The sequence below is a fragment of the Streptomyces sp. NPDC018610 genome (assembly GCF_044391765.1).
GTDB lineage: Bacteria > Actinomycetota > Actinomycetes > Streptomycetales > Streptomycetaceae > Streptomyces.
The window spans coordinates 733312-790982 of sequence record NZ_JBISAL010000002.1 but is presented as its reverse complement, the minus strand read 5'-3'; the positions used below and the strand labels follow the sequence as shown (position 1 = coordinate 790982).

Sequence of the window (57671 nt, the reverse complement as noted above, 5' to 3'; positions counted from 1 at the left end):
ACCACAGTCGACCCACCCGCGGGATCCGGGGCGGCGGCCGGCGGGCGCGGCCGCGTGTCCCGCAGCGCCTCCCGCCGCCGGGCCCGCCGCCGTCGCCGGATCCGCGTGCTGTGCGCGCTGGCGGGAGCGGCGGGAGCACTGGGCGCCGCGGCACTGCTCGCGGGGGCCGGGGGAGAGCCGGGCGGGGCCGGCGCGCAGGCGTCCGCGACGGACGGGAAGGGGCACACCGAAGCCGCGGACCGGCGCACGGACGGCCGCTCCGCACCGGCACGGGAGCAGACCCCGAAGACCGGGCGGACCGGGAAGGGCTCGCGGAGCGGACCGCCGAAGGGCGCGGGAGGCTCGGCGAAGGATTCCGGGAAGGAACCGGGGGATCCGGCGGGCACGGGGACGACCACCCCGAAGGCCGGCAACGGGATCTTCCACACCGCGCAGGCGTCCGGGAAGGCGGCCGGCACCGGAACGCTCCGGCGCTACGAGGTCCAGGTCGAGGAGGGAACGGGCGTCGCGCCCGACGAGGCGGCCCGGGAGATCGAGGCGATCCTCGCCGACCGGCGGAGCTGGACCGCCGACGGGCACGACGCGTTCCAGCTGGTCTCGCAGGGGACCGTCGACTTCGTGGTGAAGATCGCCACGCCCGCGACCGTGGACCGGATCTGCGGGGCCGCCGGGCTGCACACCCACGGCGAGGTCAACTGCGACGTCGGCGCCCAGGTGCTCGTCAACCTCAAGCGCTGGAACGAGGGTTCACCGCAGTTCCCGGGAACCGTCCACGAGTACCGCGCGCTGATCGTCAACCACGAGGTCGGACACCGCATCGGGCACGGCCACGAGGCCTGCCCCGGGCCGGGCCGCCCCGCCCCGGCGATGATGCAGCAGATAGACGGGCTGCACGGCTGCGTCGCCAACGCCTGGCCCTACGACGCCGAGGGCGACTACCTCGGCGGACCGGCCGTGCCCTGAGCCGCCGTGCCGGGAGCGCGCCCTCACACCCGTGGCGTACCGGGCCCTTCGCCGGCCACGGTCACACGGACGTGACCGTCCCGGCCGGATCGGCGGGCCCGGCCGGGCCCCGGCCGGACTCGTCGGCGCACGCGGCGCTCGGGTCGGGGCCGAAGGTGCGCGTGGTGTCCCGGCCGGGGCCGGTGTCCGTGCCGTTCGCGGCGGGCTCCGCCGGCTCCGGCCGGCGGGTGAGGCGCCGTACGTCCGGCACGCACAGCACGGCCAGCGTCAGCAGCAGCACCAGCGCCGAGCAGCCCCACAGCGCGGCCGGCCGGCCCACCGCGTCCTGCACCGGCCCGGCCGCCGCCGTCGCGAGCGGCACCATGGCCAGCGAACCCAGCCAGTCGTACGAGGAGACCCGGGAGAACTTCTCCTCCGGTATCTCCTGGTGCAGTGCCGACATCCAGGCCACCGCGAACACCTCGACGCTCACCCCGGTCACGAACATCACCGCCACCAGCGCGGGCGTCGGCACCGGTACGGCCAGGGCCGCGGACGGCAACGCCAGCGGCAGCACCGCGGCGACCCCGACCAGCAGCAGCCGCCGGGGCGCCCAGCGGGTCATGAGCAGCCCGCCCAGCACCGTGCCCACGCCGAAGGCCGACAGCGCGAGCCCCCAGGGCTGCGGTCCGCCCAGCCGCTCCCGCGCGACCAGCGGCCCGTACACGGTCTCGGCAGCCGCGACCACCGCGTTCACCACGGCGAACTGCAGCACGATCGACCACAGCCAGGGCCGGCCGGCCACCTCCCGCCAGCCCTCCCGCAGATCCTCCAGGAGGCTCGCACCGCCCGACCGCTCGGGGATCCCGCGCACGTCGAGGAAGGCGCGCAGCGCGCCGGCGACGGCGAAGGCCGCCGCGTCGACCGCCAGCACCCATCCCGGTCCGGCCAGCGCCACCAGCGCGCCGCCGGCGCCGGTGCCGAGGATGCCCGCGCCGTTGACACCCATCCGGAAGACGGCGAAGGCACGCCCCGACCTGCTCCCCGAGACCGTGGCCAGCACCATCCCCTCGGCGGCCGGGGAGAAGAACGCCTGCCCGGTTCCGCCCAGCGCGGCCAGCAGTGCCATCTGCCACACCCGGGCGGAGCCGGTCAGCACCAGCACCGCGAACAGGGCCTGCGAGAGGCAGTTCAGCGCGTTGGCCGCCACCATCACCCGGTGCCGGGGCAGCCGGTCCGCCAGCGCCCCGCCGATCAGCAGGAAGACGATCAGCGGCACCGTGCGCGCCGCGGCCACCAGGCCCACGTCGGTGGCCGAACCCCCGACGGCGAGCACGGCGAAGGCTCCCGCCACCAGCGCACCGGAGCTCCCGAGCCCGGAGACGACGGCGGCGCCGGTCAGCAGCAGATAGTTGCGTCCGGCCCAGGAGGGGCGCACAGGAAATCGAACGGGAGTCACCCGCGGATTATCCCTGTGCCCGGCCCGCCGCCGACGCGCCCTGGCCGGGGAAGGGGGCGGCCGGGGAAAGGACCGGTCCGGCCGGATCCGGGGGGCGAGCCGGGGTACCCGGTCTTCGCGGGCGTGACGTTCGCCTCCTGTCCGTCGCCGAACGTGTCGTTGTTGGGCCGAACAGGTGACATGGCGTAAGAATTGGCTGGTGCAGGCGATGAGTGCGAGTCAGGTCGGGGGGAGCCGGTGAACAGCCACGACGTCACCGATGAACAGTGGGAGGGGCTCGCCCAGGTCGTTCCGTTGCGGGGCCGCGACTCGTGGCCGTCCGCGGTCGACCACCGTGCCCTCCCGGACGCGGACACGGAGATGCGCCGCCGTTTCGTCGTCCTCAGGGTCAACGTGTTCGCGGACGCGCGCGACGTCGCCGAGACGCTGATGGCGGGTGTGCCGGTGCTCCTGGACCTCACCGGCGCCGAGGGCGAGGTCGCCAAGCGGATCCTCGACTTCAGCACCGGTGTGGTGTTCGGCCTGGCGAGCGGGATGCACCGGGTCGACCGCAACGTGTTCCTGCTGACGCCGCCCGGCACCGAGGTGAGCGGGCTGATGGAGAGCGCCGCGGTCCCCGGGATGTGAGCCGGACCCGGCGGGGCGGGCCCCGGTCCGTCAAGGCGGGCTGTCGCGGCGGGTACGGGGGCCGTTCCCCGATCGTGGGAAGGCGGTGCGGGCGGAACGGTTCGCCCTGCTGACGGGGACTTACGGTCCCGGGCATGACCGCGTTCCCGGCGCCCGTCACGCCCGTGACCCCGCCCCTGTCGTCCCCGCTTCCGTCGTCCCCGCCCTCCTCGCCGTCGTCTCCGTCCGCGTCGGTACCGTCCGCGTCGGAACCGCCCGTTCAGGGCCGGCCGGAGCGGCCGTGCGTGAGCGAGCTGCGGCTGTCCGCCTACGCCGGGCACCGCCGGGCCCGCTTCCCGCTCGGCCCGCTCACCGTCCTGGCCGGGCCCAGCGGCTCCGGCAAGACCGGTGCGCTCGGCGCGTACGAGGCACTGGCCCGGCTCGCCGGCGGCGCACCGCTCGACGAGGTCTTCCCCGATCCCACCGCCCGCGTGCCCGAACGCGCCAGGCCCGACGCCCAGGGCCGGCGCGGCTTCCGCATCGGCTGCACGGCGGACGGCCCCCGGGGCCCGGTACGGCTGGACGTCGCCGTACAGGCGGAGCCCCGGCTGCGTGTCGTGGGGGAGCGGCTGAGCGCGGGCGGACTGGTCCTGCTGGAGACCGCGCTGCGCGATCCGGGGCGGCCGACGGTCGAGGCCTCCTGGTACACGGGTGGTCCGGCGGCCGTGACCCGCGCGTCGCTGCCCGACGACCGTCTCGGGACCCCGCTGCTGCCGCTGCGGGTGGCCGGGCGGACCGAGGGACAGCGGCAGGTCCTCGCCGCCGCCGAGCAGATGGTGGTCGCCCTGCGGTCGGTGTTCGTCTGCGACCCGCGCCCCGGACGGATGCGCGCGCCCGTTCCCGTCGGCGCCGGGCGGCTCACGCGCGGGTGCGAGAACCTGGCCGCCGTCCTGTGGCGCACCCGGGCCGAGTGCGGCCGGCGCCACGCGCTGCTCGTGGAGGCGGTGCGCGCCGGATGCGCCGGGCCGGTGACCGACGTGCTCGCCGAACCGGTGGGCGACGGGCGGGTGCGGGCGGTGCTGGACCGCGGGGACGGCACGCGCACCGGTTTCGAGCGGCTGGGCGACGGCGAACTGCGGTACGCGGCGATGGCGTTGGTGCTGCTGACCGGGCCCGGGGTACTGGAGGTCGACCCGGTGGGCGAGGTGCCCGAGGCGCTGCAGACGCTGACGGTGCTCGCCGACGGCCTCGACCTCGGTCTGGATCCCCGTCAGCGCGGTGAACTGCTGGAACTGGCCGCGCGGATGTGCGAACGCGGGCACATCCGGTTCACCGGGGCGGTGAGCGACGGGTCCTGGGCGCGGGAGGTGCCGGCGGCGCGGGTGGTAGACCTGGTGCCGTGACCGAACACCACGAAGACCCCGCGCGCCCCGAGAGCGACGACCACGCGAGCCCGGAGAGCCCCGACCGGTCGGACCTGGCAGCGCTGCGGCGCAGGCTGGCCGAGTTCGCCGCGGCACGTGACTGGCAGCCGTACCACACCCCGAAGAACCTGGTGGCCGCGCTCAGCGTCGAGGCGTCCGAGCTGGTCGAGATCTTCCAGTGGCTGACCCCCGAGGAGTCCGCACGTGTGATGGCGGACCCGGGGACGGCGCACCGCGTGCGGGACGAGGTGGCGGACGTCCTCGCCTACCTGCTCCAGCTGTGCGAGGTGCTCGACGTCGATCCGCTGGCGGCCCTGGCGGCGAAGATCGACCGGAACGAACGGAGGTTCCCCCTGCCCGGCAGCGGCGGCGAGCCCGGTGGCCCCGGTGGGTCCGGTACGCGGCCGGGGCCGGGCGAGGACGGCGGCCATGGAGGGCGGGGGCCGCGGCGGGAGCCCGCCTAGCCGGGCCCGGCGCCGTGGGCGGGGCCCGCCGGCCCCCGCCGGAACCCCGACGAGACGGAAGCTACCCCTCCTCTATCACTCTCCGTAGTCATTCACTGAGTCGAAACCGATTTGTTGTCCAGAGATTTCCGTCTTGCTCTGGCTTTTGGACTCAGTCGCCCTCACTCTGGGTAGTGAACAAGGGAGTTCGGGCTGACGTGCGAGGAGCATGTCCGGGAGAGACGGGGGCAGCGCATGGACGCGGTGCGGCTCATCCTGGCGAGCAGGCGTGCCCTGGCGGGGAGCGGGGACGCCGCCGCCATCATGACGGAGGTGTGGCAGGCGCAGGCCCTGGCGCAGGCGATCGGCAGTCGGCTGGCGGTCTCCGGGCCGCCCGAACTGCGCGGCGAGGCACTGGGGTTGACCGAGCTGGCGGGCCGGGGCTGCGGAGTCCTGGACGCCCCGGACCTCGACCCGGGCGACCTGCTGGCCGCCCAGCTCACGGAACTCACCGACGCCCGGCGGACGTTGCTCTGCCTGGGCGGTCTGCTGGGCGAGGTCGGCATAGCCCTGGTCGGCGTCGCCGGCTCGGCCGTGGACGAGCGCACGTACTGGCAGTGCGTCGAGGCCATCGACGCGGCCGACGAGTCCCGCGACCGGGTCCGGGAGATGCTGCGGAAGCTGGCGGCCCGGGACCAGTCGGCGTTGCCGGAGCGGGAGCCGGGCTGACGCGCGGGGATCCATGGGCCGCCTCAGCCGTCCCGGCGACGCGGAGCCGGGGGCCGCCAGTCGCGGTGGCTGGGCAGTCGCCATCCCCAGGACAGCGCGGCCAGCCGCAGCAGGGTCCCGGACACGATCCCGGCCAGGATGCCGACGACGGGCGCGCCCAGCCGGCTGCACACCACCATCACCGCGCTGACCAGCGCGGCGACCGTCGCGTACAGGGTCCTGCCGCCCAGGACGCGGGGCGTGTGGCCCAGCAGCAGGTCCCGTACCGCCCCGCCCCCGACCGCCGTGATCGTGCCGAGCAGCACGGCGGGCAGCCAGCCCAGGCCGACGGAGAGGGTCTTCTGCGCTCCGGCGACGCCCCAGACGCTGAGCGCCGTAGCGTCGAGCAGGTTGAAGGCGGGGCCGGAGGTGTGACGGCTCACGTCGAAGAGGAACGACAGCAGGGTCCCGGCGACGGCGACGGTGATGTACGTGTAGTCGGTCAGGGCGATCGGCGTGCCGTGCTGCAGCAGGGTGTCGCGGATGATCCCGCCGCCCAGGCCGGAGATGACGCCGATCACCAGGAAACCGAAGAGGTCCAGGTCGCGGTCCCGGGCCAGGACCCCGCCGAGCATGCCGTTGGCGAACACCCCGGTCAGGTCCAGCGCACGGGTGGCCTCCGACACCCTCTCCGGCGTCAGCAGACCGGCCACGGGACCCGCACCTCCCTCACCCGCCCAGCGAACCATCCGCGGCGGCCGCCCGCTCGCCGGACGAGGTGCCGCGGGAGCGGCCGCCCCCTCACGACGGACGCACCACACACCCGGCCACACACCCGGCCACACACCCCGCCCCGCCACACACCCGGCCACGCCCCCCGCCCGCGCCCCGCCACACACCCGGCCACGCCCCTGCCCAGCCCCGCCGCTCACCCGGCCACGCCTCCCGCTCCGCCCCGCCGCTCACCCGGTCGCGCGGGCGGCGGCGGTGCGGCCGGTGCGGGTCACGGGATCGGCGGGTGCAGGATGGAGGCATGGATCTTCGCATCTTCACCGAGCCCCAGCAGGGGGCCACGTACGACACTCTGCTCACCGTGGCCAAGGCCACCGAGGACCTCGGGTTCGACGCCTTCTTCCGCTCGGACCACTACCTCCGCATGGGCGACGTGGACGGTCTCCCCGGCCCCACCGACGCCTGGATCACCCTCGCCGGGCTCGCCCGTGAGACCCGGCGCATCCGCCTCGGCACGCTGATGACGGCCGGCACCTTCCGGCTGCCCGGCGTGCTCGCCATCCAGGTCGCCCAGGTCGACCAGATGTCCGGCGGCCGGGTCGAGCTGGGTCTGGGCGCGGGCTGGTTCGAGGAGGAGCACAAGGCGTACGGCATCCCCTTCCCGAAGGAGAAGTTCGCCCGTCTGGAGGAGCAGCTGGCGATCGTCACCGGCCTGTGGGCGACGGAGGCCGGCAAGACCTTCGACTTCCGCGGCACCTACTACGAGCTGACCGACTCGCCCGCGCTGCCCAAGCCCGCCCAGGCGAGGATCCCGGTGCTCATCGGCGGGCACGGCGCCACCCGCACGCCCCGGCTCGCCGCCCAGTACGCCGACGAGTTCAACATCCCGTTCGCGTCCATCGAGGACAGCGAGCGGCAGTTCGGCCGGGTGCGGGCCGCCGCCGAGCAGGCCGGCCGCGACGCCGGCGACCTCGTCTACTCCAACGCCCTCGTCGCCTGCGTCGGCCGGGACGAACAGGAGATCGCCCGCCGGGCCGCCGCCATCGGCCGTGAGGTCGACGAGCTGCGGGCCAACGGCCTGGCGGGCTCCCCGGCCGAGGTCGTCGACAAGATCGGCCGCTACGCCGAGATCGGCTCCGGGCGGATGTACCTCCAGATCCTCGACCTCGACGACCTGGACCACCTGGAACTGATCTCCGCGCAGGTGCAGTCGCAGCTGTCCTGAGCACCCGGCGCGCACCGGTCCCGGCGGCGTCCTCGAGGCGTCCTGAAAACCGAGCGCGCCGGTCAGCCGCCCTGTGCCAAGGTGGAGGCGTCGTGCTGCCGAGCCCCCGGGACCACTCCTCTCGGGGGCTCCCGCGCGCACGGCACCGTATTCGACGTCCACCGGCCGGAGAGGCCCTCCGCATGTTCCTGACCATCAGCACCACCGGCACCCCCGAACGCCCGGCCACCGACCTGGGGCACCTGCTGCACAAGCATCCCGGCAAGGCACAGGCGTTCCCCACCTCCTACGGCACCGCGCACGTCCTCTACCCCGAGGCGGACGAACAGCGCTGCACGGCGGCGCTGCTGCTGGAGGTCGACGCGGTGGCGCTGGTGCGGCGGGGCAAGGGCAGGGGCCGGGGCGGCGCACCCGACGCGGCGCTCGCGCAGTACGTCAACGACCGCCCCTACGCGGCCTCCTCGCTGCTCGCCGTGGCGCTCAGCGGCGTCTTCTCCAGCGCGATGCGCGGAGTGTGCCGCGCCAGGCCCGAACTGCCGGACCGACCGCGCCCGTTGCGTATCGAGATACCCGCGCTGCCCGCCCGCGGCGGCCCCGCCCTCGTCCAGCGGCTGTTCGAGCCGCTCGGCTGGACGGTCACCGCCGAGGCCGTGCCGCTGGACACCGAGTTCCCGCAGTGGGGCGACTCCCGCTACGTACGGCTGGCCCTGGAGTCCGAGCGGTCGACCCTCGCCCAGGCACTGCGCCACCTGTACGTCCTGCTCCCCGTCCTCGACGACGCCAAGCACTACTGGGTCACCTCCGAGGAGGTCGACAAGCTGCTGCGGGCCGGCGAGGGATGGCTGCCCGGGCACCCGGAGCACAAGCTGATCACCAGCCGCTACCTCACCCGCCGCTGGTCGCTGACCCGGCAGGCGATGGAGCGCCTGGAGCTGGTGCGGCTCGCCGAGACCGACGACAGCGACGTCGCCGAGCTGGACAACGCGGTGGCGGACGAGTCGGAGGCGGAGGAGAGGCCGACGCCGCTCGCCGTACTGCGCCGCGAGGCGATCCTCGCCGCGCTGGAGGCCGCGGGCGCCGCCCGGGTGCTCGACCTCGGCTGCGGCCAGGGCCAGTTGGTGCAGGCGTTGCTCAAGGACGCCCGGTACACCGAGATCGTCGGCGTCGACGTGTCGGTGCGGGCGCTCACCATCGCCGGGCGGCGGCTGAAGCTGGACCGGATGGGCGAGCGGCAGGCCGCGCGCGTCACACTCCGGCAAGGCTCCCTCGTCTACACCGACAAGCGGCTCAAGGGGTACGACGCCGCCGTGCTCAGCGAGGTGATCGAACACCTCGACCTGTCCCGGCTGCCCGCCCTGGAGTACGCGGTGTTCGGCGCGGCCCGCCCCCGCACGGTCGTGGTGACCACCCCGAACGTCGAGTACAACGTCCGCTGGGAGTCCCTGCCCGCCGGGCACGTCCGGCACGGCGACCACCGCTTCGAGTGGACCCGCGCCGAGTTCCGCGCCTGGGCCGAGGCCGTGGCCGAACGCCACGGCTACGGCGTCGGATTCACCCCGGTCGGACCCGACGACCCCGAGGTGGGCCCGCCCACCCAGATGGCCGTGTTCACCCGCGCGGCCGGCCACGAGGGGAACGGCGCGACCAGCCGGGCCGGCGGGACCGGCCAGACCGGCAAGGGCGACGGCACCGGCACGACCGGCGAGACCGGAACGACCGGCGAGAGCGAGAAGGAGGCGAAGGCGGCATGAACGAGACCACGACCACCCGGCAGGGACGCGTCCTGCCCGTCACCGACCTCTCCCTCGTCGTCCTCGTCGGCGCCTCCGGCTCGGGCAAGTCCACCTTCGCCCGCCGCCACTTCAAGCCCACCGAGGTCATCTCCTCGGACTTCTGCCGCGGTCTGGTCGCGGACGACGAGAACGACCAGAGCGCCAGCCGGGACGCCTTCGACGTGCTGCACTACATCGCCGGCAAGCGCCTGGCGGCCGGCCGCCGCACCGTCGTCGACGCCACCAGCGTCCAGTCCGACGCCCGCAAGCAGCTGATCGAGCTGGCCAGGCGGCACGACGTGCTGCCCATCGCCGTCGTGCTCGACGTGCCCGAGGAGGTGTGCGCCGAGCGCAACGCGGGCCGCACCGACCGTGCCGGCATGCCCCGCCGGGTGATCCAGCGCCACATCCGCGAACTGCGCCGTTCCCTGCGCCACCTGGAGCGCGAGGGCTTCCGCAAGGTGCACGTCCTCAGGGGCGTCGAGGAGGTGGAGCACGCCGCCGTCGTCACCGAGAAGCGCTTCAACGACCTCACCCACCTCACCGGCCCGTTCGACATCATCGGTGACATCCACGGCTGCGCCGCGGAACTGGAGGCACTGCTCGGCAAGTTGGGTTACGTCGACGGTACGCACCCGGAGGGCCGTACGGCCGTCTTCGTCGGCGACCTCGTCGACCGGGGGCCGAACTCCCCGGGTGTACTGCGCCGGGTGATGGCGATGGTGAAGTCGGGCGACGCGCTGTGCGTGCCGGGCAACCACGAGAACAAGTACGGCCGCCACCTCAAGGGCCGCAGCGTCCAGCCGACCCACGGACTGGCCGAGACCATCGAGCAGATGGCGGGCGAGAGCGAGGAGTTCCGGCAGGAGGTACGGGAGTTCATCGAGGGGCTGGTCAGCCACTACGTCCTCGACGGCGGCCGGCTGGTGGTCTGCCACGCCGGTCTGCCGGAGAAGTACCACGGCCGCACCTCCGGCCGGGTCCGCTCGCACGCGCTGTACGGCGACACCACCGGTGAGACCGACGAGTTCGGCCTGCCGGTGCGCTACCCGTGGGCGGAGGACTACCGCGGCCGGGCGGCCGTGGTCTACGGCCACACCCCCGTCCCGGAGGCCACCTGGCTCAACAACACGATCTGCTTGGACACCGGCGCCGTCTTCGGCGGCAAGCTGACCGCGCTGCGCTGGCCGGAGCGCGAGCTGGTCGACGTACCGGCCGAGCGGGTCTGGTACGAGCCGGTGAAGCCGCTGCGCACCGAGGCGCCCGGCGGGCACGACGGGCGGCCGCTGGACCTCGGCGACGTGCACGGCCGGCGGGCGGTGGAGACCCGCGAGGCGGGCCGGGTCGCCGTCCGGGAGGAGAACGCGGCCGCGGCGCTGGAGGTGATCAGCCGGTTCGCGGTCGACCCGCGGCTGCTGCCCTACCTGCCGCCCACCATGGCGCCGACCGCCACCTCCAGGGTGGAGGGGTACCTCGAACACCCCGAGGAGGCGTTCGCCCAGTACCGGGAGGACGGGGTCGCGCGGGTGGTGTGCGAGGAGAAGCACATGGGCTCGCGGGCCGTGGCCCTGGTGTGCCGGGACGCGGACGCGGCGCGCCGGCGCTTCGGCGTGGACGGCCCGACCGGGTCTCTCTACACCCGCACCGGCCGTCCCTTCTTCGACGACGAGCGGGTCACCGAGGAGATCCTCGCCCGGCTGCGCACGGCGGCGACCGACGCCGGACTGTGGACGGAGCTCGACACCGACTGGCTGCTGCTGGACGCCGAGCTGATGCCGTGGTCGCTGAAGGCGTCGGGGCTGCTGCGCTCCCAGTACGCGGCGGTGGGCGCGGCCTCCGGGGCGGTGTTCCCCGGTGCGCTGGCCGCGCTGGAGGGAGCCGCCGCGCGCGGCGTGGACGTGGCCGGCCTGCTGGCCCGCCAGCGCGGGCGCGCGGCGGACGCCGCCGCCTTCACGGCCGCCTACCGCCGCTACTGCTGGACCACCGAGGGCCTGGACGGCGTGCGCCTGGCGCCGTTCCAGATCCTGGCCGCCCAGGGCCGCAGCCTGGCCGCGCTGCCCCACGACGAGCAGCTCGCGCTGATCGACCGCCTGGTGGAGCACGACACCACCGGGCTGCTCCAGATCACCCGCCGCCTCTACGTCGACGTGGGCGACCCGGAGTCGGTGCGGGCCGGCGTCGACTGGTGGCTGGAGATGACCGGGCGGGGCGGCGAGGGCATGGTCGTCAAACCGCTGGGCGCGCTGGTGCGCACCGAGCAGGGGCGCCTGGTCCAGCCGGGCGTCAAGTGCCGGGGCCGCGAGTACCTGCGGATCATCTACGGGCCCGAGTACACCCGGCCGGACAACCTCGCCCGGCTGCGGCAGCGGTTCCTGAACCACAAGCGTTCGCTGGCCGTCCGTGAGTACGCCCTCGGCGTGGAGGCCCTGGCCCGGCTCGCCGACGGCGAACCGCTGTGGCGGGTGCACGAGGCGGTGTTCGCCGTGCTGGCCCTGGAGTCGGAGCCGGTGGACCCGAGGCTGTAGCCCCCGGCGGGCCCGCGGCCGTGCCCCCGGCGGGCCCGAGGCGGTGCGGCGGCGTGGCGTGTGCCCGCGCCGTCGCCCCGCCCTTCCCGCCGCCCGCCCGCCCCACCACGGGCGGGCGAGAGCCGTACCGGCGGCGGGGGACAGGGCGGACCGGGCACGGAAACCGGCAAGCGGTGGGTGAACCCGGGGTTCGCTGGTCAGGATGGAGGCATGGGATTCCACGTCGACTCCGAGGCCGGGCGGTTGCGCCGGGTCATCCTGCACCGGCCCGACCTAGAGCTCAAAAGGCTCACCCCCAGCAACAAGGACGCCCTTCTCTTCGACGACGTGCTGTGGGTGCGCCGGGCGCGCGCCGAGCACGACGGGTTCGCCGACGTGCTGCGCGACCGGGGCGTCGCCGTGCACCTGTTCGGTGATCTGCTGACCGAGACGATGGAGATCCCCTCGGCCCGGTCGCTCGTCCTGGACCGCGTCTTCGACGAGAAGGAGTACGGCGTGCTCGCCACCGACCACCTGCGGGCCGCCTTCGAGACCCTGCCCGCCGGTGACCTGGCCCAGGCCCTGGTCGGCGGCATGACCAAACGGGAGTTCCTCCAGGCGCACGCCGAGCCGGCCTCCGTCCGCTTCCATGTGATGGACCTGGACGACTTCCTGCTCGGGCCGCTGCCCAACCACCTGTTCACCCGGGACACCTCCGCCTGGATCTACGACGGCGTCTCCATCAACGCGATGCGCTGGCCCGCCCGGCAGCGCGAGACCGTGCACTTCGAGGCGATCTACCGCTACCACCCGCTCTTCCGCGGCGAGGGCTTCCACGTGTGGTCCGAGGGACAGGCCGACTACCCGTCCACCATCGAGGGCGGGGACGTGCTGGTCATCGGCAGCGGGGCCGTGCTCATCGGGATGAGCGAGCGGACCACCCCGCAGGCCGTCGAGATGCTCGCGCACAAGCTGTTCGCCGCCGGATCCGCCCGGACGATCGTGGCGCTCGACATGCCCAAGCGGCGCGCCTTCATGCACCTGGACACGGTGATGACCATGGTCGACGGCGACACGTTCACCCAGTACGCGGGGCTCGGCATGCTCCGCTCGTACACGATCGAGCCGGGCTCCGGCGACGAGGAGCTGAAGGTCACCGACCATCCGCCGGAGCACATGCACCGGGCGATCGCCGCCGCGCTCGGGCTGAGCGAGATCCGGGTGCTGACCGCCACCCAGGACGTGCACGCGGCCGAGCGCGAGCAGTGGGACGACGGCTGCAACGTCCTCGCCGTCGAGCCGGGCGTCGTCGTCGCCTACGAGCGCAACGCCACCACCAACACCCATCTGCGCAAACAGGGCATCGAGGTGATCGAGATCCCCGGCAGCGAACTGGGCCGCGGCAGGGGCGGCCCGCGTTGCATGAGCTGCCCGGTGCAGCGGGATCCGGTGGGCGGCGCCTCGTAGCGGGGGCGGGAGGGGGACGCGCCGAGCTGTTGCATATAAATTCTGAGAATCGTATAGAATTCCAGAGTCCCTGTCCCTCACCCGTTGGAGCGCCCCCATGGCGACAGTCCCGACCGCCCTCGCCGGCCGCCACTTCCTCAAGGAGCTGGACTTCACCGGGGAGGAGTTCCGCGGTCTGATCGAGCTGGCCGCCGAGCTGAAGGCCGCGAAGAAGGCCGGGGCGGAGACGCGGTACCTGACCGGGAAGAACATCGCGCTGATCTTCGAGAAGACCTCCACGCGCACCCGCTGCGCCTTCGAGGTCGCCGCCGCCGACCAGGGCGCCTCGACCACCTACCTCGACCCCTCCGGGTCGCAGATCGGGCACAAGGAGTCCATGAAGGACACCGCCCGGGTCCTCGGCCGGATGTTCGACGCGATCGAGTTCCGGGGCGACAGTCAGGCCGCGGTCGAGGAACTGGCCGCCCACGCCGGCGTCCCCGTCTACAACGGGCTCACCGACGACTGGCACCCCACCCAGATGCTCGCCGACGTGCTGACGATGACCGAGCACAGCGCCGAGCCGCTCACCGGGATCACCTTCGCCTACCTCGGCGACGCCCGCTTCAACATGGGCAACTCCTACCTGATCACCGGCGCCCTGCTCGGCATGGACGTGCGCATGGTCGCGCCCAAGAGCTACTGGCCCGCCCAGGAGATCGTCGACCGGGCGCGGGAGCTGGCCGCGGCCAGCGGTGCGCGCGTCACCCTCACCGAGTCCCTGGAGGAGGGCGTGCGGGGGGCCGACTTCGTCGTCACCGACGTATGGGTCTCCATGGGTGAGCCCAAGGAGGTCTGGGCGGAGCGCATCGAGGCCCTCGCCCCGTACGCCGTCACCATGGACGTGCTGCGCGCCACCGGCAACCCCGACGTGAAGTTCCTGCACTGCCTGCCCGCCTTCCACGACCTCGGCACCAAGGTCGGCCGCGAGATCCACGAGCAGTACGGCCTTCAGTCGCTGGAGGTCACCGACGAGGTCTTCGAGTCGGCCCACTCGGTCGTCTTCGACGAGGCGGAGAACCGTCTGCACACCATCAAGGCGATCATGGTCGCCACCCTGGCCTGACCGCGGCCGGGGCCGCACGGCCCGACCGCGGTCGCGCTCCGCACGGCCGGGCCGGCCGGCGCCGTCGCCGGCCGGCTGACCTGCGGCACGTGTCCGACGGCCCGACCGGGCCGTATCCTGACCGGCGGCACGGAACCACCCATTCCGCCCCGCCGCGCGACCTCATCCGGTCGCCCCGCACCACCAGAAACGAGCACCACCCCCCATGCCCGCTCCCCGCATCAAGTCCCCTCAGCGTCTGCTGGCCGAATCCGGCGCCGACCGCGCGGGCCACGGCCTCAAGCGCACGATGGGCCTCTTCCAGCTCGTCTGCTTCGGTGTCGGCGCGATCGTCGGCACCGGCATCTTCGTCGGCCTGTCCGACTCGGTCGCCCAGGCCGGCCCGGCCGTCGTCGTCTCCTTCGTGCTGGCCGCGATCACCTGCGTGCTGACCGCGTTCGCCTTCGCCGAGCTCGGCGGCGCGATCCCGGTGTCCGGTTCGTCGTACTCCTTTGCCTACGCCGGCCTCGGCGAGTCCACCGCCTTCCTGGTCGGCTGGTGCCTGCTGCTCGAATACGGCGTGTCCGTCTCGGCGGTCGCGGTCGGCTGGAGCCAGTACGTCAACGAGCTGCTGCACAGCCTCACCGGCCGGGAGCTGCCGGCCGTGTTGTCCGCGGGCCCCGGCGACGGCGGCGTCGTCAACCTCCCGGCCGTGATCGTCATCGCCCTGGCGTCCCTGCTGCTGGTGCGCGGGGTGCGCGAGAGCGCCCGCGCGACCGCCGCCATGGCGGTGCTCAAGCTGGTCGTCCTCGTCGCGTTCTGCGCCATCGGCTTCACCGCCTTCAAGCACGGCAACCTCGCGCCGTTCGCCCCGGCCGGCCTCGGCGGCATCGGCGCCGGCACCACCGCCGCGTTCTTCTCCTACATCGGCTTCGACGCGATCACCACCGCCGGCGAGGAGGCCAAGAACCCCCGCCGGGACATCCCGCTCGCCATCCTCGTCTGCATCGGCCTGGTCACCCTGCTGTACTGCGCGGTCGCGCTCGCCGCGATCGGCGCCATCGGCGGCGACCAGGTCGGCGGCCGGCCCGCCGCGCTGAGCCACGTCGTCGACGTGGTGACCGGCTCCTCCGTCGGCGGCGCGGTGATCGCCTTCGGCGCGGTCGTCGCCATCGCCTCCGTGGTGCTCGCCGTGATGTACGGCCAGACCCGCATCCTGATGTCGATGTCCCGCGACGGCCTCGTGCCGCGCGTCTTCGAGAAGGTCTCGCCGAAGACCTCGACGCCGGTCGCCGGCACGCTCATCGTCGGCATCGTCTTCGCGCTCCCCGCGGCGTTCGCCTCCCTGGACGCGGTGGTCAACCTCTGCACCATCGGCACCCTGGCCACCATGGCCGTCGTCAACGTCGCCGTGATCGCGCTGCGCCGCCGCGAGCCGGGCCTCGGGCGCAGCTTCCGGGTGCCGCTGTACCCGGTGGTGCCGCTGCTCGGCGTCGCCTGCTGCCTGTACCTGATGTACGAGACGGGCTGGACGACCTGGCTCCAGTTCGCCGGCTTCCTCGCCGCCGGAGCGCTGGTCTACGTCCTCTACGGCCGCCGCCACTCGCGGCTCGCGGCGCGTCCCGAGGTCACGCCGGACCGGGAGCTGCAAGCAGCCTGAACCACACCGCCTTGCCCGATCCGGCGGGGCGGTGTCCGCAGGAGGAGCTGAGGGCGCGGATCAGCAGCAGCCCGCGCCCGTCCTCCCGCCAGGGGTCGGGCGGGGTGAGGCAGGGGCGGGTGAGGTCGCCGGGCGGCGCCGGGTCCGGATCGCGCACCTCCACGTGACAGCCGGACGGCAGCAGTCGCACGAGCAGTTCTATCGGCCCGCCCGCAGTGTGCTCGACGGCGTTGGCGACCAGTTCCGCCGTGAGCAGTTCCGCCGTGTCCCGGTCGGCCGTGTGCTCCGGTTCGGCCAGCGCCGTACGGACCAGGGCGCGGGCCATGGGCACGGCGCCCGCCGTGTGCGGCAGCGCGACGCGCCAGGAGGCATGGGGGGAGTGGGGCACCGTGTGTCCGTTCATGACGCAGAACGTCCCAGTGGTCACCATCAGGCGGTCCTGCTCTCGACGTGAGGAATGGTACGGGTGCCGCGACCGGCGGTCCGCGGCGCCCTCCGCCCGGGAGCGGCGCCCCCGGCACGGCGGAACTACCCGGGGGGACCGGCCGCCTCCCGTCCCCCGCTCCGGCCGTTACCGCCTCATCGACGATCTGTGACGCGGCGGCCGGAAGCGACGGATCGCGGCCACATTGTCACGGACCTCTGTCGCGTAGTCGTGACGACGGTCACGGATGAGTGATAACTTCATGAGGGAAGAGCTGAGCGCGCACCGACAGAGGCAGTCCGTTCGAGGAGGCCGCACGTCATGAGTCCCTTCACCGGCTCCGCCGCCCGCACCCCCGACTGGCGCCATCTGCGCGTCGCCTTCGACGACGGGGTGGCCACCGTCACCCTCGCCCGCCCCGACAAGCTCAACGCGCTCACCTTCGGCGCCTACGCCGACCTGCGCGACCTGCTCGCCGAACTCTCCCGCGAACGCTCCGTGCGCGCCCTCGTGCTGGCCGGCGAGGGGCGCGGCTTCTGCTCGGGCGGCGACGTGGACGAGATCATCGGCGCCACCCTTGCCATGGACACCGCCGAACTGCTCGACTTCAACCGGATGACCGGCCAGGTCGTGCGGGCGGTGCGCGAGTGCCCGTTCCCGGTGATCGCGGCGGTGCACGGCGTCGCCGCCGGGGCCGGGGCCGTGCTGGCGCTGGCCGCCGACTTCCGGGTGGCCGACCCGAGCGCCCGGTTCGCGTTCCTGTTCACCCGCGTCGGACTGTCCGGCGGCGACATGGGCGCCGCCTATCTGCTGCCCCGCGTGGTCGGCCTCGGCCACGCCACCCGGCTGCTGATGCTGGGCGAGCCGGTGCGGGCGCCGGAGGCCGAGCGGATCGGCCTGATCAGCCGGCTCACCGACGAGGGCCACGCCGACGAGGAGGCCCAGGCCCTCGCCCGCCGCCTCGCCGACGGTCCCGCCCTCGCCCACGCCCAGACCAAGGCACTGCTCACCGCCGAACTGGACATGCCGCTGTCCGCCGCCGTCGAGATGGACGCCGCCACCCAGGCGCTGCTGATGAACGGCGAGGACTACGCCGAGTTCCACGCCGCCTTCACCGAGAAGCGGCCGCCGAAGTGGCAGGGGCGGTGAGGGCGCGGTGACCGGCGCGCCCCGGAAGGAGGCGGACGGCCCGCTCAGGGTCGCGGTCATCGGCGGCGGCCCCGGCGGGCTGTACGCGGCGGCCCTGCTCAAGCGGCTCGATGCGGCCCGCGAGATCACCGTGTTCGAGCGCAACCCGCCCGACGTCACCTTCGGCTTCGGCGTCGTGCTCTCCGACGAGACCCTCGGCGGGATCGAGCACGCCGACCCGGTGGTGTACGAGGCCCTCCGGCGGGACTTCGTGCGCTGGGACGACATCGACATCGTGCACCGCGGCACCCGGCACACCTCCGGCGGCCACGGCTTCGCCGCGCTCGGCCGGCACCGGCTCCTGGAGATCCTGCACGAGCGCTGCCGCTCGCTCGGCGTCGACCTGCGCTTCGGCGCCGAGGCCCCGGCCCCGGCCGTGCTGACGCGCGCGTACGACCTCGTCGTCGCCGCCGACGGTGTGCACAGCGCCACCAGGACGGCCCACGCCGACGCCTTCCGGCCCCGGGTGACCGGCCACCGCTGCCGCTACATCTGGCTCGCCGCCGACCTCGCCTTCGACGCCTTCCGCTTCGAGATCGCCGAGACCGAGCACGGCGTGATGCAACTGCACGGCTACCCCTTCGCGGCGGACGCCTCCACCGTGATCGTGGAGATGCGGGAGGAGGTGTGGCGGGCCGCCGGGTTCGCGGACCTGGACGAGCAGGGCTCCGTCGAGCGCTGCGCCAAGATCTTCGCCGACGCCCTCGGCGGACGCCCGCTGCGCTCCAACGGATCCGCGTGGACCGTCTTTCGCACGGTGGTCAACGAACGCTGGTCGCACGGCAACCTGGTCCTGCTCGGCGACGCCGCCCACACCGCCCACTTCTCCATCGGCTCCGGCACCAAGCTCGCCGTGGAGGACGCCCTCGCGCTCGCCGCCTGCCTGGACGAACGGCCCACCGTCGCCGAGGCGTTGACGGCCTACGAGGAGGAGCGCAAGCCGGTCGTCGCCTCCACCCAGCGGGCCGCCCGGGCCAGCCTGGAGTGGTTCGAGGACCTCGACCTGTACCTCGGCCAGCGTCCGCGCCAGTTCGCCTTCAACCTGCTCACCCGCAGCCGCCGGGTCACCCACGACAACCTGCGGCTGCGCGACCCGTCCTTCACCGGGGCCGTCGAGCGGGAGTTCGGCTGCCCGCCCGGCACCCCGCCCATGTTCACCCCGTTCCGGCTGCGCGGCCTGACCCTGCGCAACCGGGTCGTCGTCTCGCCCATGGACATGTACTCCGCCGTCGACGGCCTGCCCGGCGACTTCCACCTCGTCCACCTGGGCGCCCGCGCGCTCGGCGGCGCCGGACTGGTGATGACCGAGATGGTGTGCGTGAGCCCCGAGGGCCGGATCACCCCCGGCTGCGCGGGCCTGTGGACCGGCCGGCAGACCGAGGCCTGGCGGCGGATCACCGACTTCGTCCACCGGCAGGCGCCGGGCACCGCGATCGGCGTGCAGCTCGGCCACAGCGGCCGCAAGGGCTCCACCAGGCTGATGTGGGAGGGCATGGACGAACCGCTGCCCGACGGCAACTGGCCCCTGGTGGCCGCCTCCCCGCTGCCCTACCGGCCCGGCGGCCAGGTGCCGCGCCAGGTCACCCGGGCGCAGCTCACCGACATACGCGAGCAGTTCGCCACCTCCGCCTGGCGTGCCGCCCGGGCCGGCTTCGACCTCCTCGAACTGCACTGCGCCCACGGCTACTTGCTCTCCGGATTCCTCTCCCCGCTGACCAACCACCGCACCGACGCCTACGGCGGCTCGCTGGAGAGGCGGCTGCGCTTCCCGCTGGAGGTCTTCGACGCCGTACGCGCGGTGTGGCCCGAGGAGCGGCCGATGACCGTCCGCCTGTCGGCCGCCGACTGGGCCGAGGGCGGCACCACGGCCGAGGAGGCGGTGGCGATCGCCCGCGCCTTCGCCGCGCACGGCGCCGACGCCGTCGACGTGTCGACCGGGCAGGTGGTCGCCGAGGAACGTCCGGAGTTCGGGCGCTCGTACCAGACGCCGTTCGCCGACCGCATCCGCAACTCGGTGGGCGTCCCGGTCATCGCGGTCGGCGCGATCTCGTCCTGGGACGACGTCAACTCCCTGATCCTGGCCGGGCGCACCGACCTGTGCGCACTGGCCCGGCCGCACCTGTACGACCCGCACTGGACGCTGCACGCCGCCGCCGAGCAGGGGTACGAGGGCGCTGCCGCCCAGTGGCCCGCGCCCTACCGGGCGGGCAGCCGGCCCCCGCGGACCGGCCGCGCCGACGCCCCCAGGCCCCGTCTCACGCTGCGGAACTGACTCCGTCCGGCGTCAGGTAGCCCCACGCCCGGCAGACCGGCCGCAGCGGGGCCGCGATCTCGTCGGCCCCGGGCAGCGCGCGCCCCGGCTGCACCGTCCCGGTGCGGATGTTGTCCCGCCAGTCGCCGAGCCCCCTGACCAGTTCGGCGCCGTCCTTCCTGCCGTACCGCAGCATGGCCGGCTCGTACGTCACGTCGAGGTACGCGCACAGGCGGCGCATCTCCCGCTCCGGGTCGGCGGTGATGTCCTCGTAGCGCACGGTGCAGCCGCCGAGGCCCGATACACGGACCTCCTCGACGGCCCTCATGTAGCGCAGCGCGTCGGCGACCGCCGTGTCGTAGGGGCGTTTGACGGGGTCGCTCTCGTGCCACGAGCGCACGATCGACTCGGGGTGGCGCAGCAGCAGGACGAAGCGCGCGTCGGGCCAGCAGTCCTGGATGCGCCGGTGCATGAAGGCGTTGGCCGGGGTCTTCTCGACGATGAAGTCCTTGCCGGACTTGACCAGTTCGCGGTGCATGATCCGGTCCCACAGCAGGTGCTCCAGGTCGCCGCGGGCCAGGCCGAGGGCGCTCATCGCGCGCTGGGAGTGCCAGTTGTCGCAGATGACGTCGGTCCTGCCGAGGTGCAGTTCGTGCGGGGCGTGCAGCCGCGAGTGGGCGCCCAGCATCATGCGCAGCAGGGTGGAGCCGGAGCGCACCGAGGAGATGATGAACACCGGGCGGCGCACCAGCCGTTCGACGGGCAGGTCCTTCTCCGCCGGGCGCCGGTAGTCGGCCGCCGGGGCGGTGTTCCTCGCGGGCGCCGACGGGCCGGCGGCGGGCGGGGCCGTTCGGGGGGCCCTCCGCACCTGGAGGCCGGTGGCGGCGGTGAGGGCCCGGTTCACGTTGCGCATGAGACTCATGCGTCCGGACGCTAGGTAAGGAAACTGAGAAGATGATCGGAAGAGTCTGAGGGTTCCCTTACCCGACTGAAGTATGATGCATGTCACATGCGAGGGGAGGGTGTGGACACACCCGCGTAGGCGGCGCCCGCCTCGTGCAGCCGCTCGTGCAGCGCCCGGAACACGGCGGCCGAGCGGGTGCCCGGCCAGTCGCCGGGCAGCAGCCGGGCGGGCAGGCCGGGGTCGGCGTAGGGCAGATGGCGCCAGGAGTCCAGGGCGAGGAGGTAGTCACGGTACGCCTCCTCGGGCGGGGTGTCGGCGCGCCGCTCCCAGGCGCTCAGCACCGGCGCGTGCCGGTCGAGGAACGCCTCGTGCTGCCCGGCGATGGCCGCGAGGTCCCACCAGCGGGCGACCGCCCGGGCCGTCGGCGCGAACCCCAGGTGTTCGCCCCGGAAGAAGTCCACGTACTCGTCCAGGTCCAGCCGTTCGAGCGTGTGACGGGTCTCCTCGTACAGCCGGGCGGGCGCGATCCACACCCCCGGCGCCGCCGTCCCGAAGCCGAGTCCGGCCAGCCGGGAGCGCAGCACGTGCCGCTTCTGCCGCTGCGACTCCGGCACCGAGAACACCGCCAGCACCCAGCCCTCGTCCTGCGAGGGGGCGCCCGCGTAGATGCGCCGGTCGCCGTCCCGCAGCAACTGTTCGGCCTCCGGGGAGACTTCGTACCCGGCCGCCCCCTGTGCCGTGCGGGCCGGAAGGAGCAGGCCGCGCCGTTTGAGCCGGGACACCGAGGAGCGCACGGAGGGCGCGTCCACGCCCACCGCGGCCAGCAGCCGGATCAGCTCGGCGACGGGCACCGGGCCCGGCGCGAAACGGCCGTACGCGCCGTACAGCGTGACGATGAGGGACCTCGGGGCGGGTTGCGCGGGCTGCTCGGACACGTTGATCATTTTAAGTCGTCGGTGTCACCGCTGGTCGCGAGTGCCCCGCTCGCGCAGCCGGAACCGCTGGAGCTTCCCGGTGGGTGTGCGCGGCAGCGCGTCGAGGAAGACGACCTCACGCGGGCACTTGAAGGGCGCCAGTTCCGACTTGACGTACGCGCGCAGCGCCTCCGCGTCCCGCGCGGCGCCCTCCCGCAGGACGACGTACGCCACCACCACGTGCCCCCGCGCCTCGTCGGGCCGTCCGACCACCGCCGCCTCCACCACGTCCCGGTGGCGCAGCAGGGCGTCCTCGACCTCCGGGCCGGCGATGTTGTAGCCCGCGGAGATGATCATGTCGTCGGCGCGGGCCACGTACCGGAAGTAGCCGTCGGCGTCGCGGACGTAGGTGTCACCGGTGACGTTCCAGCCGTCGCGCACGTAGACGCGCTGCCGGGGGTCGGCGAGGTAGCGGCAGCCGACCGGGCCCCGCACGGCGAGCAGTCCGGGCACCCCGTCGGGCACGGGCCGGCCGCCCTCGTCCTGCACCCGCGCCCGCCATCCCGGCACCGGGACGCCCGTGGCGCCGGGACGGATGTCCGAGTCCGCGGCCGAGACGAAGATGTGCAGCAGCTCGGTGGCGCCGATGCCGTTGACGATGCGCACGCCGGTCCGCTCGCGCCAGGCGTGCCAGGTGGCGGCGGGCAGGTTCTCGCCGGCCGACACGCACCGTCTGAGCGAGGAGGTGTCGTGGCCGGCGAGTTCGTCGAGCATCGCCCGGTAGGCGGTGGGGGCCGTGAACAGCACGGACACCCGGTGCTCGGCGACCGCCGCCAACAACTGTCCGGGACGCGCCTGTTCGAGCAGCAGGGCGCTGGCGCGGGCGCGCATCGGGAAGACCACCAGCCCGCCGAGGCCGAAGGTGAACCCCAGCGGCGGGCTGCCCGCGAACACGTCGTCAGGGCGCGGCTTCAGCACCTTCGCGGAGAAGGTGTCCGCGATCGCCAGCACGTCCCGGTGGAAGTGCGCGCAGCCCTTGGGCCGGCCGGTGGTGCCCGAGGTGAACGCGATCAGCGCCACGTCGTCGGCGGCGGTGTCCACGGCCGGGAACGGGTCGTCGGGCGCCGGGCGGCGCAGCAGGTCGTCGGGGCCGTCACCGCCGTACGTCGTCAGGGCGAGACCCGGTATCTCCGCCTTGACGAGGTCGTCCACCGCCCTGATGTCGCACAGCGCGTGCCGGATCCGGGCGATCTCGCAGATCGCGCTCAGCTCGTGCGGACGCTGCTGGGCCAGCACGGTGACGGCGACCGCGCCCGCCTTGAGCACGGCCAGCCAGCAGGCGGCCAGCCAGGGAGTGGTGGGGCCGCGCAGCAGGACCCGGTTCCCGGGCACCACGCCGAGCGAGGCGGTGAGCACGTGCGCGATCCGGTCCACACGGGTGCGCAGCTCGCCGTAGCTCCAGGCGTCCCCGGCGGGCGTGCGGAACACCGGACGTCCTGCGTCGGGCCCGTCGGCCGGGCCCAGGAGCTCGGCCGCGCAGTTCAGCCGGGCCGGGTAGCGCAGCTCCGGCAGGTCGAAGCACAGCTCGGGCCACTGGTCCGGGGGAGGGAGGTGGTCGCGCGCGAAGGTGTCGACGTGGGCGGAGGGAGTCAGGTGGGGGATGCCGTCGCGGGGGCGGGTGGGGTGGCCGGCGGGAGCCTGGGCGTGGGCGCCGGCTTCTCGGGTGGGCGTGGGGTGCGGGGCGGGGGCGCGTTCTGCGGTGAGGCCGCTGCCGGGCGCGGCCGGTCCATCGGGGCCGACGGGGTCCATCGGGTCGTCCATGGCGGTTCGCCCCCTTGTCGTGGTGGGCTCGCACCTGGAGCGTAGCGCGTTGGTGACGGCAGTCAACGGTACGCGATACGGTGGAAGGCGAACCCCGGCGGCCCGGGCGGCCCCGGGAGAGGGAGGACCGGCCGATGCCCGCATTCTCACTCGAACCGCAACAGGCGGCCTGGTGCGCCGAGTTGCGCGCGCTGGCCGCCGAGCGGCTGCGTCCGATCGCGGAGAAGGGCGAACCGGGCCGCGTCAACCGCCCGCTCCTGGCGGAACTGGGCCGCCTGGGCCTGCTGGACCGCCTGTTCACCTCGGGCGCCCTGGACCTGTGCCTCATGCGGGAGTCCCTGGCCTACGCCTGCACCGAGGCCGAGACCGCGCTCGCCCTCCAGGGCCTCGGCGCCCACCCCGTACACGCCCACGGCACCGCCGCCCAGCGCGCCCGCTGGCTGCCGGCGGTGGCGGACGGCAGCGCGGTGGCCGCCTTCGCCCTGAGCGAGCCGGACGCGGGCTCGGACGCGGCGGCCCTGACCTTGCGGGCCGATCCCGATCCCGGTCCTGATCCCGGCTTCGGTTCCCAGGGTGGCCTTGGTCCCGATCCCGTCCCCGGCGAAGGGCGGTGCGCCGCGCCCGGCGGCGCACCGCCCAAGACGGCCGACGGCTCGGCCGCCGCGCCCGTCCTCGCCGCCCGGCCCGACGGTTCGCGAGGGTGGCGGCTCACCGGGGAGAAGTGCTGGATCTCCAACGCCCCCGAGGCCGACGTCCACACCGTCTTCGCGCGCACCACGCCCGGCGCCGGCTCGCGCGGCATCACGGCCTTCCTGGTCCCCGCCGACCGCCCCGGCCTCACCGGCGGCGCGCTGGAGATGCTGTCCCCGCACCCGATCGGCACCCTCTCCTTCGACGGCGTACCCGTCACGGCGGACGACGTCCTCGGCGAGGTGGACCGCGGCTTCCGGGTCGCGATGGGCACCCTCAACCTCTTCCGCCCCAGCGTCGGCGCCTTCGCCGTCGGCATGGCGCAGGCCGCGCTGGAGGCGACCCTCGCCCACACCGCCCGCCGGGACGCCTTCGGCGGCAAGCTGAGCGACCTGCAGACCGTCGCCCACCAGGTCGCCGAGATGGCCCTGCGCACGGAGGCGGCGCGCCTGATGGTCTACGCGGCGGCGACGGCGTACGACGACGGCGCCCCCGGCGTCCCCGGACGCGTCGCCATGGCCAAGCTGCTCGCCACCGAGACGGCCCAGTACGTCGTCGACAGGGCCGTCCAGCTGCACGGCGCCCGCGCCCTGTGCCGCGGCCACCTCCTCGAACACCTCTACCGCGAGGTGCGCGCACCCAGGATCTACGAGGGCGCGAGCGAGGTGCAGCGAGGAATCATCGCCAAGGAGCTGTACGCGGCGCCGCGGCCGACCGTGGAGGCGCCGTGACCACCGAACGCGTCAACCCGCCCGAGCTGTCCCCGCCCACCGGTTTCTCGCACGCCGTCGTCGCGACCGGCTCCCGTCTGCTGTTCCTGGCCGGCCAGACCGCCCTGGACACCGACGGCAAGGTGGTCGGCGACACCCTCCCCGAGCAGTTCGCACGCGCCCTCACCAACCTCCTCACCGCCCTGCGCGCGGCCGGCGGCACCCCCGCCGACCTGACCCGCGTCACGGTCTACGCCACCGACGTCGCCGCCTACCGCGCCCACGCGCGCCGGCTCGGTCGCATCTGGCGGGACCTGGCGGGCCGCGACTACCCGGCGATGGCGGTCGTCGGGGTCGTGCGGCTGTGGGACGAGGAGGCGATGGTGGAGCTCGACGGGCTCGCCGTACTCGCCTGAGGGCTGTCCCGCAGGCCCGGCGCACCGGGCGCGCTCACCGTCGCGGCCGTCTTCCGCGAGGACAGGGCGGCGACGGCCCGGAGGCGGCCCCGTCGCGGCGGTCCGGCCGGGCGGGGGTGGCGGTGCCCTGAGCGGACGGCGCCGGCAGCGGGCAGAGCCCCGAGCGGCGGCGCCGCGGTCCGCCGGGCCCGCCGTCCGCCGGGCCCGTGGGCCGTTCGGCGGACGGCGGACGAGCCGGACTCGCCGTCGAAGGGGTGAGGATCACCGGCGTGCGCGCGGCCGCCCGGTACCAGTGGAATCCATCATTCCAGTTCCTCGGGAGGCCTTCATGTCCGTAGCGTCAGCGTCCTTCGGATCAGTCCGCCGCGTGCTCGGCGCCCTCGGCGCGGCCGCGGCCGCACTGCTCCTCGCCGCACCGGCCGCGCCCGCGGCGGCGACCTCAGCGACCGCCGCCACGGCCCCGGCCGAGACCGTGACCGTCGACCGGACCGTCCGGATGACGTCGGACGGCACCGTCACGATCTCCGGCACCTACCGCTGCACCGGCGCCACCGGCATGGTCTTCGTCAGCTCCGCCCTCAGCCAGGGCGACTCCGAGGACACCCAGTCCATCGGCGGCACCCGCGCCGTCTGCGACGGCGGCACGCACCGCTGGGCCAACACCGGTGAGTCCTTCCACTCCTTCGCCCAGGGGCCGGCGCACGTCCAGGCCATCCTGACGGAGCTGCGCCCGCAGGGCATCGTGCTGGTGCCCGACTTCCACGCCCGGCGCGACCAGGACGTGGACCTGGTCAAGGCCTGACGAGGACCGGGTTCACCCCGTCCTGCCCCGCCTCCGCCCGGGCCGGCCCGCACGCCATCGCCGTACGCGGACCGGCCCCCTGCGGACCGCCCCCGACGGCCGGCCCGGGGGACCCGCCGCCGGCGGACCGCCCCGAACGAACCCGCCCCGGCGCACCGCGCTGTAGCGGACCGCCCCCGGCGCACCGGCTCCTGACGAACCACGCCGAACGAACCCGCCCCCGGGCGAGCCGGCCGCGCCCCCCCGAATGCCGCCCGCGCCCTACATGTTGATCATGTGGCCGGCGAGTCCGTGCACCGCTTCCTTGACCGCCTCGCCCAGCGTCGGGTGGGCGTGCACGTTGCGGGCGACCTCGTGAACCGTGAGGTCCCACTGCTGGGCCAGGGTCAGTTCGGGCAGCAGCTCGGTCACCTCGGGGCCGATCAGGTGCGCGCCGAGCAGCTCGCCGTGGGTGCCGTCGCTGATCACCTTCACGAAGCCGACCGGCTCGCCGAGCCCGTGCGCCTTGCCGTTCGCGGTGAACGGGAACTTCGCCACCCGCACGTCGAAGCCCGCCTCGCGCGCCTGCGCCTCGGTGTGGCCGAAGCTGGCGATCTGCGGCTGGCAGTAGGTCGCGCGCGGGATCATGCGGAAGTCGACCTCCATGGTCTCCGCTCCGCCGATCGTCTCCGCGGCGATGACACCCATGGTCTCGGCCGCGTGCGCCAGCATCAGCTTGCCGGTGACGTCGCCGATGGCGTACAGGCTCGGCACGTTGGTGCGGCCGCGCCCGTCGACCTCGATCGCGCCCCGGTCGGTGAGCCGGACCCCGGTCGCCTCCAGGCCGTAGCCCGTCACGCGCGGGGCGAAGCCGATGGCCTGGAGGACCTTGTCGGCCTCCAGGACCTGCCGGGTGCCGTTCTTGTCCACGGTGACCCGCACCGGCCGCGCGGGGTCGGAGTCGTCGATCGACTCGACGCGGGTGGAGGTGTGGACCTCGATCCCGAGCTTGCGGTAGTGCTTGGCGAGCTCCTTGGACACGTCGGCGTCCTCGGCGGGCACGACCCGGTCGGCGAACTCGACGACGGTGACCTTCACGCCGTAGTTGTGCAGCACGTACGCGAACTCGACGCCGATCGCGCCGGCCCCGGCGATGATGATGCTGCCGGGCAGCTCCTCGGTGAGGATCTGCTCCTCGTACGTGACGACGCGCTCGCTCAGTTCGGTGCCGGGCAGCAGCCGGGTGGTGGCGCCCGTCGCGATGACGCAGTGGTCGAACGTCACGGTGCGGGTGGTGCCGTCGGACAGGGCGACCTGGAGGGTGTTCGCGTCGCTGAAGGTGCCGCGGCCGTCGTACTCGGTGATCTTGTTCTTGCGCATCAGGTAGTGGACGCCGGCGACCCGGCCCTCCGCCACGTCGCGGCTGCGCTTGAAGGCCGCGCCGAAGTCGAAGGTGATGGGGGAGTCGGACCGGATCCCGTACGTCTCGGCCCGCCGGGTGACGGTGTGCGCCAACTCGGCGTTGCGCAGCAGGGCCTTGGAGGGGATGCAGCCCACGTTCAGGCAGACGCCGCCCCAGTACTTCTCCTCGACCACGGCGGTGGACAGGCCGAGTTGAGCGGCGCGCACCGCGGCGGTGTAGCCGCCGGGTCCCGCGCCCAGGACAACGACATCGTAATGATCGCTCATGGACGTCACTCTGCTGGACGGCGCGGGCGCGGCGCAATGGATCCGGGTCCCACGTGACGGACGCGGCACGGCTCCTGGCGGGACATGACATCCTGTGTCGCCACAGGACGTCACAGGATGCCGGACGACGAGGGCGGGCGTCCGGAGGGTCGGGGAAGATCGATGAAGCTCTGCTTTCTGGTGGAGGAGCAGTATCGCCACGACGGCATGCCGGTCGAGGTGATCCGCCGGCTGACGTCGTGGGGCCACCAGGTGGACGTACTGCGGCCGGGCGGCTCCCTGCTGCGCATGACCGAGGCCCTGCAGACGGCCGACCACGACGCCTGGGTGCTCAAGACGGTCTCCGGCGGCCCCGGACTGACCCTGCTGGAGGCCGCCGCCGCGGCCGGGACGACGACGGTCAACGACGCCCGCTCGATCCGCGGGGTGCGGGACAAGGCGCTGGCCGCGGCGATCGGCCGCGCCCGCGGGCTTCCCCTGCCGCCGACCTACGCGGCGGCGCGGCCCGAACTGCTCGCCGAGATACCGGAGTCCGACTACCCGCTCGTGGTCAAGCCCGCCGACGGCAGCTCGGGGCGGTCCGTGCACCTGGTGACGTCACCGGACCGGCTCGCCGCGATGGCCCCCGAACTGGCCGGCGAGGGCCTGCTCATCGCCCAGCCGTACGTCGCCAACTCGGGCGTCGACATCAAGGTGTACGGCGTCGGCGGCGAGCTGTACGCGACCGAACGCCGCTCCCCGCTCCACCCCGACCACGCGGTGCCCGAGCGCCAGGTGCCGCTGTCCGCCGAGGTCGCCGCGATCGCCGCCCGGGTCGGAGCGGTCTACGGCCTCGATCTGTACGGCGTGGACGTCGTGCTGGGGCCGGACGGTCCCGTGGTCGTCGACGTGAACGACTTTCCCAGCTTCCGCCAGGTCCCCGACGCGGCCGCGCGGGTGGCGCGGGCCGTGCTCGGCCTGGCGGCCCGCGGCCCGCGCGCCGCCGCCCCGGCCGAGTTGACCGCCCATGCCGACCCGACCGGCTCGGACGACCTGGCCGATCCGGCCGGGCTGACGGGTCCGGCCGAGCTGACCGGCCTGGCCGGCCTGACCGACCCGGCCGACGCGATCAAGGCCCCTCGCCTGCGCATGCCGGAACAGCGCGAGACGGCCGACCCGGCCGCGACCGCCGCACCGCATCGCACGAGCCCGGCGCAGGTTCCCGTGGCGGCGGGCAAGACCGTATGAGAATCGGCCTGATCACCTCCGACCCCGGCCATCCGCTGCTGGCAGCCACCGCCGCCCTGCTCGCCCCCGAGCACACGGTGCGGACCCTGGACCCGGCGACGGCGACGGCGGCGGTGGACGTGCCCGGCCCGCTCGCCGATGTGTACCTGCTCAAGGCCCGTACCCCGCGGGCGATCTCCCTCGCCCGCGCGCTGGAACTGCGCGGCGCCCCGGTGCTGAACCCGGCCGCCGCGACCGAGCTGTGCCAGGACCGCACGGCGATGGCCGAGCGCGCCCTGAGCGCCGGCCTGCCCTTCGCGGCCACCCGCACCTATCCCACGCTCGCCCGATTCGCCGAGCTCGCCCAGGGAACGGGACTTCCCGGTCCGGTGGTCGTCAAGAGCCGGCACAGCCGCAAGCACGATCTGGTGGCCCGCGCGGACAGTGCCGGGCGACTGCGCGAACTGGCCGCCGCCCACCCCCGAGAGCCGGTCGTCGTCCAGGACTTCGCCCCCAACAACGGCTGGGACCACAAACTCTGGGTGATCGGCGACCGCGTCTTCGCGGCCCTGCGCCGCTCCGAGCTCTCGCCCGAAGGCCGCGGCCCGACGCTGCCCCTGGCCCCCGACGGGCTGCCGCCCGGCTGGGCCGCCCTGGTCCGCCGGGCCGGCGAGGTTTTCGCGCTGGATGTCTACGGAGTGGACGTCATCGACGAGGGCGACGGCGCCCCGCTGATCGTGGACATCAACGCCTTCCCCGGCGTCCGGGGCCCGTCGGGCGCCCCCCAGGCCCTGGCCGCCCTGGCCCTGTCGAAGGCCGGCGCCCGGCCGTCCCCGGAAGGGGCCGGCGCCCGGCCGATCCGCTCATGAACGGACCCGCACGGCGATGCACGTACTGATCCTCGGCGGAACCGCGGAGGCCCGCCGTCTCGCCGAACTGCTCCACACGACGCCCGGCCTGCGCCCGACCAGTTCCCTCGCCGGGCGGGTCGCCGGCCCCCGGCTGCCCCCGGGCGAGGTCCGCGTCGGTGGTTTCGGCGGGGCCGGGGGCCTGGCCGCGTGGCTGCGCGAACACCGGGTGGACGTGCTCGTGGACGCCACCCACCCCTTCGCCGGGACGATCAGCGACAACGCGGCGCGGGCCGCCGTCACCGCCGGCGTCCCGCTGCTGGTCCTGCGCCGCCCCGGCTGGGCCCCCGTCCCCGGAGACCGGTGGCACGAGGCCGGCTCCCTGGCCGAGGCCGCCGCCCTGCTGCCCTCGCTCGGGCGGCGCGTGTTCCTCACCACCGGACGCATGGGCCTGGCCGCGTTCGCGGGGCTGGAGGACCTGTGGTTCCTCGTACGGTCGGTCGACGCGCCCGGGCCCCCCCACCCGCCCCGCACGGAGGTGCTGCTCGACCGCGGCCCGTTCACCCTCGACGGCGAGCGCGGGCTGCTGCGCCGCCACCGCGTCGACGTGCTCGTGACCAAGGACAGCGGGGGAGCGGCCACGGCGCCCAAGCTGACCGCCGCGCGCGAGGCCGGGCTGCCGGTGGTGGTGGTCCGCCGGCCGGCCGTACCGCGGGGCCTGCCGGTCGTGACCGATCCCGGACAGGCGGCCCGGTGGCTGGCGGCACACCGTGACCGGGGGCCCTTCGGCGACAGAGGCTGAGACCCGGCCCGGGGCCTCGCCGCGGTCGACTCGTCGGCGCGGCCGCCTTGGAAGGCGCGGCGGAAGACAACCGGCGCCCGGCCGTCCAGAAGCCGGCTCCCGCCCCTGACCACCGCACGTGAGCCGGGAGCCACCCCCTTCCCGGCGTGAAACGGCCGGACCGGGCCCGCCGGACCCGGCGTGGCGAAGCTCAGCCCCCGCGGCCGCCCGTCGCCCTACGCCCCGCCACCCCGCCGCTCACTCCTCCTCGCTCGCGATCGCGTTGAGCGCGGCGGCGGCGATGGCGCTGCCTCCGCGACGGCCGCGTACGACCAGGTGCTCCAGCCCGGACGGGTGCGCGGCGAGCGCCTCCTTGGACTCGGCGGCGCCGACGAACCCGACCGGCACGCCGATGACGGCGGCGGGCCGCGGCGCCCCCTCGTCGATCATCTCCAGCAGGCGGAAGAGCGCGGTGGGCGCGTTGCCGACCGCCACCACGGCGCCCTCCAGCCGGTCCCGCCACAGCTCCAGCGCGGCGGCGCTGCGCGTGGTGCCCAGCTTCGCCGCCAACTCCGGGACGGCCGGGTCGGAGAGGGTGCACAGCACCTCGTTGTCGGCGGGCAGCCGCTTGCGCGTGACGCCGCTGGCCACCATCCGCACGTCGCACAGGATCGGCGCGCCGGCGCGCAGGGCCTCGCGGGCGCGGGCCACCACGCCCGGGCTGTGGGCGAGGTCGCGCACGAGATCGACCATGCCGCAGGCGTGGATCATCCGCACCGCGACCTGGGCGACGTCGGCGGGCAGACCCGTCAGGTCCGCCTCGGCGCGGATGGTGGCGAAGGACTCGCGGTAGATGGCCGCGCCGTCCTTCTCGTAGTCGTAGCTCGTCACGGGGTTCTCGCTGCTCTCGCTCGTCGGACGGCTCCCTGGGGATCGCCGCCGCAAGCGGGCGGTGATCGGCCGTGGGCACGGCGGCGAGCATACCCACGACCGATCCGGCCGGAACCGGGCGTACGCCGACACGGGAGGGGGCCTGGGTCCAACGCCTGACGGCACGACACAGTACTTGCTGTTAGCGTGCAGCTGCATACCATTGGCAATAAGGAGGACGCCGGACATGGCGCTTTACACGCTCCCCGAACTCCCGTACGACTACTCGGCGCTGGCCCCGGTCATCAGCCCCGAGATCATCGAGCTGCACCACGACAAGCACCACGCGGCGTACGTGAAGGGGGCGAACGACACCCTGGAGCAGCTCGCCGAGGCGCGGGACAAGGAGTCGTGGGGCTCGATCAACGGCCTGGAGAAGAACCTGGCCTTCCACCTCTCCGGGCACATCCTGCACTCCGTCTACTGGCACAACATGACCGGTGACGGCGGCGGCGAGCCGCACGAGAAGGACGGCGTGGGCGAGCTGGCCGACGCCATCGCCGAGTCCTTCGGCTCCTACGCCGGCTTCAAGGCCCAGCTGACCAAGGCGGCGGCCACCACCCAGGGCTCCGGCTGGGGCGTCCTCGCCTACGAGCCGCTCAGCGGCCGCCTGATCGTCGAGCAGGTCTACGACCACCAGGGCAACGTCGGCCAGGGCTCCACCCCGATCCTGGTCTTCGACGCCTGGGAGCACGCCTTCTACCTGCAGTACAAGAACCAGAAGGTGGACTTCATCGACGCCATGTGGCAGGTCGTCAACTGGCAGGACGTGGCCAAGCGCTACGCCGCCGCCAAGGAGCGCGGCGACAGCCTGCTCCTCGCCCCCTGACCGCATGACGGAGCGGCCCTCCCGCCGGTGACCGCCTCCTCACCCCTTCACCGGCGGGCCCGCACACCGGAAGGGCTCCCCGGACCGGCCACCCCGGGGAGCCCTTCCCGCCCGAAGGCGGAGGACCGCCGGGCGGGAGAAAATGCTCTGCCGTGCGGGCGGGGAAGCGGCGATACTCGTCCCCATGGCTGACATGGGGACGTTCCGGCAGGCGGTCCTCGCGTGGGCGGCCGGCGGATCCGGCACGAGCGCGGGCGAGTTGGCCGCGCGGCTGCCCGTCCGGACCGCCGTCCTGCTCGAAGGGCCGAGCGACGTCGCGGCGGTCGAGGCACTCGCCGCGCGCCGCGGCCGAGACCTGGAGGCCGAGGGCGTCTGCGTCCTGCCGATGGGCGGCGCGATGAACGCCGGCCGCTTCGCCCGCCTCCTCGGACCCCCCGGCCTCGGCCTGCGCCTCACCGGACTGTGCGACGAGGGCGAGCGCCGCTACTACGCCCGCGCCCTGCAACGGGCCGGAGCGACACGAGCGGAGTTCTACGTCTGCGCGGCGGACCTGGAGGACGAACTCATCCGCGCGCTGGGCGTGCCGGGGGTGGCGGACCTGATCCGGGCGGAGGGCGACCTGCGCGCTCTCCAGACCTTCCTGCGCCAGCCCGCCCAGCAGGACCGCACCCCGCAGCAGCAGTTCCGCCGCTTCCTCGGCACGAAGAAGGGCCGCAAGATCCACTACGGCCGCGCCCTGGTGGAAGCCCTGCCCCCCGACCGCACCCCACCCCCACTCGACGCCCTGCTCACCGCCCTCTGGGAGTTCAGAGGTGCGAGTCGGCCGCCAGTGCTGTGAACGCCGACCAGGCGTTGGGGGAGACGGCCAGCGCCTCCCGGTCTGTGTCCTTCGAGTCCCGGACGAGAACGGCCTCGGTGCGCACGGCTACCTCGACGCAGTTGTCGCCGGAGCTGCCGCTGTAACTGCTCTTGAACCAGGCCAGTTCAGTGGTACTCATAGTGCTCCTCGCATCTGCTCCAGCAGGCTTACTGTGGCTTCGCGGCCGAGGGCCTGCGAACGCAGCTTGCCATAGCGCTGGAGCATGGCGCTGACGTCCTTCGGTGTCGTGATCAAAACGCTTGACTGCTGGCCTTCGGAGTAGCCCACCCACTCGTGCTGAGGTGTCTCGGCCAGGTACATCAAGCCGTCGATCCCCGCGTGATCGTACTGACGCAGAGGCATCACCTGGATCTCAACGTTCCTTCGAGAACCTTGCTCCAGCAGGTGATCGAGCAGCTGTTGTGCGACCTGTGGTCCACCCATGTGCCGTTCAAGTAGAGCTTGTTCGATGACGAAGCTGAAGGCCGTGTTCGGCCTCTCGGTCAAGAGCTGTTGCCGCTCCAGTCGTGCCGTGACCTGGCGTTCGATCTGTTCCTCGGAAAGCGGTGGCAGGCGTCGCTCGAAGATCGCCCTGATGTACGGTTCGGGCTGCAACAACCCCGGAATCGCCCGGCACTCATACGCACAGAGCGAGATCGCCTCTTCCTCGATCCCCGCCCACTGCCGGAACCAAGAAGCCAATCCCGCCTTCCGCGTCAGACTCCTCGCCGCCGCGCCCAGCACCCGCCCCGCGACCGCCCCCAGCACCTCCTCCGACCGCTCCAGCAGGTCCCGCGGCGGGAACCGCTTGCCCTGCTCGATCTTGGCGACGTACGCGACCGAGTACCGCACCAGCGGAGCGAACTGTTCCTGCGTCAGGCGGGCTTCCTCCGTAAGGCCTTGAGGACCGCGCCGAACGTCTTCAGACTGTCCGAGAGTTCCGGCTCGCAGCCTCCGTGGCCACCGGCCTGCCCAGCACTCCCACCCGTCACCACGCCGTTGTCGGTCACCACCGCAGCCGCCTTCCCCTGTGCCCTCGTGTCGCCGGGTCGTGTCCACTGCCGGACCCGAGCACCACCCCGTACCGTGTGCCGGACGCGCTGCGCCACGTCCGGCAAGGCCATCGTCACGTACAGCAACCGACCCGGTCCAGCGAGTCGACCAGTACAGCGCGGTCTGTATCGGCTGTGGACCTGCCGACGGGGCGTCGACGTCTCGGACACTGCCTCCCATGTCAGCCAGTCATGCCCGAACGGCCGCCGCCGCACGCTCCCTCGCGCAGCGCTTCTCCGCCACCCGGCGCGGCGCGCGTCTCGCCCGGTTGCTCGCCGCGCACCAGCTCGCCGAGTGGGGCCACCCCTACGGCACCGAGACGCACGACACCGTCGTCCTCGTCGTCGCCGAACTCGCCGCGAACGCCGTTCTGCACGGCCGCGTCCCGGGACGGGACTTCGCCCTGTCCCTGTCCCGCGACGACGGCCGGGGCGTCGTCCGGATCGAGGTCACCGACACCCACCCCGCCCTGCCGACGCGTGAAGCGCCCGGCGCGGACGAGGACGGGGGTCGTGGCCTGGTCCTCGTCGACGCGCTCGCCACCGCCTGGGGCGTACGCGACCGCCTCGGCCCGGGCAAGACGGTCTGGGCCGAGTGCGCCCTGTCCCCCCTGCAGAGCTTGGGCAATGATGTCGAGCTGTGCTGAGGACTTTCAGATGTCCCGGAAGATCTCGATCTGGGCGCCGATCGAGTTCAGCCGTTCCGCGAGGTCCTCGTAGCCGCGGTTGATGACGTAGACGTTGCGCAGCACGGAGGTGCCCTCGGCGGCCATCATCGCCAGGAGGACGACGACCGCGGGGCGCAGGGCCGGCGGGCACATCATCTCGGCGGCGCGCCAGCGGGTCGGGCCCTCGACCAGCACCCGGTGCGGGTCCAGGAGTTGCAGGCGGCCGCCGAGGCGGTTGAGGTCGGTCAGGTAGATCGCGCGGTTGTCGTAGACCCAGTCGTGGATCAGCGTCTTGCCCTGCGCGGTGGCCGCGATGGCCGCGAAGAACGGGACGTTGTCGATGTTCAGGCCCGGGAACGGCATCGGGTGGATCTTGTCGATCGGCGCCTCCAGCTTGGAGGGCCGGACGGTGAGGTCCACCAGGCGGGTGCGGCCGTTGTCCGCGAAGTACTCGGGGCTGCGGTCGTGGTCGAGGCCCATCTCCTCCAGCACCGCGAGCTCGATCTCCAGGAACTCGATCGGCACCCGGCGCACCGTCAGCTCGGACTCCGTGACGACGGCCGCGGCGACCAGGCTCATCGCCTCCACCGGGTCCTCGGAGGGGGAGTAGTCGACGTCCACGTCGATGACCGGCACGCCGTGCACGGTGAGCGTGGTGGTGCCGATGCCCTCGACCCGCACGCCCAGCGCCTCCAGGAAGAAGCACAGGTCCTGGACCATGTAGTTGCTGGAGGCGTTGCGGATGACGGTCACGCCGTCGTGGCGGGCCGCCGCCAGCAGCGCGTTCTCGGTCACCGTGTCGCCGCGCTCGGTCAGCACGATCGGCCGGTCCGGGCGCACGGCCCGGTCCACCACGGCGTGGTACTGCCCCTCGGTCGCGGCCACGTCCAGCCCGAACCGGCGCAGCGCGATCATGTGCGGCTCGATGGTGCGCGTGCCGAGGTCGCAGCCGCCGGCGTAGGGCAGCTTGAAGCGGTCCATGCGGTGCAGCAGCGGGCCGAGGAACATGATGATGGAGCGGGTGCGGACGGCCGCCTCGGCGTCGATGGCGTCCAGGTCGAGGTCGGCCGGCGGCACGATCTCCAGGTCGGTGCCGTCGTTGATCCAGCGGGTGCGGACGCCGATCGAGCCCAGGACCTCCAGAAGGCGGTAGACCTCCTCGATCCGGGCGACCCGGCGCAGCACCGTGCGCCCGCGGTTGAGCAGCGAGGCGCACAGCAGTGCCACGCACGCGTTCTTGCTCGTCTTCACGTCGATGGCGCCGGACAGCCGACGGCCGCCGACCACCCTCAGATGCATCGGGCCCGCGTAGCCCAGTGACACGATCTCGCTGTCCAGGGCTTCCCCGATCCGAGCGATCATCTCAAGGCTGATGTTCTGGTTGCCGCGCTCGATGCGATTGACGGCGCTCTGACTGGTGCCGAGCGCCTCGGCGAGCTGTGCCTGCGTCCAGCCGCGGTGCTGCCGGGCGTCACGGATGAGCTTGCCGATGCGTACGAGGTAGTCGTCTGCCATGGGGTTGAGGTTATCTCAGATATGAGATGGCGCTCGTTAGGGGGTCCATTCGGGTGATGAACTGTCAGTGACCGCCGTGGTCACGGGTTCGACGCCATCCGAAAGGTCCGGGCAAATCCACCGATGTCGTATGACGTCCCGTGCTGCTGTGGGTGTGACGCGGTCCGCGCTTCCCGCCGGTGGTGAGGGACCAGGAGTGTTTGTTGATGTTCAGCCGCACTCCCGGCAGGATCCGGAAACTCTTGCGGAACGTGAGCGGCATGCCGTGCCTCCTTCCGAGCACCGCTGAAGGTGCCGATGTCTCCTTCGGATACCCCGAGTTGGCCACCTGACCCACCGGGTGCCCAGCCGCCCGGCCCGGGGGCCCGCCCCGCCGCCCCGCCCGGTGTGCGCCCCGCCGCGCTACCAGTCCCTCTCGGCGGTGGTCTTCGCCGGGCCGAGGACGTCCACGTGGCCGTGGTCGCCGTACACGGAAAGCCGCCAGCGGGCGAACACCTCGGCGGTGCGGTCCGCCTCGTCCTGTTCCCCCACCCCGTAATCGACCCTGACCACGGCGACGCTGCGGGCGCCGCCCGCGGGGGTGCGGGTCTCCACGCTCGTCACGTGGGCGGCGATGGCGGCGTCCGCCTTCCGCGCGCTCGTCGTCAGGTACGCGCGGAACTCGTGGAGCATCGGGAACCAACGGTGCGGACCGGTCGCCGGCACGCTCCCGTCCGTCGTGCCCTCGTCCGCGTAAGGGTCGTCCGTGTCCTGCTGGTCGTCGCTCGTCGTGTCGGGGAGGTCGGCGCCCGGGTCGTCGCTCGTGGTGTCGGGCAGGTCCGTGTTCTGGTCGTCGGTGGTGGTGTCCGGCAGGTCGCCCTGGTCGTCGCTCGTGGTGTCCGGCAGGTCGCCCTGGTCGTCACTCGTGGTGTCCGGGAGGTCGGCGCCCTGGTCGTCACTCGTCTCGTCGGCCGAGCCCGCCGCGGGCTCGGCCGACGCGGACGTGGCGGCGGGCCGCACGCCCGCGTGCTCCGCGCCGCAGGCGGTCAGCGGCAGGCAGCAGCAGGCGAGCGCCGCCGCGACGGCCGCGTACCGCGTCGTGGTCTTCATTCGTGCGTCCCCCCTGTCGTGCCCCGTCGGACAGTGAGAGAGGCGTTCACGGCCCGGGGTTCCCGTCCGGTGCCGTCCGGGGCGCCCGGGATCGCGGCCGGTCCCCGCGCCGCCCCGGCCCCGGCTCCCGCCCGCGTCCCGTCTGGCCTGCGGCGCTGCCGGGCCCGTGGTTCGATGAGGCCAGCCTGCCCGGGAGTGCCGGGCGTGACGCGACACGGGAGCGGCGGCGTGGCGCGTGGGACACGGCGAAGCCGGGCCGCACATGACCATCCGGCCCCCATGTACTAGAGTTATCTCGACATCGAGATATCTGCCGAGGAGCACCGCAGCCGCACCCCGGTAAGGGTTACCTAACTTAGCCTTGCCTCAGCGGATGGGCCGAGGAGCCGTCGCGGCACCATGCGGTGGCAGCCGCATAGGTTTGCGGTGTGGTGGTACGCGCACATCAATGAAGGAGACTGTCGTGTCGGCGAACAGCTTCGACGCCCGCAGCACGCTGCAGGTGGGCGACGAGTCGTACGAGATCTTCCGGCTTGACAAGGTCGAGGGCTCGGCCCGACTGCCTTACAGCCTGAAGGTCCTGCTGGAGAACCTGCTCCGCACCGAGGACGGCGCGAACATCACCGCCGACCACATCCGTGCCCTCGGCGACTGGGACTCCCAGGCCCAGCCGTCGCAGGAGATCCAGTTCACGCCGGCCCGCGTGATCATGCAGGACTTCACCGGCGTGCCCTGCGTCGTCGACCTCGCCACCATGCGCGAGGCCGTCAAGGAGCTCGGCGGCGACCCGGCGAAGATCAACCCGCTCGCCCCGGCCGAGCTGGTCATCGACCACTCCGTCATCGCCGACAAGTTCGGCACCAACGAGGCCTTCAAGCAGAACGTCGAGCTGGAGTACGGCCGCAACAAGGAGCGCTACCAGTTCCTGCGCTGGGGCCAGACCGCCTTCGACGAGTTCAAGGTCGTCCCGCCGGGCACCGGCATCGTGCACCAGGTGAACATCGAGCACCTGGCCCGCGTCGTCATGGTTCGCGACGGCAAGGCGTACCCCGACACCCTGGTCGGCACCGACTCGCACACCACCATGGTCAACGGCCTCGGCGTCCTCGGCTGGGGCGTCGGCGGCATCGAGGCCGAGGCCGCCATGCTCGGCCAGCCGGTCTCCATGCTGATCCCGCGCGTCGTCGGCTTCAAGCTGACCGGCGAGCTGCCCACCGGCACCACCGCCACCGACCTGGTGCTCACCATCACCGAGATGCTGCGCAAGCACGGTGTGGTCGGCAAGTTCGTGGAGTTCTACGGCGAGGGCGTCGCCGCCACCTCGCTGGCCAACCGCGCCACCATCGGCAACATGTCGCCGGAGTTCGGCTCCACCGCCGCGATCTTCCCGATCGACGACGAGACCATCAACTACATGCGCCTGACCGGCCGCCCGGAGCAGCAGCTCGCGCTCGTCGAGGCGTACGCCAAGGAGCAGGGCCTCTGGCTGGACCCGAAGGCCGAGCCGGACTTCTCCGAGAAGCTCGAGCTGGACCTGTCCACGGTCGTGCCGTCCATCGCCGGCCCGAAGCGCCCGCAGGACCGCATCGTCCTGGCCCAGGCCGCCCAGCAGTTCAAGTCCGACGTCCTCAACTACGTGGACGTCGTGGACGAGGCGGGCAAGGAGTCCTTCCCGGCCTCCGACTCCCCGGCCGTCACCCCCAACGGCGCCCCCTCCAACCCGGTCCAGGTCACCGCCCCCGACGGCACGACCTACGAGCTGGACCACGGCGCGGTCACCGTCGCGGCCATCACCTCCTGCACCAACACCTCCAACCCGTACGTCATGGTCGCCGCCGCGCTGGTGGCCAAGAAGGCGGTGGAGAAGGGCCTGACCCGCAAGCCGTGGGTCAAGACCACCCTCGCGCCGGGCTCCAAGGTCGTCACCGACTACTTCGACAAGGCGGGCCTGACCCCGTACCTGGACAAGGTCGGCTTCAACCTGGTCGGTTACGGCTGCACCACCTGCATCGGCAACTCCGGCCCGCTGCCGGAGGAGGTCTCCAAGGCGGTCAACGACCACGACCTCGCCGTCACCTCGGTGCTCTCCGGCAACCGCAACTTCGAGGGCCGGATCAACCCCGACGTCAAGATGAACTACCTGGCGTCCCCGCCGCTGGTCGTCGCCTACGCGATCGCCGGTTCGATGAAGGTCGACATCACCAAGGACGCCCTCGGCGCGGACCAGGACGGCAACCCGGTCTACCTGAAGGACATCTGGCCCTCGGAGTCCGAGGTCAACGACGTCGTCGCCAACGCCATCGGCGAGGACATGTTCTCCAAGTCCTACTCCGACGTGTTCGCCGGCGACGCCCAGTGGCAGTCGCTGCCGGTCCCGACCGGCGACACCTTCGAGTGGGACGGCGAGTCCACCTACGTCCGCAAGCCCCCGTACTTCGAGGGCATGGCCATGGAGCCGGCCGCGGTCGAGGACATCACCGGCGCCCGGGTCCTCGCCAAGCTCGGCGACTCGGTCACCACCGACCACATCTCCCCGGCCGGTGCGATCAAGGCCGACACCCCGGCCGGCCAGTACCTCACCGAGCACGGCATCGAGCGCCGCGACTTCAACAGCTACGGCTCGCGCCGCGGCAACCACGAGGTCATGATCCGGGGCACGTTCGCCAACATCCGCCTGCGCAACCAGATCGCGCCGGGCACCGAGGGCGGCTACACCCGCGACTTCACGCAGGACGGCGGCCCGGTCTCCTTCATCTACGACGCCTCGCAGAACTACCAGGCGGCCGGTGTGCCGCTGGTCGTCCTGGCCGGCAAGGAGTACGGCTCCGGTTCGTCGCGCGACTGGGCCGCGAAGGGCACCGCGCTGCTCGGCGTGAAGGCCGTCATCGCCGAGTCCTACGAGCGCATCCACCGTTCGAACCTGATCGGCATGGGCGTGCTGCCGCTCCAGTTCCCGGAGGGCCAGTCCGCGCTCTCCCTCGGCCTGACCGGCGAGGAGACCTTCTCCTTCACCGGCGTCACCGAGCTGAACGACGGCACCACCCCGCGCACGGTGAAGGTCACCACCGACACCGGCGTCGAGTTCGACGCGGTCGTCCGCATCGACACCCCCGGCGAGGCGGACTACTACCGCAACGGCGGCATCCTGCAGTACGTGCTGCGCAGCCTGATCCGCAAGTAAGGGTCCAGGCAAGGCAGTCGGGCCGCATCCCCGGTGACGGGGGTGCGGCCCCGCGCATTTCCGTCCCAGGCGTTTACAGCGGTCACGGGGCGCGCTAGTTTCGTCCGGCGAGGTGGGAGCGCTCCCAAGGTGGTGGACCGGAACCCCCCGCCCGGCCGTTCCCGCCTCGCGCCACCCGCGCCTCGCGCGGGTGCGACGGGAGGCCCTCGGCCGCGGTGGAACGGGGGCTCGGGGCGGACCCGGCGGCCCCACGAGCGGACGGCCGCCGGGTCCGCGAGCCGGGCAGGCGAAGGGGGGAAGACGCCTGCCCGGGGTGGTGCCGGCTTGTGCGACCATGATGCCCGACAACGTTGTCTCATGGTCTGTACATGACTTTACCGCGCCAACCGACAACGATGTCAACCCACTTGGTCCTGCCCCACCCGTGTGGGTGGGGGCGGAGCCCGCTCCGGCACGCGGTCTTCCGGGGGGCCACCGGTGCGCGCTACCGTCTTCGAGGCTTGTGCGACCCGTGGTGCGCGACCCGTCCCGAAGGAGGGGCCGCGTCAATGCGTTTCCGTCCGATGTCCCTGCTGCTGGCCGCCGCGCTCGCGGCCGGCGGAGCCACTCCCGCCCTCGCGGCGCCCGCCGCACCCGACAGAGCCGGACCACCGCTGGTGAAGGATCCGACGCCCTACGTCGACCCGCTGATCGGCACCAAGAACGGCGGCGACACCTTCCCGGGCGCCGTCACCCCGTTCGGCATGTTCTCCTTCAGCCCCGAGAACACCCGCGGCGACGCGACCCGGACGACCGCGCCCGGCGGCTACCAGTACGACGCCACCCGCGTCCGCGGCTTCAGCCTCACCCACATGTCCGGCACCGGCTGCGCGGGCGGCAGCGGCGACATCCCCCTCTTCCCGTACGCCGGCCAGGTCACCACCTCCCCGGCCGCCGACACCAAGGACGCCGTCTACGCCTCCGACTTCCGGCACACCGACGAGACGGCCGAACCCGGCCACTACGAGGTCGGCCTCGCCTCCGGTGTCACCGCGGACCTCACCGCCACCGCCCGCACCGGCTCGGCCCGCTTCACCTACCCGGCCGGCAAGCCCGCCTCGCTGCTCATCCGCACCGCCAACTCCGAGGTCGGCTCCACCGCTTCGACGGTCACCATCGACCCCAGGACGCGCACCGTCTCCGGGTCCGTCACGTCCGGCAACTTCTGCGGCTACCTCGACCCCGAGGGACAGCGCGCCTACTACACCCTCTACTTCACCGCCCGCTTCGACCGCGCCTTCAAGGCGACCGGCACCTGGCAGGACGACAAGCTGGACCCCGGCTCGACCTCCGCGACCGGCGGCACCGGCGGCTTCGGCAAGGGCGGCCGGCCCGTGGCGGGCAAGGGCGCCGGCGGGTACGTCGAGTTCGCGCCCGGCGCCGGCCCCGTCGGCGTCAAGGTCGGCATCTCCTACGTCAGCCAGGCGGGCGCCGCGGCCAACCTGGCCGCCGAGAACCCGCCCGGCCGCTCCTTCGCGTCCGTCGAGAACGCCGCCCGCCGGGCCTGGCGCGACCGGCTGGCCGCCGTCCGGGTCGGCGGCGGCACCGACGCCGAGCGCACCACCTTCTACACCGCGCTGTACCACGCCCTGCTGCACCCCAACGTCATCAGCGACGCCGACCGCCGCTACCGCGGCCCCGACGGCAGGACGCACACCGTCTCCCGCGGCCACCAGGCCCAGTACGGCACCTTCTCCGGCTGGGACGTCTACCGCGACCAGGTGCAGCTGCTGACCCTGCTCAGCCCGCGCACCGGCTCCGACATCGCCCAGTCGCTGTACGAGCTGGCCGGGCAGAACGGCGGCGTCTGGGACCGCTGGCTGCACGGCGCCAGCGGCACCCATGTGATGAACGGCGACCCCTCGCCCACCGCCCTCGCCGGCATCCGCGCCTTCGGCGGCACCGACTTCGACCTCGAGGGGGCGCTGGCCTCCCTGGTGAAGGCGGCCACCGTGCCCACCGAGCAGGACCTGTCACCGGCCGGCAAGCCGGTCCTGTCGGCCGGCCAGCGGCCCTCCCTCGACAAGTACCTGAAGCTGCACTACATGCCGTCCGTCTCCAACGCCTGGGGTGGGGCGGCGGAGACCCTGGAGATGTCGACCGCCGACTTCTCCCTCTCCCAACTCGCCACGGCGGCCGGGCAGAAGAGCACCGCCAAGACGTTCGCCGAACGCGCCCAGTGGTGGCAGAACAACTTCAACACCGCCGCGGACGACACCGGCGGCTACATCGCCGACCGCAAGGCCGACGGCAGCTGGGTCACCGGATTCACCCCGGACACCGGCAACGGCTTCGTCGAGGGCACCGCGGCCCAGTACACCTGGATGGTCCAGCACGACCCGGCGGGACTCTTCGCCGCGATGGGCGGCCGGGACAAGGCCCTCGCCCGCCTCGACGCCTTCTTCCACAAGAGCGACGGAAGCTGGGCCTTCACCGGCGCCGGCGGCGACAAGGCGGCCCTGGACAACGAGCCCTCGATCAACGTGCCGTACCTCTACGACTACGCGGGCGCGCCCTACAAGACGCAGGAGACCGTCCGCGCCGCCATGCGGCAGCTGTGGACCACCGAGCCGGGCGGCATCCCGGGCAACGACGACCTGGGCGCCATGTCCGCCTGGTACGTCTTCTCGGCGCTCGGCATGTACCCGCAGGTCCCCTCACGTGCCGAACTGGTCCTCGCCTCACCGCTGTTCGAGCGCGCCGAGATCCACCGGCCGGGCGGCGGGGACATCACCGTCCACGCCACCGGGGCGGCGGCCGGGGCGCCGTACGTCCAGTCCCTGAAGGTCGACGGCCGCGGCAGCGACCGGCCGTGGCTCCCGGCCTCCTTCGTCCGTGACGGCGGGCGGCTCGACTACACCCTCTCCTCCACCCCGAACACCGCCTGGGGCAGCGCCCCGTCCGCCGCGCCGCCGTCCTTCCGGCAGGGCGAGCAGCCGTACCAGATCGGTGTGGGTCCGACCACGGCGACGCTCGCGCCCGGCGACAGCACGAAGATCGGCGTCCGCGCGCTGTCGCTGAGCGGCGGGCAGGGCCCCGAGGTGCGCTTCAGCGTCCAGGCGCCGGCGGGCGTCACGGCGACCCCCGCCGAGGGCACGGTGACCGACGGCGCCCAGGACATCACCCTCGCCGCCGCGCCGGACGCGACGCAGGGCTACTACGACGTGAAGGTCACGGTGACCTCGGGCAGCCAGTCCTACGAGCAGCCCGTCGCCCTGACGGTCGCGGCCCCCGGCACCCTGCTCGCCGCCCGCGACAACACCGGCGTCTCCGACGACGAGGGCGACCACGGCGAGGCCGACTACGACGGCGGCGGCTGGAGCTACTCCCGCCAGGCCCTCGCCGCGGCCGGTCTCACTCCGGGCGGGCAGGGCACGGTGGCCGGCGGCCTCTCCTTCACCTGGCCCGACGCGCCGGCCGGCCGCCCGGACAACGTCGCCGCCGCCGGCCAGAGCATCACGCCGGCCGAACCGGCCGCCGCGCTGTCCTTCGTCGGCAGCGCGGTCAACGGCGACCAGCAGGCCAAGGCCACCGTCACCTACACCGACGGCAGCACGGCCGAGGCCGACCTCTCCTTCACCGACTGGACCGTCGGCGGAGGCGGCGGCACCGTCCGGTACGGCAACCAGGTCGTGGCCAGGACGGCGTACCGCAACGTCGCCGGGGCCGACAAGGACCCGGTGGCCACCTATGTGTTCGCCACCCAGGCCTTCGAGGCCCCGGCCGGCAAGCGGATCGCGTCGGTGAAGCTGCCGAGCGACACCGACCTGCACGTCTTCGCCCTCGCGGTGAAGTGACCGGCTGAAGCCGGACGCACCGGCCGGCCGGATACGCGGGCCGGCCGGGCACGCGGAAGGGGCGGGTCCCGAGCGGACCCGCCCCTTCCTCACTCGGGGAAGCGTGTCAGGCCAGCAGCTCCACCTCCGCCAGCGTGGCGGGGCCGTCGAACACCAGCCGGTACTTCGTGTAGCCGCCCGGCGAGGCGATGGTGAACGGACGGGTCTGCTTGTCCCAGGCGAAGGACTCGCCCGAGCGCCGGTCCAGCGTCTTGAAGTGCGTGCCGTCCGAGGACGCCTGGAGGGTCCAGCCCGACGGGGCCTTGGTGCGGTCGGCCGACGAGGTCAGGGTGTACTGGACGGCCTTGGCCGAACCGGTCACCGGCAGGTCCACCGTGCTCACGGTGGCCTCCGTCGCCGAGGTGTCGTCGAACAGCGCGCCGTCGCCCTTCAGCACGTCCGCCCGGGGCGTCGGCGCCTTGTCGCCGGTCGTGATGGACACCGGCGCGGCGTTCTTGCCCGTGCCCCACTTCGAGGGCCGGGAGCCCATGTCGAACTCCAGCACACCGCCCTTGGACAGCAGCGAGTGCGGCAGGTTCGTGGAGTTCCACGCCTTGCCGTTCAGCCGCACGCCCTGCACGTAGATGTTCTTCGCGCTGTTCTTCGGGGCCTTGATCACCAGGTCGTGGCCGTTCTCCAGGTGCACGGTCGCCCTGGTGAACAGCGGGGAGCCTATGGCGTACTCGCCGCTGCCCATGACCAGCGGGTAGAAGCCGAGCGAGGAGAAGAGGTACCAGGCGGACTGCTCGCCGTTGTCCTCGTCACCGTGGTAGCCCTGGCCGATCTCGCTGCCCACGTAGAGCCGGGAGAGCACCTCGCGGACCTTCTCCTGCGCCTTGTAGGGCTCGCCGGCCGCGTCGTACATGTACGTGACGTGGTGGGCGACCTGGTTGGAGTGGCCGTACTGGCCCATCCGCACGTCCCGCGCCTCGGTCATCTCGTGGATGACGCCGCCGTAGGAGCCGACGAACTCGGGGGAGGCGGTCTCCGGGGTGGCGAAGTACGTGTCGAGCTTGTCGCCGAGCGCCTTCTGCCCGCCGTAGAGGTCGGCCAGGCCCCGGCTGTCCTGCGGGGCGGTGAAGGCGTAGCCCCAGCCGTCGGTCTCCGTGTAGTCGTAGCCCCACACGCGCGGGTCGTACTTCGCGGAGTCCACGCGCCAGTTCCCCTGCGCGTCCTTGCCCTGGAAGAAGCCCGCCTTCGGGTCGAACAGCTTCACGTAGTCCTGGGCCCGGTTGAGGAAGTACTGCGACTCCTCCTTGTAGTGCTTCTGCCCCGTCTTCCTGTAGAGGGCGGCGCCCATCTGCGCGATGCCGTAGTCGTTGACGTAGCCCTCCATCGCCCACGACAGGCCCTCGCCGGTGGCGGTGCTGGTGTAGCCGAGGAAGGGGGAGGTGCTCATGCCCTTGCGGCCGACGCCGGAGGCCGGCGGCACCACGGTCGCGTTCTTCAGGGCCGCCTCGTACGCCGCCTTCGCGTCCATGGGCACGCCCTTGACGTAGGCGTCGGCGAACGCCACGTCGGAGGAGGTGCCGGTCATCAGGTCGGCGTAGCCGGGGGAGGACCAGCGCGAGGTCCAGCCGCCGTCCTTGTAGCCCTGGACGAACCCGTCGACCATCTCACCGGCCTGGGACGGCGTCAGCAGCGAGTACGCCGGCCAGGTGGTGCGGTAGGTGTCCCAGAAGCCGTTGTTGACGTACACCTTGCCGTCGACGATCTTCGCGCCGGTGTGCGTCGGCGTGTCCTGGCTCGTCATCGCCGAGAAGGGGGAGGCGTACCGGTCCTTGCCGCCGACCTTCTCGGAGCCGGAGTTCGGGTACAGGTACAGCCGGTACATGCTGGAGTAGAGCGTGGTCAGCTGGTCGGGCGTGGCGCCCTGGACCTCGACCTTGCCGAGCAGCTTGTCCCAGGTGCGCTGGGCGCGCGCCTTGACGGTGTCGAAGGACGTGCCGTCCGGGATCTCCTGGGCCAGGTTGTCCTTGGCCTGGTCGACGCTGATCAGGGAGGTGGCCAGGCGCAGGGTGACGGTGCGGTCCTTGCCCGCGTCGAAGCGCAGGTAGCCCTTGACGCCGGAGGCGGAGCCGTCCTCGACGGGCTTGTCGAACACGCCGTAGACGAACAGCCGGGTCGCTCCCGTGGACAGCCCGGACTTCACGTCCGAGTAGCCGGTGACGACGCCGTGCTCCTTGTCGAGGGTGAGGCCGGCCTGCTCGGTGACGTTGTCGAAGAGCACGCTCGCGTCGTCGCCCGGGTAGGTGAAGCGCAGGGCGGCGGCGTGGTCGGTCGGCGTCATCTCGGCCTTGAGACCGTTCTCGAAGGTGACGCCGTAGTAGTAGGGGCGCGCGGTCTCGTTCTCGTGCCGGAAGGCGAGGGCGCGGGCGGTGCGGTCGGTGTCCGGCGTGCCGGACGCCGCGGACGGCATCACCTGGAAGGTCTGCCGGTCGCCCATCCAGGGGCTCGGCTCATGGCTGGCGCTGAACGCCTGGATCGTCGGCAGGTTGTCCGTGTTGTTCGCACGCGCGTACTCGTACAGCCAGCTCAGCGAGGAGGCGTTGGTCACCGGCGTCCAGAAGTTGAAGCCGTGCGGCAGGGCGGTGGCGGGGAAGTTGTTGCCGCGCGAGAAACTGCCGCTGGAGTTGGTGCCGCGGGTGGTGAGCGCGTAGTCGGACAGGTGCGCCTTGGGCTTGTCGGGCGCGGCGCGCTGGATCGTCACGTCGTCCAGCCAGCCGCGGAACTTCGCCGGGCCGGCCGGGGAGTCGTAGGCGAGCAGGATCCGGTCGACGGTCTTGCCGGCCGCGACCGAGCCGATGCGGGAGACGACGTTGTTCCACTGGTTGACGTACAGCGTCTTGGCCGCGCCCTGGGCCTGCGGGCTCAGTCCGAAGCCGTGCTGGTCGGTGGCGCCCGACTGGCTCAGGTAGGTGCCGTCGGTGAAGGCGAGGTCGACGGCGACGTTCGTGGCGTCGTAGTCGCGCTCGCCGTCGGCCATCGCCGGGTAGAGGCGGTAGGACAGGGCGGTGTCGCGGTCGACCTTGACGTCGACGTCGAAGATCTTGTTGTACGAGTAGGCCCGGCCCTTGGCGGTGTGCCGGCCGGCGTAGCGCAGCGCCCGCTTGCCGGTGTAGCCGGCGCCCGACTTCGCGGTCGGCGAGCCGCTCGGGCCGCGGTCGACGAGGGAGAGCATGTCCTGCGGGACCGACCCGTCGCCGTCGCCCGTGGAGAACTGGACGTCGGCGAGCTGGAGTATGCCCGAGGCGCCGTTGTTCCTGGTGACGTCGAGCCGGAAGTGCTCGTACTCGGCCGGTTCGGCCAGGTCGTACGTCTTGGTCTGGAACCGCTCGGCGAAGGTCTCGCCGGTGCGGGAGTCGACGTCCTTCCAGTCCTTGCCGTCGGTGGAGGCCTGGAGGGTCCAGTCCTTGGGGTCCCGTTCGGCGTAGTCGTTGGCGGACGTGAGGGCGTATCGGGTGATCTTGACGGGTTTGTCGAAGTCGAACTCGACCCAGCCGGTGGACTCGAACGTCAGCCACTTGGTGCCCGACTCGCCGTCGACGAGGTTCTCCTTGACCTCGCCGCCGCCCGTGTTCTCACTGCTGGCCCGGAGGTCGGTGACGTGGTCGTCCACGTTGCCCGGGATCCCGGTGCTGTAGCCGCCGTCCACTCCCGAGGCGCGCTTGCGGCCGTCCGGAGCGGTGTCGACGGTGTTCAGCCAGTCGGGCGCCGGATCGCCCGTCTCGAACGAGGACGTGAACTCCCGTGCGGGGGCGTGGGCCTTGCCGGGCAGTGCGACTGCCGCCCCCTGGGAACCGACGGCCATGACGAAGGCGGCCGTGACGACGGCCGCCTCGGGCCATCTGTGCCGTGTTCTGCGCTGCATACGAGGGCACCCTCCCTGGTGCCTGAGCGCCGGACAACGTTGTCAGATTCGGCGCAAGCTCCAGTAGGGAGTCAAGTGAGCAGTGGTGTCAAGGGTGTTGGGTGCGGCATTCGGGCGTGAAGTCGTGGATATTTCCGGCAAGGCACCCGCGGGCGGCTCATATTTCCGTGAGGTCTCAACTCGGAAAAGACCGACAGGGAACCTTGTGTTCGATCTTGCTCCGTCACCTGTGAGTGGACTATACCTGTCGGCGTCCGTGAAGCCGTTCGACCTGGCGACAGCGGTACCGGGGGAGCCGGAAAGGTGGTTCGGCGTGCGAAACGCGCCGTCCTCCTTGTTTTCTCGGCAATCCCGGTGGATGACGCACGAAGTACTTCCTGCACGACCCAGCTTGGCCTACCGCGGTGCCGGGGAGGATCCGGTTCACCGCCTGAGTCCTGGAGAAGGCGAGGACTTGCGCATGGGATCCACTTCCGCCGAGAACCACGGGGGCGTCGGCCGCCGCGACCTGATCAAGAGGTCCGCGGCCCTCGGGCTGATCTCCGTACCCGCGATGAGCCTCCTGTCCGCGTGCGCCAGCGGTGGCGGCGACGGCCAGGGCAAGGCCAAGGCGGGCAAGAAGACAGCGAAGAATCCGCTCGGTGTCAATGACACCGCGCAGATGGAATTCGTTCTGTTCGACGGCGGTTTCGGCAAGGAGTACGCCGAGGACGCGGTCAAGATCTACGAGAAGGACTTCCCCAAGGCGAAGGTGAAGTTCGCCGCGACGCAGAAGATCCAGTCCACGCTCCAGCCCCGGTTCAACGGCGGCACGCCGCCGGACCTCATCGACAACTCCGGCGCCGAGCAGATGGACATGGGCGGACTGGTCGGAAAGAACCAGCTCGCCGACCTCACCCCCCTGCTGGACGCGGCGTCCTACGACGATCCGTCGAAGAAGGTCCGCGACACGCTGCGGCCCGGCATCGTGGAGATGGGCCAGTTCGACGGCAAGCCGGTCTGGATCCTCTACTACGCCTACACGGTCTACGGCGTCTGGTATTCCCAGAAGGCCCTGGACTCGCTGGACGAGAAATACCCCGAGACCTGGGACGAAATGATCAAGGTCTGCCAGAAAGCCCAGAAGAAGGGCATGGCCGGCTGGACCTACGCGGGCAAGTACCCCTACTACCTCCCCTTCTCGCTCTACCCGATGATCGGCAAGGTCGGCGGCCGTGAGGTCCTGGACGCCATCGACAACCTGGAGCCGAACGCCTGGAAGCACCCGGCCGTCAAGACCTGTTTCGAGGCCTACTACGAGCTCTACAAGAGGGGCTTCATCCTCAAGGGCACGCCGGGCCTGGACCACATCCAGTCGCAGACCGCCTGGGCCAAGGGCAAGGCGCTGTTCATCCCGAACGGCTCCTGGGTGGAGAACGAGTCCGCGCCCGTGATCCCGGACGACTTCGACCTCGCGGTCTCCGCGCCCAGCGGACTGGACGGCAACGACAAGATGCCGTTCGGCACCATCTGGGCCTCCGGCGGCGAGCCCTTCATCGTCCCGGCCAAGGCCGCCAACCCGGCGGGCGGCATGGAGCAGCTGCGCATCATGCTCAGCGAGGCGTCCTCCAAGAACTTCACGGCCAAGGTGAAGTCGCTGACCGCCTACAACGGCGGCACCTCCGGCATCGAGCTGACCCCGGGTCTGAAGTCGGGCGTGGCGGCGCTGGAGAAGGCCGGCTCCAATGTGCTGAACCCGCGCATGCAGGACTGGTACGTGCAGCTCCAGAAGGAGAAGATCGGCGTGGCCGGTCTCGGCGAGATGATGGCCGGCCGCGCCACCCCGGCGGAGACCATCAAGAAGATCCAGGGCTTCGCCGACGAGGCCGCCAAGGACACGTCGATCAAGCACTACAAGCACCAGTGAGGGTCCGTCACCAGGGACCGCCCGGCCGGCGCCGGGCGGTCCCTGGCGGCACCGTCCGCCCTTCAGATCGGGGTCACCAGCAATGCAGCACGGCAAGTACCGGTTCATCGTGGGGTTCCTGGCGCTGCCCCTCGGGATGTACGCGCTCTTCGTCGTCTGGCCGTTCGTCCAGTCCATCTACTACTCGTTCACGGACTGGACCGGTCTGAGTCCCGACTTCTCGATGGTCGGCTTCGACAACTACAAGAGGATGCTCGACGACGAGATCTTCTGGAAGTCGTTGCAGCACAGTCTGCTGTTCGCCCTCGTGCTGCCGGTGGTGACGCTCGGCCTGGCGCTGTTCTTCGCCTTCATGATCAATGTCGGCGGCCGGCGCAGGAAGGGCGGGCCGGCCGTCACCGGCGTCCGCGGCTCCGGCTTCTACAAGATCGTCTACTTCTTTCCGCAGGTGCTGTCGATCGCCATCGTCGCCCTGCTGTTCGCTTTCGCGTACAACCCGGACAGCGGAGCGATCAACTCGCTGCTGCGCGGGATCGGGCTGGACGGCCTCCAGCCGCTGTGGCTGGGCGACCCGGACCTCGCCCTGTGGTGCGTGATGGCCGTGCTGGTCTGGTCGCAGGTCGGCTTCTTCGTGGTCCTCTTCTCCGCCGGTATGGCCTCCATCCCGGCGGATCTGTACGAGGCGGCGCTGCTGGACGGCGCCGGCCGCGCGGCCACCTTCTTCCGGATCACCCTGCCGCTGCTGTGGGACACCGTGCAGTCCGGCTGGGTCTACATGGGCATCCTCGCGCTCGGCGCGGAGTCGTTCGCGGTCGTACAGATCATGACGACCGGACCGGGCGGCCCCGACTACTCGACCACCGTCATGGTCCTGTACGTGTACCAGAAGGCGTTCCGTGACGGTCAGGCCGCCTACGCCACCACGATCGGCGTCGCCCTGCTGCTCGTCACCCTGGCCTTCGCGGCCGTGGTCATGCGGCTGGGCCGGCGCGAGCGGCTGGAGTTCTGAGCATGAAAACGACCGAGCCCCCCACCCCCCTGCCGGCCGAGTCCGGCGCCCCCGTCGCCGAGGCCGGCGCACCGGCCGGCGCCGCGCCCCGGCGGACGAGGGAAGGCGGCGTCCTCAACGTCTTCTCGCACGGCGTCCTGATCATCTGGGCGATCATGGTCGTCATGCCGCTGGTGTGGGCGGTGATGACGTCCTTCAAGAGCGACGGGGCGATCTTCAGCTCGCCCTGGGCGCTGCCCGACAAATTGCACTTCGACAACTGGGCGCGGGCCTGGACCGACGCCCACATGAGCGACTACTTCCTCAACACCGTCCTGGTGGTGGGCGGCTCGCTCATCGGCACGCTGGTGCTCGGGTCGATGGCCGCCTACGTGCTGGCCCGCTTCGACTTCCCGGGCAACCGCTTCATCTACTACCTCTTCATCGGCGGCATGAGCTTCCCGGTCATGCTGGCGCTGGTCCCGTTGTTCTACGTAGTGAACAACATGGGGCTGCTGAACACGATCCACGGCCTGATCCTGGTCTACATCGCCTACTCGCTGCCCTTCACGGTCTTCTTCCTGACCGCGTTCTTCCGGACGCTGCCGGTTTCGGTGGCGGAGGCGGCGTTCGTGGACGGCGCCTCGCACACCCGGACGTTCTTCCAGATCATGCTGCCGATGGCCAAGCCGGGCCTGATCAGCGTGGGGATCTTCAACTTCCTGGGTCAGTGGAACCAGTACATGCTGCCCACGGTGCTCAACACCGACCCGGACAAGCACGTGCTCACCCAGGGTCTGGTCGAGCTGGCCGTCAGCCAGGGCTACAAGGGCGACTGGTCCGGTCTCTTCGCCGGCCTGGTGATGGCGATGCTGCCGGTCCTGGCGGCGTACATCATCTTCCAGCGCCAGGTGGTGCAGGGCCTGACGGCGGGCGCACTGAAGTAGCGCCCTGAGCCTTCCTCGCCCTTCCCGCACGTCGTGGCCCCGATGCCGTCCCCGGTCCGCCGGGGGCGGCATCGGCGTGCTCTCGGCGTGCCTGTACCACGCCCCTCGTGGGGTGTCCATGTACCCGGAAACGGTTCAACCTCTTGACGGGAGGCAACCCGAACGGCTCATCTTAGAGTTCACTTGTTGGACATGGACGGGGCCTCGCCGAAGCGGCCCCGCGCTCAGGAGGTCGTCGTGGAGACTCCAGGGTCGCAGTCATCGCTGCACCGAGCCAACCTGGAGCGGGTCGTACGTGCCGTGCGTCTTGCCGGATCCCTCACACAGGCGGAGATCGCACGGACCACGGGTCTGTCCGCGGCGACGGTCTCCAACATCGTGCGGGAGCTGAAGGACGGCGGAACGGTCCAGGTCACGCCCACGTCCGCGGGCGGCCGCAGGGCGCGCAGCGTGTCCCTCAGCGGAGACGCCGGGATCGTGATCGGCGTCGATTTCGGGCACGCCCACCTACGGGTGGCGATCGGCAACCTGGCCCACCAGGTACTGGCCGAGGAGTCCGAGCCACTGGACGTCGACGCCTCCTGGGTGCAGGGCTTCGACCGGGCGGAAGAGCTGGTCAACCGCCTGATCGCGGTCACCGGGGTCGACCGCTCCAAGATCGCCGGCGTCGGTCTGGGCGTGCCGGGGCCCATCGACGTGGAGTCCGGCACGCTGGGCTCCACGGCCATCCTGCCGGGCTGGGGCGGCATCAAGCCCGCCGAGGAGCTGCGGGGGCGCCTCGGCGTGCCGGTGCACGTGGACAACGACGCCAACCTCGGCGCCCTGGGCGAGCTGGTGTGGGGCAGCGGGCGCGGGGTCCGCGACCTGGCCTACATCAAGATCGCCAGCGGTGTGGGCGCCGGGTTGGTGATCAACGGGAAGATCTACCGCGGCCCCGGCGGCACGGCGGGCGAGATCGGGCACATCACGCTCGACGAGTCCGGCCCGGTCTGCCGCTGCGGCAACCGCGGCTGCCTGGAGACGTTCACCGCGGCCCGCTACGTCCTGCCGCTGCTCCAGCCCAGTCACGGCACCGACCTGACCATGGAGGGCGTCGTACGGCTCGCCCGGGACGGCGATCCGGGCTGCCGCCGGGTGATCGCCGACGTCGGGCGCCACGTCGGCAGCGGGGTCGCCAATCTCTGCAACCTCCTCAACCCGAGCCGGGTCGTCCTCGGCGGCGACCTCGCCGAGGCCGGCGAGCTGGTCCTCGGGCCCATCAGGGAGTCCGTGGGCCGCTACGCCATCCCCAGCGCGGCGCGCCAACTGTCGGTGCTCCCGGGGGCACTTGGCGGCCGTGCGGAGGTGCTCGGGGCGCTCGCCCTCGCACTGAGCGAAATGGGTGATTCGACCCTTCTGGACGGCGTGCTGTCCACAGCCGCGCCCGCCTTCACTTAGAGAACGGATGGCACCGTTGCCATCTCGTTAAGGATTTACTTCTTGACGTCGCACGTGTGGCCGAGTTGACTTCCAGCCACCTCGGCCGCAACGACGCGGCCTCGTCAGGGAGGTTTGAAGAAGTGAACACGCGTATGCGTCGTGCGGCCTTCGCCGTTGCTGCTGGTGCCATGGCCGTCTCGCTCGCCGCTTGCGGCAGCGCCAAGGAGTCCGGCGACAAGGCCGACAGCCCGAAGTCGAGCGCCCCCAAGGGCGACGACATCACCGTCGGTCTGCTCCTGCCCGAGAACCAGACCGCTCGTTACGAGAAGTTCGACAAGCCGATCATCGAGAAGCAGATCTCTCAGCTCACGAACGGCAAGGGCAAGGTCGAGTACCTCAACGCCAAGCAGGACGCGACCCTCCAGTCGCAGCAGATCGACACGATGATCACCAAGAAGGTCGACGTGCTGATCCTCGACGCGGTCGACTTCAAGGCCGTCGCCCAGGGCGTGAAGAAGGCGAAGGAGGCCGGCATCCCGGTCGTCGCCTACGACCGCCTCGCCGAGGGCCCCATCGCCGCCTACACCTCGTTCGACAACGAGGAGGTCGGCAAGACGCAGGGTGAGGCCCTGCTGAAGGCCCTGGGCGGCAAGGCCAAGTCCGGCAAGGTCGTCATGATGAACGGCTCCGTGACCGACCCGAACGCCGCGCAGTTCAAGAAGGGCGCCCACGAGGTGCTCGACGGCAAGGTGAACGTCGGCAAGGAGTACGACACCAAGGAGTGGAAGCCGGAGAACGCCAACGCCAACATGGAGGGCGCCATCTCCGCCCTCGGCAAGGACAAGATCGTCGGCGTCTACTCCGCCAACGACGGCATGGCGGGCGGCATCATCACCGCGCTCAAGGGCGCGGGCATCAAGACGCTGCCCCCGGTCACCGGCCAGGACGCCGAACTCGCGGGCGTGCAGCGCATCATCGCGGGCGAGCAGTACATGAGCGTGTTCAAGTCCTACCCGCAGGAGGCCGAGACCGTCGCCAAGATGGCCGTCTCGATCGCCAAGACCGGCAAGATCGACAGCTCGCTGAACACCAGCACCGTCGACAGCGGCACCGAGAAGGGCATCCCGTCGGTGATCGTCCCCGTCGTCTCCCTGACGAAGGACAACGTCAGCGACACGGTCGTCAAGCAGGGCTACTACACGGTCGGTGAGATCTGCACCGCCAAGTACAAGGCCGCCTGCGCCAAGATCGGTCTGAAGTAGTACCCCGGGGCCGCCCACGGCGGCCCCGCCGACCTGCACGGGCGACCGCGCCCATCGAACGCGCGCACCCGTGTCAGCACGTCCGGCGCCCCGCCGCCGACAGCCCCGCAGCACAACGGCGGGGCGCCGGACGAACGCACCCCCCTCACTCTTCTTGTTCAACCTCCCGCCGGGGTCAGGCTCAGGCGGCGAAGGAGATGGTTCACGTGTCCGCTACGCCCGTGCTGGCGTTGCGCGGGGTCTCCAAGCGATTCGGTGCCGTCCAGGCGCTCACCGACGTAGAGCTTGAGGTCCACGCCGGAGAGGTGGTCGCCCTCGTCGGCGACAACGGCGCCGGTAAGTCCACCCTTGTCAAGACGATCGCCGGCGTGCACCCCATCGATGACGGTGTCATCGAGTGGGAGGGCAAGGCCGTGGCGGTCAACCGGCCGCACGACTCCCAGAACCTGGGCATCGCGACGGTGTACCAGGACCTCGCCCTGTGCGACAACATCGATGTCGTCGGCAACCTGTTCCTCGGCCGCGAGATCAAGCGCCGCGGAGTCCTGGACGAGGTCGAGATGGAGCGCCGCTCGCGCGAGCTGCTCCAGACCCTGTCCATCCGCATCCCCAGCGTGCGCATCCCGATCGCCTCGCTCTCCGGCGGTCAGCGCCAGGTCGTGGCCATCGCCCGCTCCATGCTCGGCGAGCCCAAGCTGGTCATCCTCGACGAGCCGACGGCCGCCCTCGGCGTCGAGCAGACCGCCCAGGTCCTCGACCTCGTCGAGCGCCTGCGCGAGCGCGGCCTCGCGGTCATCCTCATCAGCCACAACATGGCCGATGTGAAGGCCGTCGCCGACAAGGTCGCCGTCCTGCGGCTCGGCCGCAACAACGGCGTGTTCGAGGTCAAGACGACCTCGCAGGAAGAGATCATCTCCGCCATCACCGGCGCCACGGACAACGCCGTGACCCGTCGTGCGGCGCGCACCACCGCGGAGGCTCAGAAGTGAGCATCGACAAGACCCAGGCCCCGGCCGACGCCCCCGTGGACGCGCCCGCCGCCGCGGCCGACGCGGCCCCCGCCGTCGACCCCCGACTCCTCGTGCGCGAGCAGGGCTTCGCCGGCTACCTCGGCGAGTTCAAGCGCAAGATGCGCGCCGGCGACCTCGGCGCCCTGCCGGTCGTCATCGGCCTCATCGTCATCTGCGCGATCTTCCAGAGCCTCGACTCGGCCTTCCTGGGCGCGGAGAACCTCAACAACATCTTCGTCGCCATGGTGGCCACCGGCATGATGTCGGTCGGCATCATCTTCGTGCTGCTGCTCGGCGAGATCGACCTGTCGGTCGGCTCCGTCTCCGGCGTCTCCTCGGCCATCCTGGCCGTCATGAGCGTCACCCACGGCGTCAACGAGTGGGTGGCCGTCGTCGCCGCCCTCGCGGCCGGCGCGGTCATCGGCGCCCTGCACGGCTTCTTCTTCGCCCGGATCGGCGCGCCCGCCTTCGCCGTCACCCTGGCGGGCCTGCTGTTCTGGAACGGCTTCATGCTCCAGGTCCTGGGCTCCAACGGCACCGTCAACATCGACGGCGACGGCGTGGTCGGCAAGCTCACCACGTACTACTTCTCGGACGTGGCCGCCGCCTACCTCCTGGCCGTCGTCGCGGTCGCCGGGTACTTCCTGTCGGCCTTCCTCGGCAACCGCCGCCGCGAGGCCGCGGGCATCCCGTCGCGTCCGCTGAGCGACATCGTGCTGCGCACCGTGCTGCTCGCGATCGCCGCGTTCGCCGTGGCGATCATGTTCAACCAGTACAAGGGCCTGCCGCTCGCGGTGCTGCTCTTCGCGATCGTCCTGGTGGGCAGCGACTTCGTGCTGCGCCGCACCGCGTACGGCCGCAAGGTCTTCGCGCTCGGCGGCAGCGTCGAGGCCTCCCGCCGCGCCGGCATCAACGTCACCCTGGTCCGTGTCTCGGTCTTCGCCATCGCGGGCTTCTTCGCCTCGGTCGGCGGTCTGTTCTGGGCCTCCAAGATCGCGGCCGCCAACCAGAGCGCCGGCTCCGGCGACCTGCTGATGAACGTCATCGCCGCGGCCGTCATCGGCGGCACCAGCCTCTTCGGCGGCCGGGGCCGCACCTGGAACGCGCTGCTCGGTGTGCTGGTGATCACCTCGATCCAGTACGGCCTGGCGCTGCAGGGCATCGCCACCCCGATCCAGTACATGATCACCGGTGGCGTGCTGCTCGCCACGGTCGTCATCGACTCGGTCACCCGCAAGACCCAGAAGTCGGCCGGCCGCGCCTGAGCGACCAATGCCGCACGAGGAGTGTGCCCGGCACCGGGGACGGTGCCGGGCACACCCGCGTCCGGGGCCGGTGACCGGCGCCGGGTGCACCCGCGTTCCCGGCGGTGACCGGTGACCGGTGACCCGCGGCGCCCGCGGTCCGGTCCTCGGCCGGCGGCCCGGGGGCGCCGCGGGTCCGGATGGGCCGTGGACCGTGGGCGGCAGGGGCTCGGTGAGCCGCGTGCCTGCCGCCCGGCTGAGCCGTGCGCCGTGGGCGGTACGGGCCCCTGACGGGCACAGGCCCCATGGACGGCACGGGCCCAAGGGGCCGCGCGCCGCGGCTGACGGCGGGTCGGACGCGGTGCGCGCGGACGTGA

General features: G+C 72.3%; 43 protein-coding genes and 2 pseudogenes (1 of these 45 running past the window's edge). 31 read left to right on the top strand and 14 right to left on the bottom strand.

Translation table 11 applies throughout. The features are described 5' to 3' along the window. Window positions 1-963: the 3' portion of a DUF3152 domain-containing protein gene (locus ACH5A8_RS08750; protein ID WP_398999449.1), read on the top strand. Its footprint begins 9 nt before the window's first position; the window shows 963 of its 972 coding nt (coding positions 10-972); its start codon lies beyond the left edge, outside the window; it ends in the stop codon at window positions 961-963. Between the two features lie 61 nt (window positions 964-1024). Here ACH5A8_RS08750 and ACH5A8_RS08745 read toward each other — a convergent pair whose 3' ends face one another. Continuing rightward, window positions 1025-2401 (bottom strand): MFS transporter, encoded by a 1377-nt coding sequence (locus ACH5A8_RS08745; RefSeq protein ID WP_398999447.1) that lies wholly within the window; start codon window positions 2399-2401, stop codon window positions 1025-1027. 237 nt (window positions 2402-2638) lie between these two features. Between ACH5A8_RS08745 and ACH5A8_RS08740 the strand changes: the two genes are divergently transcribed. The 4 genes and pseudogenes from ACH5A8_RS08740 to ACH5A8_RS08725 all read left to right on the top strand — a co-directional run bounded on the left by ACH5A8_RS08740 (window position 2639) and on the right by ACH5A8_RS08725 (window position 5603). Then, complete coding sequence (locus ACH5A8_RS08740) at window positions 2639-3028, top strand: cell division protein SepF (protein ID WP_398999445.1); 390 nt, start codon at window positions 2639-2641, stop codon at window positions 3026-3028. A gap of 134 nt (window positions 3029-3162) precedes the next feature. Then, on the top strand, window positions 3163-4410 hold the full coding sequence (locus ACH5A8_RS08735) for an AAA family ATPase (protein WP_398999443.1): 1248 nt from the start codon (window positions 3163-3165) through the stop codon (window positions 4408-4410). Between the two features lie 74 nt (window positions 4411-4484). Further along, window positions 4485-4796, top strand: a pseudogene (locus ACH5A8_RS08730) (nucleotide pyrophosphohydrolase); the annotation flags it as partial. Window positions 4797-5129: 333 nt separating this feature from the next. Then, window positions 5130-5603, top strand: coding sequence for a DUF6099 family protein (locus ACH5A8_RS08725; protein ID WP_398999441.1), 474 nt, complete (start codon window positions 5130-5132; stop codon window positions 5601-5603). A 23-nt stretch (window positions 5604-5626) separates the two neighbouring features. On the opposite strand, the gene ACH5A8_RS08720 is transcribed toward ACH5A8_RS08725, so the two are convergent. Beyond that, entirely contained in the window at window positions 5627-6295 is a 669-nt protein-coding gene (locus ACH5A8_RS08720) for a trimeric intracellular cation channel family protein (RefSeq protein WP_398999439.1), read from the bottom strand. Between the two features lie 320 nt (window positions 6296-6615). Between ACH5A8_RS08720 and ACH5A8_RS08715 the strand changes: the two genes are divergently transcribed. The 6 genes from ACH5A8_RS08715 (at window position 6616) to ACH5A8_RS08690 (ending at window position 16026) form a co-directional block, all read left to right on the top strand. Beyond that, entirely contained in the window at window positions 6616-7539 is a 924-nt protein-coding gene (locus ACH5A8_RS08715) for an LLM class F420-dependent oxidoreductase (protein ID WP_398999437.1), read from the top strand. Between the two features lie 182 nt (window positions 7540-7721). Then, entirely contained in the window at window positions 7722-9290 is a 1569-nt protein-coding gene (locus ACH5A8_RS08710) for a 3' terminal RNA ribose 2'-O-methyltransferase Hen1 (protein ID WP_398999435.1), read from the top strand. Further along, window positions 9287-11836 carry a polynucleotide kinase-phosphatase gene (locus ACH5A8_RS08705; protein WP_398999433.1) on the top strand — a complete coding sequence of 850 codons (2550 nt, stop codon included), beginning with the start codon at window positions 9287-9289 and terminating at the stop codon, window positions 11834-11836. The genes ACH5A8_RS08710 and ACH5A8_RS08705 overlap by 4 nt, the downstream gene beginning before the upstream one ends. Before the next feature lie 210 nt (window positions 11837-12046). Then, window positions 12047-13282 carry an arginine deiminase gene (locus ACH5A8_RS08700; protein WP_398999431.1) on the top strand — a complete coding sequence of 412 codons (1236 nt, stop codon included), beginning with the start codon at window positions 12047-12049 and terminating at the stop codon, window positions 13280-13282. A gap of 97 nt (window positions 13283-13379) precedes the next feature. Then, a complete protein-coding gene (gene argF, locus ACH5A8_RS08695) occupies window positions 13380-14387 on the top strand; it encodes an ornithine carbamoyltransferase (protein WP_398999429.1) in 1008 nt (335 codons plus the stop codon). 205 nt (window positions 14388-14592) lie between these two features. Next, the gene (locus ACH5A8_RS08690) at window positions 14593-16026 is read left to right on the top strand and encodes an amino acid permease (protein WP_398999427.1); all 1434 of its coding nucleotides are present in this window, start codon (window positions 14593-14595) and stop codon (window positions 16024-16026) included. On the opposite strand, the gene ACH5A8_RS08685 is transcribed toward ACH5A8_RS08690, so the two are convergent. Further along, entirely contained in the window at window positions 15995-16456 is a 462-nt protein-coding gene (locus ACH5A8_RS08685; protein ID WP_398999425.1) for an ATP-binding protein, read from the bottom strand. The genes ACH5A8_RS08690 and ACH5A8_RS08685 overlap by 32 nt on opposite strands. 315 nt (window positions 16457-16771) lie before the next feature. On the opposite strand from ACH5A8_RS08685, the gene ACH5A8_RS08680 reads away from it, so the two are divergent. Both ACH5A8_RS08680 and ACH5A8_RS08675 read left to right on the top strand, forming a co-directional pair. Beyond that, window positions 16772-17599, top strand: coding sequence for an enoyl-CoA hydratase family protein (locus ACH5A8_RS08680; protein WP_398999422.1), 828 nt, complete (start codon window positions 16772-16774; stop codon window positions 17597-17599). A gap of 7 nt (window positions 17600-17606) precedes the next feature. Then, on the top strand, window positions 17607-19910 hold the full coding sequence (locus ACH5A8_RS08675) for a bifunctional salicylyl-CoA 5-hydroxylase/oxidoreductase (protein ID WP_398999420.1): 2304 nt from the start codon (window positions 17607-17609) through the stop codon (window positions 19908-19910). On the opposite strand, the gene ACH5A8_RS08670 is transcribed toward ACH5A8_RS08675, so the two are convergent. From ACH5A8_RS08670 to ACH5A8_RS08660, 3 genes are all read right to left on the bottom strand, one after another. After that, complete coding sequence (locus tag ACH5A8_RS08670; protein WP_398999418.1) at window positions 19894-20811, bottom strand: sulfotransferase family protein; 918 nt, start codon at window positions 20809-20811, stop codon at window positions 19894-19896. The two genes, ACH5A8_RS08675 and ACH5A8_RS08670, sit on opposite strands and share 17 nt — an antisense overlap. A gap of 83 nt (window positions 20812-20894) precedes the next feature. Next, window positions 20895-21737, bottom strand: coding sequence for a PaaX family transcriptional regulator C-terminal domain-containing protein (locus ACH5A8_RS08665; protein ID WP_398999416.1), 843 nt, complete (start codon window positions 21735-21737; stop codon window positions 20895-20897). Between the two features lie 15 nt (window positions 21738-21752). Further along, window positions 21753-23360 (bottom strand): AMP-binding protein, encoded by a 1608-nt coding sequence (locus tag ACH5A8_RS08660; protein ID WP_398999806.1) that lies wholly within the window; start codon window positions 23358-23360, stop codon window positions 21753-21755. 302 nt (window positions 23361-23662) lie between these two features. Between ACH5A8_RS08660 and ACH5A8_RS08655 the strand changes: the two genes are divergently transcribed. From ACH5A8_RS08655 to ACH5A8_RS08645, 3 genes are all read left to right on the top strand, one after another. Further along, entirely contained in the window at window positions 23663-24949 is a 1287-nt protein-coding gene (locus tag ACH5A8_RS08655; protein ID WP_398999414.1) for an acyl-CoA dehydrogenase family protein, read from the top strand. Next, window positions 24946-25344 (top strand): RidA family protein, encoded by a 399-nt coding sequence (locus ACH5A8_RS08650; protein ID WP_398999412.1) that lies wholly within the window; start codon window positions 24946-24948, stop codon window positions 25342-25344. Before ACH5A8_RS08655 ends, ACH5A8_RS08650 begins: the two co-directional genes overlap by 4 nt. Before the next feature lie 328 nt (window positions 25345-25672). Then, window positions 25673-26146: a DUF6299 family protein gene (locus ACH5A8_RS08645; protein WP_398999409.1), complete on the top strand. Its 474-nt coding sequence runs from the start codon at window positions 25673-25675 to the stop codon at window positions 26144-26146. A gap of 261 nt (window positions 26147-26407) precedes the next feature. Here ACH5A8_RS08645 and lpdA read toward each other — a convergent pair whose 3' ends face one another. Beyond that, window positions 26408-27814 (bottom strand): dihydrolipoyl dehydrogenase, encoded by a 1407-nt coding sequence (lpdA, locus tag ACH5A8_RS08640; protein WP_398999407.1) that lies wholly within the window; start codon window positions 27812-27814, stop codon window positions 26408-26410. A 162-nt stretch (window positions 27815-27976) separates the two neighbouring features. Between lpdA and ACH5A8_RS08635 the strand changes: the two genes are divergently transcribed. The 3 genes from ACH5A8_RS08635 to ACH5A8_RS08625 are packed head-to-tail and all read left to right on the top strand — an operon-like array spanning window position 27977 to window position 30670. Beyond that, on the top strand, window positions 27977-29041 hold the full coding sequence (locus ACH5A8_RS08635; RefSeq protein ID WP_398999405.1) for a RimK family alpha-L-glutamate ligase: 1065 nt from the start codon (window positions 27977-27979) through the stop codon (window positions 29039-29041). After that, window positions 29038-29889 (top strand): RimK family alpha-L-glutamate ligase, encoded by an 852-nt coding sequence (locus ACH5A8_RS08630; protein ID WP_398999404.1) that lies wholly within the window; start codon window positions 29038-29040, stop codon window positions 29887-29889. The genes ACH5A8_RS08635 and ACH5A8_RS08630 overlap by 4 nt, the downstream gene beginning before the upstream one ends. A gap of 16 nt (window positions 29890-29905) precedes the next feature. Further along, window positions 29906-30670 carry a cobalt-precorrin-6A reductase gene (locus ACH5A8_RS08625; protein WP_398999402.1) on the top strand — a complete coding sequence of 255 codons (765 nt, stop codon included), beginning with the start codon at window positions 29906-29908 and terminating at the stop codon, window positions 30668-30670. Between the two features lie 237 nt (window positions 30671-30907). Here ACH5A8_RS08625 and ACH5A8_RS08620 read toward each other — a convergent pair whose 3' ends face one another. Then, window positions 30908-31540 carry a precorrin-8X methylmutase gene (locus tag ACH5A8_RS08620; protein WP_398999400.1) on the bottom strand — a complete coding sequence of 211 codons (633 nt, stop codon included), beginning with the start codon at window positions 31538-31540 and terminating at the stop codon, window positions 30908-30910. Between the two features lie 226 nt (window positions 31541-31766). Here ACH5A8_RS08620 and ACH5A8_RS08615 point away from each other — a divergent pair, with 226 nt between their 5' ends. Then, window positions 31767-32408, top strand: a complete 642-nt coding sequence (locus tag ACH5A8_RS08615) for a superoxide dismutase (protein WP_398999398.1) — start codon at window positions 31767-31769, stop codon at window positions 32406-32408. A gap of 184 nt (window positions 32409-32592) precedes the next feature. Continuing rightward, entirely contained in the window at window positions 32593-33246 is a 654-nt protein-coding gene (locus ACH5A8_RS08610; RefSeq protein ID WP_398999396.1) for a TOPRIM nucleotidyl transferase/hydrolase domain-containing protein, read from the top strand. Here the strand turns inward: ACH5A8_RS08610 and ACH5A8_RS08605 are convergent. Then, on the bottom strand, window positions 33215-33406 hold the full coding sequence (locus ACH5A8_RS08605) for a DUF397 domain-containing protein (RefSeq protein ID WP_398999394.1): 192 nt from the start codon (window positions 33404-33406) through the stop codon (window positions 33215-33217). The genes ACH5A8_RS08610 and ACH5A8_RS08605 overlap by 32 nt on opposite strands. Continuing rightward, window positions 33403-34262 (bottom strand): annotated as a pseudogene (locus tag ACH5A8_RS08600) (helix-turn-helix domain-containing protein). Before ACH5A8_RS08600 ends, ACH5A8_RS08605 begins: the two are co-directional and overlap by 4 nt. Window positions 34263-34498: 236 nt before the next feature. On the opposite strand from ACH5A8_RS08600, the gene ACH5A8_RS08595 reads away from it, so the two are divergent. After that, window positions 34499-34966, top strand: a complete 468-nt coding sequence (locus ACH5A8_RS08595) for an ATP-binding protein (RefSeq protein ID WP_398999392.1) — start codon at window positions 34499-34501, stop codon at window positions 34964-34966. Between the two features lie 6 nt (window positions 34967-34972). Here ACH5A8_RS08595 and ACH5A8_RS08590 read toward each other — a convergent pair whose 3' ends face one another. The 3 genes from ACH5A8_RS08590 to ACH5A8_RS08580 all read right to left on the bottom strand — a co-directional run bounded on the left by ACH5A8_RS08590 (window position 34973) and on the right by ACH5A8_RS08580 (window position 37591). Further along, window positions 34973-36502: a helix-turn-helix domain-containing protein gene (locus ACH5A8_RS08590; protein ID WP_398999390.1), complete on the bottom strand. Its 1530-nt coding sequence runs from the start codon at window positions 36500-36502 to the stop codon at window positions 34973-34975. A 64-nt stretch (window positions 36503-36566) separates the two neighbouring features. Beyond that, a complete protein-coding gene (locus ACH5A8_RS08585) occupies window positions 36567-36764 on the bottom strand; it encodes a DUF4236 domain-containing protein (protein WP_398999388.1) in 198 nt (65 codons plus the stop codon). 140 nt (window positions 36765-36904) lie between these two features. After that, window positions 36905-37591, bottom strand: a complete 687-nt coding sequence (locus ACH5A8_RS08580) for a hypothetical protein (RefSeq protein ID WP_398999386.1) — start codon at window positions 37589-37591, stop codon at window positions 36905-36907. Between the two features lie 463 nt (window positions 37592-38054). Between ACH5A8_RS08580 and acnA the strand changes: the two genes are divergently transcribed. Both acnA and ACH5A8_RS08570 read left to right on the top strand, forming a co-directional pair. Beyond that, window positions 38055-40772, top strand: a complete 2718-nt coding sequence (acnA, locus tag ACH5A8_RS08575; protein ID WP_398999384.1) for an aconitate hydratase AcnA — start codon at window positions 38055-38057, stop codon at window positions 40770-40772. Between the two features lie 548 nt (window positions 40773-41320). Next, window positions 41321-44608: a GH92 family glycosyl hydrolase gene (locus tag ACH5A8_RS08570; RefSeq protein ID WP_398999382.1), complete on the top strand. Its 3288-nt coding sequence runs from the start codon at window positions 41321-41323 to the stop codon at window positions 44606-44608. A gap of 106 nt (window positions 44609-44714) precedes the next feature. Here the strand turns inward: ACH5A8_RS08570 and ACH5A8_RS08565 are convergent, their stop codons facing one another. Next, window positions 44715-48518, bottom strand: a complete 3804-nt coding sequence (locus tag ACH5A8_RS08565) for a GH92 family glycosyl hydrolase (RefSeq protein ID WP_398999380.1) — start codon at window positions 48516-48518, stop codon at window positions 44715-44717. A gap of 460 nt (window positions 48519-48978) precedes the next feature. On the opposite strand from ACH5A8_RS08565, the gene ngcE reads away from it, so the two are divergent. From ngcE to ACH5A8_RS08530, 7 genes are all read left to right on the top strand, one after another. Next, window positions 48979-50424, top strand: a complete 1446-nt coding sequence (gene ngcE / locus ACH5A8_RS08560) for an N-acetylglucosamine/diacetylchitobiose ABC transporter substrate-binding protein (protein WP_398999378.1) — start codon at window positions 48979-48981, stop codon at window positions 50422-50424. 82 nt (window positions 50425-50506) lie between these two features. Continuing rightward, window positions 50507-51433 (top strand): carbohydrate ABC transporter permease, encoded by a 927-nt coding sequence (locus ACH5A8_RS08555; RefSeq protein WP_398999376.1) that lies wholly within the window; start codon window positions 50507-50509, stop codon window positions 51431-51433. A 2-nt stretch (window positions 51434-51435) separates the two neighbouring features. Further along, the gene (locus ACH5A8_RS08550; RefSeq protein ID WP_398999374.1) at window positions 51436-52359 is read left to right on the top strand and encodes a carbohydrate ABC transporter permease; all 924 of its coding nucleotides are present in this window, start codon (window positions 51436-51438) and stop codon (window positions 52357-52359) included. A 237-nt stretch (window positions 52360-52596) separates the two neighbouring features. Continuing rightward, on the top strand, window positions 52597-53796 hold the full coding sequence (locus ACH5A8_RS08545) for an ROK family transcriptional regulator (protein ID WP_398999372.1): 1200 nt from the start codon (window positions 52597-52599) through the stop codon (window positions 53794-53796). Between the two features lie 122 nt (window positions 53797-53918). Continuing rightward, entirely contained in the window at window positions 53919-55040 is a 1122-nt protein-coding gene (locus tag ACH5A8_RS08540; protein WP_398999370.1) for a sugar ABC transporter substrate-binding protein, read from the top strand. A gap of 197 nt (window positions 55041-55237) precedes the next feature. Continuing rightward, complete coding sequence (locus ACH5A8_RS08535; RefSeq protein WP_398999368.1) at window positions 55238-56029, top strand: ATP-binding cassette domain-containing protein; 792 nt, start codon at window positions 55238-55240, stop codon at window positions 56027-56029. After that, complete coding sequence (locus ACH5A8_RS08530) at window positions 56026-57315, top strand: sugar ABC transporter permease (RefSeq protein WP_398999366.1); 1290 nt, start codon at window positions 56026-56028, stop codon at window positions 57313-57315. Before ACH5A8_RS08535 ends, ACH5A8_RS08530 begins: the two co-directional genes overlap by 4 nt. Window positions 57316-57671 lie beyond the last annotated feature (356 nt).

Bases quoted from the DNA above. Each gene is read 5' to 3' on its own strand.
- ACH5A8_RS08735 (WP_398999443.1), top strand. From the start codon at position 3,163: ATGACCGCGTTCCCGGCGCCCGTCACGCCCGTGACCCCGCCCCTGTCG.
- ACH5A8_RS08725 (WP_398999441.1), top strand. From the start codon at position 5,130: ATGGACGCGGTGCGGCTCATCCTGGCGAGCAGGCGTGCCCTGGCGGGG.
- ACH5A8_RS08715 (WP_398999437.1), top strand. From the start codon at position 6,616: ATGGATCTTCGCATCTTCACCGAGCCCCAGCAGGGGGCCACGTACGAC.
- ACH5A8_RS08710 (WP_398999435.1), top strand. From the start codon at position 7,722: ATGTTCCTGACCATCAGCACCACCGGCACCCCCGAACGCCCGGCCACC.
- ACH5A8_RS08705 (WP_398999433.1), top strand. From the start codon at position 9,287: ATGAACGAGACCACGACCACCCGGCAGGGACGCGTCCTGCCCGTCACC.
- ACH5A8_RS08700 (WP_398999431.1), top strand. From the start codon at position 12,047: ATGGGATTCCACGTCGACTCCGAGGCCGGGCGGTTGCGCCGGGTCATC.
- argF (WP_398999429.1), top strand. From the start codon at position 13,380: ATGGCGACAGTCCCGACCGCCCTCGCCGGCCGCCACTTCCTCAAGGAG.
- ACH5A8_RS08690 (WP_398999427.1), top strand. From the start codon at position 14,593: ATGCCCGCTCCCCGCATCAAGTCCCCTCAGCGTCTGCTGGCCGAATCC.
- ACH5A8_RS08685 (WP_398999425.1), bottom strand. From the start codon at position 16,456: ATGGTGACCACTGGGACGTTCTGCGTCATGAACGGACACACGGTGCCC.
- ACH5A8_RS08680 (WP_398999422.1), top strand. From the start codon at position 16,772: ATGAGTCCCTTCACCGGCTCCGCCGCCCGCACCCCCGACTGGCGCCAT.
- ACH5A8_RS08670 (WP_398999418.1), bottom strand. From the start codon at position 20,811: ATGAGTCTCATGCGCAACGTGAACCGGGCCCTCACCGCCGCCACCGGC.
- ACH5A8_RS08665 (WP_398999416.1), bottom strand. From the start codon at position 21,737: ATGATCAACGTGTCCGAGCAGCCCGCGCAACCCGCCCCGAGGTCCCTC.
- ACH5A8_RS08655 (WP_398999414.1), top strand. From the start codon at position 23,663: ATGCCCGCATTCTCACTCGAACCGCAACAGGCGGCCTGGTGCGCCGAG.
- ACH5A8_RS08645 (WP_398999409.1), top strand. From the start codon at position 25,673: ATGTCCGTAGCGTCAGCGTCCTTCGGATCAGTCCGCCGCGTGCTCGGC.
- lpdA (WP_398999407.1), bottom strand. From the start codon at position 27,814: ATGAGCGATCATTACGATGTCGTTGTCCTGGGCGCGGGACCCGGCGGC.
- ACH5A8_RS08635 (WP_398999405.1), top strand. From the start codon at position 27,977: ATGAAGCTCTGCTTTCTGGTGGAGGAGCAGTATCGCCACGACGGCATG.
- ACH5A8_RS08630 (WP_398999404.1), top strand. From the start codon at position 29,038: ATGAGAATCGGCCTGATCACCTCCGACCCCGGCCATCCGCTGCTGGCA.
- ACH5A8_RS08625 (WP_398999402.1), top strand. From the start codon at position 29,906: ATGCACGTACTGATCCTCGGCGGAACCGCGGAGGCCCGCCGTCTCGCC.
- ACH5A8_RS08615 (WP_398999398.1), top strand. From the start codon at position 31,767: ATGGCGCTTTACACGCTCCCCGAACTCCCGTACGACTACTCGGCGCTG.
- ACH5A8_RS08610 (WP_398999396.1), top strand. From the start codon at position 32,593: ATGGCTGACATGGGGACGTTCCGGCAGGCGGTCCTCGCGTGGGCGGCC.
- ACH5A8_RS08605 (WP_398999394.1), bottom strand. From the start codon at position 33,406: ATGAGTACCACTGAACTGGCCTGGTTCAAGAGCAGTTACAGCGGCAGC.
- ACH5A8_RS08595 (WP_398999392.1), top strand. From the start codon at position 34,499: ATGTCAGCCAGTCATGCCCGAACGGCCGCCGCCGCACGCTCCCTCGCG.
- ACH5A8_RS08590 (WP_398999390.1), bottom strand. From the start codon at position 36,502: ATGGCAGACGACTACCTCGTACGCATCGGCAAGCTCATCCGTGACGCC.
- ACH5A8_RS08585 (WP_398999388.1), bottom strand. From the start codon at position 36,764: ATGCCGCTCACGTTCCGCAAGAGTTTCCGGATCCTGCCGGGAGTGCGG.
- ACH5A8_RS08580 (WP_398999386.1), bottom strand. From the start codon at position 37,591: ATGAAGACCACGACGCGGTACGCGGCCGTCGCGGCGGCGCTCGCCTGC.
- ACH5A8_RS08570 (WP_398999382.1), top strand. From the start codon at position 41,321: ATGCGTTTCCGTCCGATGTCCCTGCTGCTGGCCGCCGCGCTCGCGGCC.
- ACH5A8_RS08565 (WP_398999380.1), bottom strand. From the start codon at position 48,518: ATGCAGCGCAGAACACGGCACAGATGGCCCGAGGCGGCCGTCGTCACG.
- ngcE (WP_398999378.1), top strand. From the start codon at position 48,979: ATGGGATCCACTTCCGCCGAGAACCACGGGGGCGTCGGCCGCCGCGAC.
- ACH5A8_RS08555 (WP_398999376.1), top strand. From the start codon at position 50,507: ATGCAGCACGGCAAGTACCGGTTCATCGTGGGGTTCCTGGCGCTGCCC.
- ACH5A8_RS08550 (WP_398999374.1), top strand. From the start codon at position 51,436: ATGAAAACGACCGAGCCCCCCACCCCCCTGCCGGCCGAGTCCGGCGCC.
- ACH5A8_RS08535 (WP_398999368.1), top strand. From the start codon at position 55,238: ATGGTTCACGTGTCCGCTACGCCCGTGCTGGCGTTGCGCGGGGTCTCC.